We start from the raw sequence: 57,671 nt of genomic DNA, 5'->3' as shown, positions 1-57,671 counted from the left end.
GCTTTGGCTTCGTAAGCTGTGTACGCGGCTTCAAATTTCTTACCGACCAAATCATGCAAATCTGGCACTTCAGATGGGCTGAACAAAGTCCAATCACCACCGTCCATTACACGCTTCATAAACAGATCGGGAATCCAATTCGCTGAATTCATATCGTGCGTACGGCGACGGTCATCGCCGGTATTTTTACGCAATTCAAGGAATTCTTCGATATCGGCGTGCCAAGTTTCAAGGTAAGCGCAGACTGCGCCTTTGCGTTTACCACCTTGATTCACAGCAACTGCAGTGTCATTCACCACTTTCAGGAACGGTACAACGCCCTGAGATTTACCATTGGTGCCTTTGATATGGCTATTCATTGAACGCACAGGCGTCCAGTCATTACCCAAACCACCGGCAAATTTCGACAACAGCGCATTTTCTTTCAGCGCTTCAAAAATACCATCCAAATCATCCGGCACGGTCGTCAGGTAGCAGCTCGACATTTGGCTGTGGCGCGTACCCGAATTAAATAGCGTTGGCGTCGAAGACATAAAGTCAAAGCTCGACAACACATTGTAAAACTCGATTGCGCGTTCTTCGCGGTTCACTTCATTCAGAGCCAAGCCCATCGCCACGCGCATAAAGAAGACTTGCGGCAATTCGATGCGTTGCTCGTCGATGTGCAAGAAATAACGATCGTATAAAGTTTGCAGGCCCAAATAGCCAAACTGATAATCGCGGCTATGTTCTAACGCAACGGCCAATAGCTCTAAATCATACTGAGCGAGTTTCTCGTCGAGCAACTCAGCCTCAATCCCTTTTTTAATAAAGCGCGGGAAGTAAGTTGCATAGCGCTCGGCCATGTCTTCGTGGCTAGTTTCTTCGCCCAACACTTCACGGCGAATGGTGTTAAGCAGCAAACGTGCGGTCACCAAACCATAAGCGGGATCATTTTCGAGGAAAGTACGCGCAGCGAGTACGGCTGATTTGCGTAATTCATCCGCAGAAACACCGTCGTACACGTTTTTCAGCATTTCAGCCAAAATCAACGCTTGATCGGTGTATTGCTCAAGGCCAGTACACGCCGAAGCAATCAAGGCTTTGACTTTGACTAAATCGAGTGGGCGCGAGCTGCCATCTTCGAATAAGACATTAATAGCGTGCTGTTCTGACTCACCTTCATGGCGCGCTGCAGCGCGTTCACGTTGGCGCTCGCTACGGTAAAGCACATAGGCACGCGCCACATCGTGCTCACCCGAGCGCATCAAAGCCAATTCAACTTGGTCTTGGATGTCTTCAATATGGATCGCGCCACCTTCTGGCTTGCGACGCATCAAGGCCGATACCGCAGCATCTGTGAGCAAATGCACTTGATCGCGCACCGCTGCACTGGAAGCCGCATGGCTACCTTGCACAGCAATAAATGCCTTAGTGAGCGCCACCGAAATTTTCGACGGTTCAAACGGCACTACCGAGCCATTACGGCGGATAATTTTGTAGTTCGCGTGGGCAGTTGCATCATGAGAGATGCTAGATATTAGCGTGGTATCAGTCATTCGTTCACCAGTAGTGCATTCGCGGAGCATCTTTTTAATGATGCACGCCAGCTTGTGGATAATTTTGTGGGTTATTTGTGAAGAAACACTACATCTTGTGTTACTCCATCACTATTGACACAAATAGTAGTGTAAAGAGGGGATCTGGTGCAACAGGCTAGCTCTGTGTTAGCAGATGGACGGCACAAAAAAAACGCGGCATCACGGCCAGCTTGGCTTTGTCGGGCTGAACTACATTGCAATACAATGACAGGCAGTTGCAAGTTTGCAACAGCACTGCAAAACGCCCAACTTGCAGCAAAATTGAGGCGCAAAAAAAAGGCGACCCAAGTCGCCCTTTTTTACTCAACAATTCACATTCAAATCTTAGAGTGTGTTTTAAAAATAGCGAGCGCCTGTCAGAACGGATAGGCCGGAACTCAGCAACCGGAATGTACTTTTGTACACGAGGATTGCGAGTACAGCCCGAACCGTTATCACGGGATGCGCAGCAATTTTAAACCGCGCTCTTAGTGATGATGACCGTGTGCGCCGTGTACGTGACCATGCGACAATTCTTCGCTTGTTGCATCACGTACTTCAACCACTGAAGCCACGAAGCGAATCGTCATGCCCGCAAATGGGTGATTGCCATCAACAGTAACGCTGTCATCATTGATTTCAGTTACACGGAACAAAATCACATCGCCAGAAACAGGATCATCGGCTTCAAACATCATGCCGATTTCAACTTCCGGTGGGAATACATCTTTGTCTTCGTCACGCACCAATTCTGGCTCAAACTCACCAAAAGCATCTTCAGGAGACATCGTTACTTCTACGGTGTCGCCAACCGATTTGCCGTGCAATGCTTCCTCAACCAAAGGCAGAATGTTGTCATATCCGCCGTGTAGGTAAGCAATAGGCTCTTCGGTTTTGTCGATTTGTACGCCTTCAGCGTTGTACATTTCATAGTTAATCGTTACTGCGGAATTTTTTGCAATTTGCATCGTGTTTATCCTAGCTGTTTAACAAGGTCTAATATTTCAGCCGCGTGCCCTTTTGGTGTCACGTGGTAGAAAGCATGACGAATGGTGCCCGATTGATCAATCACAAACGTCGAGCGATCTATGCCGTATCTTACCACGCCCTTAGCTTCCCATTGATGCCGCGCATGATACAAAGCACTCACTTCCCCCTCAACATCAGAGAGCAAGTCGAACTCTAGACCATGCTCATCCGAAAATGATTCATGCGCCATACAGTCGTCCGCGCTCACGCCCAGAATAACAGCGCCATATTTCGCAAATACTTCAACGCGGTCCGAAAACTCAATTGCCTCTAAAATGCCGCCCGGCGTCTTGTCGCCATTGAAAAAATACAACACCACGATTTTTTGATGCAAAAAATCCGTGAGCTGAATCATATCCATCTTCGCATCCGGCAAAGTAAACGGCGGCGCGAGATCGCCAGAATTAAGCATAAAGTCTCCAGTCGGTGCGATAATTAGCTTCTTATTTTTTCGTTATAGTCATAAGCCATGCGTAAAACACTATTAGGCGCCATTTCACCCGAAGAATTTTTACGTGACTATTGGCAAAAAAAACCACTCTTAATTCGCCAAGCGTGGACCGACTTTCCTGAACTGATCGACTACGCTCGCTTGGCGCAATTAGCCAGCCGCGACGACGTTGAATCCCGCCTTATTGAATACAAAAACCAGCGTTGGAGCATGGAAAATGGCCCTTTCAGCCCTTCTCGCCTCAAGCGTTTGGGCGAAACCGACTGGACTATTTTGGTCCAGAATATGAACCACTTGGTTCCGCATATTTCTGATTTGCTCTATCGATTTAACTTTCTGCCTTACACACGACTTGATGACCTGATGATTTCCTACGCGCCACCCGGTGGCACCGTCGGCCCGCATTACGATTCGTATGATGTATTTCTATTGCAAGTTGGCGGGCAAAAACGTTGGCAAATTTCGAGTGATGATGCCAGTGGTTTTATCGAAGATGCGCCGATTCGCGTACTGAAAGATTTTAATCCCGAACAAGAATGGGTTTTAGAGCACGGCGACATGCTGTATTTGCCGCCCAAATACGCCCACTACGGCGTGGCGCTGACTCCAGGCATGACGTACTCGATTGGCTTTCGCGCGCCAAAAACCCAAGAAATCGCGACCAAATTCTTAGAGTATCTACAAGACGAGCTGTGCCTAGAAGGCATGTACGCCGATCCTGATGCGACCGTCACCGACGCCCCCGCCAAAATCGACGCGCAATTTGTTAGCCGCATCAGCCAAATGCTGCAAAAAGTCACTTGGGATGAGAAAAACGTCACTGAATTTATTGGCCGCTATTTTTCCGAACCGAAAGCACATGTATTTTTTGATCAAACCGATGAATTACTCGATTTTGATGATTTTGCAGCTGCGGTTACGAGGCATGGTGTAATTCTCGATCTAAAAAGCCAAATGCTGTACACCGATGAATGTATCTATATGAATGGTGAAGTATTGGAATGCGAGCCTGAATCACAAGCGGCACTACAAACACTCGCCAATACGCGCCAACTTGCCGCGGGCGATTATGACGAAAGCCTTTTAGAGACGCTATTTACTTATTATGAATACGGTTACCTTACCCCCAGCGCCTGAGCCGCAAATTGTTACGCCATTTGATCGCAAACAAAGCTATCAAATGGCATTTCAAGCGACATTACAGCGGGCGCAGCGCGAACTGATTTTGTGCGAAAAAGATTTTTCTGAAAGCGATCTTGGCAGCAAAAGCTGCCATGATATTTTGTGGGCATTTTTTACCGCCCCATCGCCCGGCCAGCTAAAAATATTACTGCACAGCACCGACTATCTCGCGACCTCTTGCCCGCGTCTCTTACGATTACGTGATCAATTCGCCCATCGCATCGAAATCCGCCAAATCACCGAATCCAATCAAGATTTGGATAAAGGCTTTGTCATTGCCGATCGACAATATTATTTACAACGACATCATTTCAGTAGTTATCGTGGTGAATCCGGAGAAAATCCGCGTTCAGTTGCTTTGTTGCAACATGATTTTGCCTTGCAATGGGAGCAAGCCAGTCCACCCGATAGCCTGCAACGCCTTTATTTATAAGGATGTACACGGCGTTACACGAAGTAGCGAGATTCAATCTAAATACCCCGTGTTTTCACCTACTCAGCACTAGCCAAGGGCGGTCACAGTGCTTAGAATTCGTCCTGTCGGTTGTGTGAACAACTCAGAAATTTATTTGGATCAGATTACATAGCCAGCTTCGCTGACTTAGGTTTGATTCGAACTTACACTCACTTTTTAGCTAAAAGGTCTTAAAAATGAAACAAACTCTACTCGTTGCTGCTTTGTTAGCTGTTGCTTTGTCTGCTTGCGGTAAAAAAGAAGAAGTTGCTGCTGATGCTGCTTCTGCTGTAGTTGAAGCTGCTTCTGCTGTTACTGAAGCAGCTTCTGCTGTTACTGAAGCAGCTTCTGCTGTTACTGCTGAAGTAGCTTCTGCTGCTTCTGCTGTTGAAGCTAAGTAATTAGCCTCCAGCTGTAGAAAAAACCGACCTTAGGGTCGGTTTTTTTACGTCCGCAATAAAGTAATTTCACAAACAATTTCAACTATCCCATGCCGCCATTGAGCTGCAAGCCTGCCCCAACCGTGCTACGATTACTCACCTGTTTACACCTCTTTTTTGACCGCCAAACTCGATTCAATTGATTCATTTCCGCTCTTACTGTGAATCAAACTTTAATCGCAATGGCATGTATAGCCCTCTATGCACCATAAGGAATACCGTTGTGAGCGATACCCACGTTAACGTTGACCAAACCGAAATCGAAAAATTTTCTGCTCTCGCGCATAAATGGTGGGATAAAACCAGCGAGTTCAAACCGCTACACGAAATCAATCCACTCCGCGTTGGCTTTATTGAGCAATATGCTGGCCAAGAAAAAACCAACTTGTCTGGGCAAAAAATTCTCGATGTTGGCTGCGGCGGCGGTATTTTGGCCGAAGGTTTGGCCGAACGTGGCGCAAGCGTGACAGGTATTGACTTAGCTGAAAAATCGCTCAAAGTCGCCAAACTGCATTTATTTGAATCTGGCCTCACAGTCGATTACCAAAACATTCCGGTCGAACAGTTGGCTGAACAACAACCCGAGTCGTTTGATATCGTCACCTGCATGGAAATGCTCGAGCACGTTCCCTCCCCCGCCAGCATCGTCGCGGCCTGCGCGCGCTTGGTCAAACCGGGCGGCTGGGTGTTTTTTTCGACCTTAAACCGCAATCCAAAATCGTATCTACTCGCCGTCGTTGGCGCCGAATATGTACTCAATATGCTGCCGCGTGGTACGCACGATTACAAAAAATTTATCAAACCGTCTGAATTAGCACGCATGACACGCAGCGCGGGGCTGGATACCGTCGCCCTCACTGGTATGACGTACAATCCAGTCACTGACATTTACAAACTCTGCGACGACACCGATGTCAATTACATCGTCGCCACGCGGAAATCCTTGTAATGAACTCGCATATTCGCGCCGTATTATTTGATCTTGATGGCACACTCGCCGACACCGCGCCGGATTTGGGCGCAGCGCTCAATCGCCTTCTGATCGAAGAAGGCCATGCACCGCAGCCCTATACTGCGATTCGCCCGCTCGCCAGCCACGGCGCGCGCGGACTGATTGAACTCGGCTTTGGCATTAATCCCACCCATCCAGAGTTTTGCGCACTACGCGAACGTTTTCTGAATCACTACGAACAAGGCCTGTGTGACGAAACGATTTTATTTGACGGCGTTTTCGAGCTGATTGAGCAAATTAATTCTCGTGGGCTAGCGTGGGGCATTATTACCAATAAACCCATGCGCTTTACTGATCCGCTGGTTAAATTACTCCCCCTCCCTATTGCCCCGCAGACCTGTGTATCCGGTGATACTGTGGGTATACCCAAGCCCAATCCAGCACCTATGCTACACGCTGCAGCACAATTGGGCATTGATCCGAAACATTGCCTGTATGTGGGCGACGCCGAGCGCGACATCGAAGCAGGCCGCGCCGTCGGCATGCAAACCGTGCTCGCCAACTACGGCTATATCAGCACCACGGACGACACACCCAGCTGGGGTGCCGACATTAAAATCGAGCATCCATTGGAACTACTAGCCCATTTACCCCTCAAACAGGTATAATCCTTTTTCTTCTTTCGCAGAAGACAACTGATCGGGGGTGCTTTTGGTTTCGACAGGGGTTGCAAAGCGGATGGGGGCATGCCGGGGTCTCAGATGCCCGTAAAAACAGCTGAAAACTTATAGTCGCAAACGACGAAACTTACGCCCTAGCAGCTTAACGCTCTAGGCTCTACGCCACAGGGTCCATCGGGTGGACTGGGAAACCAGTTGTAGAGTCATTAAGATGGAATCGCCTTAGCTTGGGTTACTTAAGTTAAGGTTAAATTAAGGTAACTCGCTCTCCTCAAGCCTGCCCATCGGCGTGAAAGGGAGTTAAAACCCAAATGATAAGGCTAAGCATGTAGAACTCACTGTAGAGTGCTTCTGGACGGGGGTTCGAATCCCCCCACCTCCACCAAGACACGAAAAAGCCACCTAAATTTTAGGTGGCTTTTTTATTTCCATAAAAAAAATAAACTATTAAGTATACGTTTCAAACCAAGAAGTATAAATACCCATGAGCATATACCCATTGAAATTTAATGTATTTCCCGCCAAAGACAACAAACTCTGTAGATAACAAATTTCATTTTTATTGGTAATCCAGCCAATCAATTCACGACCTACAAAAACATCCCACCCGAAGCTTCGATTCGCTGACCGTTAATCCAACGGCTTTCTTCACTCAATAAAGCTGCGATCACTCCGCCGATATCATCTGGCACACCAACTCGGCCGAGGGCGGTTTGTTGGGCGATGAATTGATTGATGTGTTCATTATCCCGCACCGCGCCGCCGCCAAAATCTGTTTCAATCGCGCCGGGAGCCAGCACATTGACTGTGATCCCACGTGGGCCAAGTTCTTTGGCAAGATATTTACTGAGCACTTCAACCGCACCTTTCATTGCGGCGTAGGCGGCAAATCCAGGTAAAGCAAAACGCGTTAAACCCGTTGAGATATTGATAATCCGCCCCTGATCAGCAATCAGCGGTAACAACGTTTGCGTGAGAAAAAATACGCCTTTCACGTGCAGATTCATTAACTGATCAAACTGAGCTTCGCTGGTTTCAGCAAACGGCGCGTTAATACCAATGCCCGCGTTATTAATCAAAAAATCAAACTGCTCGCGCTGCCAATGTGTGCGCAGTAAAGACTGAACTTGCGCGCCAAATGCAGCAAATTGCTCGCTCTGCGCCACATCAAGCTGCAAAGCAATCGCTTTACGACCGAGCGCCTGAATTTCGGCAACCAAGGCCGCCGCTTCATCGGCTTGGCTGTGATAGGTGAAAATCACATCAATGCCGCGTTGAGCGAGTTTTAGCGCGGTGTTTTTACCGAGCCCGCGGCTAGCGCCGGTAATGAGTGCAATGGTTTGTGTCATGACTATTCCTGAGTGAATGAAGCGATGACTCAGTATATTACCGATAAATTAGCAGATAAAGATAGATAAAATGGCTACACTATTCGAAAAATACGAACAATGAGTTCCGCAATGAATCAAATCGAAGCCATGCAAGTGTTTGTCCGCGTCGCCGAGCTAGCGAGTTTTACACAAGCAGCGAACAGCTTGGGTTTACCCAAGGCCAGTATTTCAACAGCGGTGCAGCAATTGGAAAGCTGGCTAGGTACACAGCTCTTGCACCGCACGACACGCAAAGTCCAAATCACGCCCGATGGCGAGGCGTTTTATCAGCGCTGCGTAGATGTATTGGCGGATATGGATGAATTGCAAAGCTTGTTTCAGCAAACGCCTGCAACGCTCACCGGACGATTGCGCGTCGATATGCCAGCCGGTATTGCGACGCGTTTGGTGCTACCGCGTCTGCCCGAATTTTTGGCCGCGCATCCGCAATTGCAGATAGAACTGAGTAGTACCGATCGCAAAGTGGATTTGGTGCGTGAAGGTTTTGATTGTGTGATTCGCATTGGCGCGCAGCCTGATTCATCGTTGATGACCAAAGCGCTGGGGCAATTGCGGCAAATTAATTGCGCCAGCCCGGCTTACTTAGCGCAATACGGCACACCGCATACTTTGGCCGATTTAGGCCAGCACCGCTTGATCCACTACCAAACCACACTCGGCGCGAAACCCACTGGCTGGGAATATTTTGACGGCCAAAACACGCAGTGCATTGCTATGGTGGGCAGCACCAGCGTTAACCACAGCGAGTCCTATCATGCGGCGTGTTTAGCGGGATTAGGCTTGATTCAATCGCCAGAAATTGGCGTACGGGATTTAATCGCGACTGGTCAATTGGTCGAAGTTTTGGCCAAATACCGCGCCGAGCCACTGCCAATGTCTTTGCTGTATGCGCAGCGCCGGCATTTATCTAAGCGTGTGCAAGTGTTCATCGCTTGGCTCAGCCAAATTAGCGCGGATTATGTGGCTTAGAAAACAGGAAGTTGAACAGAGAAGCGTGAAATGAGATCAGGCATTCGGCAGAATCAGGCTTAAATCGCCGAGTATCAAACATGTGCATAGGAGATCTATATGGGTATTGGCATGCAGGCTAAGTTTTAAAAAGCCCATGTTAATATACCCAACACTCAATAAAATTTTTGAAAAACAGCGGAAAAATAAAGTAACACGAAGCCAGCAAGAAAAAACAGAGGCGATCAAGCGCGATCGAATGGTCGGCCCAAACCGGATTGATGGCTCAGACGTCCATCGGCGCTGTAGCCCATTTCTTGGTTTTTTTGTTGTGACAGCAAACTCATCAAGTGATGATTCGCTTCTTCATGGCACCGCACCAATTGTGCATTGCTGCGATTAAGTACTTCGGCCAACTTGGCTTGCAATTGCAATTGCTGCCACTGCGCCAGCGCCGCCAAATCCGATGCGAAAAACTCACCAATATCATTGGCTGAATGTAAGTCGAGTGCTTCTGCCGCGCTAATACGTTGCCGAGTTGCCAACTCAAGCACTTGCAGCGCTTGCGATTTCAACTCGAGAATCGGTGAGATTTGATCTAAGTGGCGGGAAACTAAAACGGTTTGTTCGCGCTGAATTAAAACAACGAGCCGCTCAACTTCGAGCAGCTCATGATCAATCGCGCTGGCGAGTAATGCGGCGTGACTTGTATTCATTAACGAGCAAGCAACTCTTTAACGCTAGAGAGCAAACCATCGGCAATCGCCTCAGGTTTAACGGTGAAGCGGCCATCGGCGATCGCCTGACGGATTGCAGACACTTTATCCGCATCAAACGTCGATTCGCTTTTACCGCTACCCGCAACATTGGATAGCTGCGCCGCCAGCGGATTGATGCTCACGCTGTCTTGCTCTGTTGCCTGCTCCGCTTTTGCTGCAGCTCGGCCCTCAAGTGGGCGTGCTGTGACAGCACCAAGCGCCTTACCAGAGTTATCGATTTTCATGATTGCATCCTATGCCATCAAAAATGGCGCACATTCAATATTTTCCTATTATGCCAACTATCGGCAATAGTTTGAAATTCTTTAGCAATTCAATTGTTTATCAGTGAACACTTAAATACAAGTCAGTCATTCAAAACAACACCTTAATCGAGCAGCGCAGCGTTTTGGATGGCAATACGCTATGCTGCAAATTCCTATTTTTGCTGGAGTTCAGATGATGCAAGTTTATCAAAGCCGCTTTGGTCAAATTGAAGTCGACCCCGACACGATTATTCACTTTCCACAGGGCATTCCAGGCTTTGAAGAATGCAAAAACTACAAACTACTGCATGAAGACAGTAGTGCCCCTAAACTGTTGTGGCTGCAATCGCTCGATGATCAAGATGTTTTGTTTACTTTAATCGAAGCCGAGCGTCTTGGCCTTAACTATCAGCTCACGCTCTCAGACGAAGAGTGCGAGTATATTGAACTAAAGGCCGCCGAAGATGCGCAGCTTTTCCTCATTCTGTCTCGGCCAGAAGGCCAAGAGATCAACGCCAATACGCGCGCGCCGCTGGTGATCAATCTACAAAGTCGCAAAGGCTTGCAAAAGCTCGATGTTAAAGCCGACATCGTATTTCGCAACACTTAATAGTATCTCCAATGAATCCAGCAATCATCGCCACATATCTCAAGCGTGGCGATGCTTGCTACAAGAGCCGCCACTTGTTTTCACACCTGATCGGCAATCGCTCACTGATATCGATTAGAGCGAGGCGAGGCTTGCTGTATAGAACAGCCTCCACGTTTCCCGTAACGTCGGGCAGCAAAGGCTCACAGGTATCTTGGAGTGAGGCTAGGCTTGCTGTATGATTGCGCCATTTTCGCGCTAGCCATACTGGCTAGCATATGCGCGTGCGCTATTTTTCTGTGGCGCTTTTGGAGTATTGGAGCATGAAAACGACCTTCCTCGACTTCGAGCAAACCGTAGCGGAACTCGAAAACAAGATCGAAGAACTTCGCTATGTGCAGGACGATTCAGCAGTAGATATTTCTGTTGAAATTTCGCACTTAGAAAAAAAGAGCCAAGAGCTAACGAAAAGTATCTATGCCAAGCTATCGCCATGGCAGATTTACCAAGTGGCCTGCCATCCGCAACGCCCTTATACCTATGATTATATCTCTGCCATTTTTACTGATTTCCAAGAATTGCATGGCGACCGCGCTTTTGCTGATGATTTGGCCATTGTCGGCGGTTTAGCCCGCTTTAATGGTCAAAGCGTCATGGTCATCGGTCATCAAAAAGGCCGCGATACCAAAGAAAAAATCCGCCGTAATTTCGGCATGCCGCGTCCAGAAGGCTACCGCAAAGCGCTGCGCCTGATGAAATTGGCCGAAAAATTCAATATCCCCGTGATTACCTTTGTCGACACGCCAGGCGCTTATCCCGGCATTGGCGCTGAAGAGCGTGGGCAATCCGAGGCGATTGGCCGCAATCTGTTTGAAATGGCTAAATTACGCGTTCCAACCATTTGCACCATTATTGGTGAAGGTGGTTCAGGCGGCGCACTAGCGATTGCGGTCGGTGATATTGTACAAATGTTGCAATATTCGACGTACTCGGTGATTTCACCAGCAGGTTGCGCATCGATTTTGTGGAAATCAGCGGATCGTGCATCAGATGCCGCCGAAGCGATGGGCATTACCGCAACGCGCCTTAAAACCTTGGGTCTCGTGGATAAAGTGGTGAGCGAGCCTGTTGGCGGCGCGCATCGTGATTACCAGCAAATGATGGCGGCAATGAAAAAATCGATCGCCGACGGCCTAAAAAACCTGCAAGCCAAATCGATTGATCAACTCCTTGATGATCGCTTTGAGCGATTAATGGAATATGGCAAATTTAAAGAAGAAGCTGTCGCTTGATGCGACATTAGATCGCGAAGGATGGCAGCAAGCCCACGCCCTCCTCGCTGCACACCACGGAGGCCACGGCCTCCGTTTTCAATCGCAGCCTGCAAATCCACTCCGCTTGTGCGTGGGGTTTTCTGGCGGGCTGGATTCCACAGTGCTTTTGCACTGGCTATCACAACAGCAAGCCGAGTTTCAGTTTGAACTTAGCGCTATTCATGTACATCACGGCCTATCAATCAATGCCGATGCGTGGGCAATGCACGCCGAGCAGATTTGCCAGCAATGGCAGATTCCTTGCGCGATTGAGCGGGTTTCGCTACGCAATTTAAACGGCCAAGGCGTCGAAGGTGGCGCGCGTAAAGCGCGTTACGCCGTCTTTGCACAGCAAGCTTGCGACACCATCTTGCTCGCCCATCATCAAAACGATCAAAGCGAAACGCTACTAATTAATCTGCTGCGCGGTAGCGGACCTGCGGGTTTGGCGGGTATGCCGGTGTCGCGCTTATTGAGCCCAGACAATTCAGCCATTGAGCTACTGCGCCCGTTGCTGCATTTGCCACGCGCCGAGCTATTGCGCTATGCCCAATTGCATGATTTGCAATGGATCGAAGACGAAAGCAATAGCAATACCGATTTTAAACGCAATAAAATCCGCCATGAGCTAGTGCCTTTACTTGAAGGTATTAACCCCAAGGCTATATCCACTATAGCTCGCAGCGCAATACATCAAGCCGATGCAGCATCAATCTTAATCGAGCGCGCCCAAGAAGATTTGCTGATTTGCAGCAAAGACGATGCGCTGCAACTCGACGCACTAGCGCAACTCAGCCCAGCGCGGCAGCGCAACCTGCTGCACTACTGGCTAGATACGCACGGCGTGACTTTAGAATTACGTGCTTTTGCTGAATTATTGCGCGTGGCTTTTGCTGCCGTCGAAGATGCTTGCCCTGCGCTAGTTTGGCGCAACGCGGCGATTCGTCGCTACCGCGGCGCGCTGCACATCACTCGCGCCAGCCTGTTAGCCGGTCCAGAACTGGAGCGGCAATTGAGCGATGCACCGCAGATCGCTGATTGGTTTGGCAATCTGACTTGGGTGCAAGACGAGAATGGTATCGCCGAAGAATTTTTAAGCACAGGCTATCGAATTGCTGGCCGCTCTGGCGGTGAAAGTTTAAAACTCGCCACTAATCGCCCCACCCGCTCGCTGAAAGCCCAATGCCAAGCACAAGGCATCGCGCCGTGGTTACGCGAGACCACGCCGCTGATTTATATCCAACAACAATTGGCCGCGATGCCAGGGCTTGGCGTGCATGCGCCATTTCAAGCGACGGAAGGTCAGATCGGCTGGCTACCGATTTGGACTCCAGCACACCCCAACAAGGGTATTACCAGCTAAGCATTATTAAATAAAGCCTCGATAGATATACCTAAAGAATACGGAATTGAGCATGGCTAAAACCAGTAAAGACGCAGCGATCCCAACGCATACGCCAATGATGGCGCAGTACTTCGGCCTAAAAGCCGATCACCAAGATAAATTGGTGTTTTATCGCATGGGCGATTTTTACGAGCTGTTTTATGAGGACGCAATCAAAGCCGCGCGCCTGCTCGATATCACGCTGACCACGCGCGGCAGCAGCGCGGGCGAGCCGATTAAAATGTGCGGCATTCCGTTTCACTCGCTCGAACCCTACCTCGCCAAACTGGTCAAGCTGGGCGAATCGATTGCGATTTGCGAACAAATTGGCGATCCAGCCACCAGCAAAGGACCGGTCGAACGCAAAGTGATGCGCGTCGTCACCCCCGGCACTTTGACCGATGCGGCGCTGCTCGACGACAAGCAAGAAAATCGCCTGCTGGCGCTGCGCTTTGTCAAAGGCAAACTCGGCATGGCGTGGCTATCACTCGCGTCGGGTGATTTCGCGCTCATGGATTCCGAAGTCGAAAAGATAGCCTCAGAACTCGAACGCCTGCGCCCGGCCGAGATTTTGGTGCCTGAAGGCACAGAACTCGCGCTACTCGATCAACTCCGTATTCCAGTACGCCGGATTTCGACGTGGCAATTTGAAAACGACAGCGCTAAACGCAATCTCAGCCGACATTTCTCCGTGCATGATTTGGCAGGTTTTGGCGTCGACGATGCAATGCTGGCGCTGGGCGCAGCGGGCGCTTTGCTTGAATACGTGCGCAGCACGCAAGGCGGCGCACTACCCTCCTTGGCCGGATTACGCGTTGAAAGCACAACGCAATACATTGAGCTCGATGCTGCAACACGGCGCAATTTGGAGCTAACAGAAACGATTCGCGGTAAAGCTGCGCCGACACTGTTTTCACTACTTGATCACTGCGCTACCGGCATGGGTTCACGCTTACTGGCGCATTGGCTGCATCATCCGCTACGTAATCATCACAAAATCCTCGAACGGCAAAATGCAATCAGCACGCTGCTGGAACAAGCATTGGGCGAAACGCTTTACCAAAATCTGCGCGAAATCGCTGACATCGAGCGCATCGTGTCGCGGATTGCATTACGTAGCGCGCGGCCACGCGATTTAGCGAGCTTGCGCGCCAGCTTGCTGATTTTGCCGCAACTGGCGACGCAGTTACCCAATGAAGGCTTATTTGCTGGATTAGCCAATGCGCTGCAAGCCGATCCGGCGATTGCCGCGCTGCTACAAGTGGCAATTCAGGCCGAGCCTGGCGTATTGATCCGTGAAGGCGGCGTCATTGCCGATGGTTTCTCAGCCGATCTCGATGAGCTACGCAATATCCAAAGCAATTGCGGCGATTTTCTGACGGCGCTCGAGCAACGCGAGCGAGAACGCACTGGGATTAGTACGTTGCGGGTGGAGTATAACCGTGTAGCTGGCTTCTTTATTGAGATTACCAACTCATACCTAGGCCAAGTACCGGATGATTATCGTCGTCGGCAAACGATGAAAAATGCCGAGCGTTACATCACGCCCGAGCTAAAAACGTTTGAAGAAAAAGCGCTATCTGCTAACGAGCGTGCGCTGGCACTCGAAAAGCAACTCTACGAAACACTACTTGACACATTGCAACCGGCGTTAGCGACATTGCGCCTTGCCGGACAAGCCGTCGCCACGCTCGATGTGTTGGTGTGCTTGGCGCAACGCGCGCATATTGCCGGTTACACCGCGCCGAAGTTTTGCGCTGAGGCGGTGCTCAATATAGAAGCCGGTCGTCATCCGGTGGTTGAAGAACAAATCGACGACTTTATCGCCAATAGTGCTGAATTTAATCTGGCGCGCAAATTGCTGCTGATTACCGGCCCGAATATGGGCGGTAAATCAACCTATATGCGGCAAGTCGCATTGATTGTGCTGCTCGCCCATATCGGTAGCTATGTACCAGCTCAAAGCGCACAAATTGGCCGTATTGATCGCATTTTCACGCGAATTGGCGCTAGCGATGATTTGGCCGGTGGCCGCTCAACGTTTATGGTGGAAATGACCGAAACCGCCAATATTTTGAATAACGCCAATGAATTCAGCTTGGTGCTGATGGATGAAGTGGGCCGTGGCACGTCGACATTTGACGGCCTAGCACTTGCATGGTCGATTGCACGTTCACTAATCGAGAAAAATCGCAGCTACACGCTGTTTGCAACGCATTATTTTGAGCTGACTCGCTTGGCGCAAGATTACCCGCAAGTGGCTAACGTGCATTTAGACGCCGTCGAACACAAAGACCGGATTGTGTTTTTGCATGCGGTACAGGATGGCCCCGCTTCGCAAAGCTATGGAATTGCCGTGGCTAGCTTAGCGGGCGTGCCGCGCGATGTGGTTCGATTAGCCAAACGCAAACTTCTGGATTTAGAACAAAACAGTCTAACAAATGGCCCACAAGCGGATCTGTTTGCTGCTAATAATTATGCGAGTAAAATTGAACTTGAAACGCATCCGATCGTCGAAGCACTACAAGCCGTCAATCTCGATGAGCTAAGCCCACGCGATGCACTACAGCTGATCTACCGATTGCAAGAACTCATCTAAATCAAAAAATGTGAACTTTCACGCTGCAAATGGCTGAAAAACGTCTAAATTAAGATGATCAAAATATTCAAAGCTAAAAGGAAAACACTGTGGCTACTGATACCACCCAACCGCAAAGAGACCAACTGGGTACTGCGCTACTGGATGTCGCGCGGCTAAGCAACAATCCAAACGAAACGACTGGCATTCAGTTATCCGATCTAAAAAATAGCGCCACCAACGAAGTACGCCGCTTTGGTGAAGACCTTGCTAGCCACTTGCTAGTGCACACCAAAATCACCGTACCACCCGCTTTCCAATTGCAAAGCGCGCCAGAAGGCAAAATTCAAGTGGTTGGCGATCATCCCAATAAAGTCGCAATTGAAGCGTATTTGAATGAAAACACGCGGCTACTCAAATGGTTTAAAGAGCTCGAAGTTTTATTTGAAATCCAAAGAAAACTCGAGCTTGGCCCTGATAACGACGATATGTCTAAGCAAGTATTTAACTTTGGTTTGACCAGCTTGGGTGGGATTGCTTTCTTTACTTTGCAAAACAAGCCGTCGCATTAAACTAATACTGTAACCAAATCCAATAGCCGCTCAACGCGGCTATTGGCATTTTTAAGCATCGTCAAGCTAAACCAGTTATAATTATCGCTTATAGAACAAAGAAGAACGCCCGATGAAAACAGTTAAAGCCCGCCGTCCGCAGCCCGCCATTCGTGAAGGCCGTGCTAGCGATCAGCTACGTAGCGCCAATAAGGCGGGCAGTCGTGGCAAAACAGTGGTACATAAAGCCGCCGTACAGCCGATGCAATCACCGACCGCCAAATTGGGTGCGCCCAAAAAGAAACCTGTTTCAGCCAGTGAAGCTGCGCGTAATCGCGCGCAAAACTTGCCTGATACCGGCCGCTCGTCAACGCCTGCTACCGGCATACGCAAACGCGGTAATTCAACTGTCGGCATGAGCCGCATGATTGCGCAGGCGATTGCCAAAACCGCTGGCGCACGTGAAGTGCAAGGGATCAAAACCGTCGAGAAAGTGGAAGAAAGCACGCAAACGACGATTGTGCATCACGGCGACAAAACCAATAAAAATGTAAAACGTGCCAAGCGCATGAAGCAACGCCAAGGCTCGCAAGACGAATTGGCGTTCCAACAAATTTTGCGTGAAAAGCGTTTAGCTACCAGCGAAATTGAAGAAGATCGCCTGCAAAAAGTGCTGGCGTATTCCGGCCTCGGCTCACGCCGTGATATGGAAGAAATCATCGAAGCCGAACGCGTGACTATTGGTGGCCGCATCGCAGCCTTGGGCAGCAAAGTCAGCCCTGGCGATGAAGTTCGCATTGATGGCAAACGCGTCGCGCTCAAATGGCCAGACCGTATGGCGCGTATCATTATGTACCACAAGCAAGAAGGCGAGCTGGTGAGCCGCGATGATCCAGAAGGCCGTGTAACGGTATTTGATCGCCTGCGCCGCGTGTATTCCAGCAAATGGATCGCAATTGGCCGTTTGGACTTTAACACCACGGGCTTGCTGCTATTTACGACCTCGGGCGAGCTGGCCAACCGCATGACGCATCCAAGTTTTGAAGTAGAGCGTGAATACGCCGTACGCGTGCATGGTCAATTGACGCCTGAGCAAATGAAAGAACTGACTGCGGGTATCACGCTGGATGACGGTGAAGCTCACTTTGCCCGCATCGAAGATCGCGGCGGCGAAGGCAGTAATCACTGGTATCACGTGGTGATTAAAGAAGGCCGTAATCGTGAAGTACGCCGGATGTTTGAGCATTTCAACATCATGGTCAGCCGCCTAACGCGGATTCGCTTTGGTATGTTCAGCTTGCCTGGCCGCTTAAAACGCGGTGAGTTTTACGAGCTATCAGAAACCGAAGTTCTGGCTGCTACGAAATGGGCCGGCCTGACCATCATGGGTCAAGTAAAAGACTAGGTATTGACCGCTAGGCATTGTTACGCAATGCCTAGCATCACATACACCATACCCATGCAAAATACTCCTCACACTGATTCCCTCATTGATGAAGACGATCCGATTCCTGCGGATTTAATCATTCCCAGTGGCAGCAAAAATTACATCACGCCCCACGGCTGGCAACGCCTTAAGCATGAGCTGCACCAACTCGTCAAAAAAGAACGCCCAGAACTCACCGTACTCATTAATTGGGCCGCCAGCAACGGCGATCGCTCGGAAAATGCTGATTATCAATACGGAAAACGCCGTCTGCGTGAAATTGACCGCCGGATTCATTTTTTGACCAAACGGCTAGAAATCGCTGAGGTGGTCGACCCATGCCTGCGCGAAAACACTGAGCAAGTCTTTTTTAGTGCGACAGTGACATTCGAGCGTAGCGACGCGCACAGCGAGACAGTCAGTATTGTTGGCGTTGACGAAACCAATGCGGCGCTTAATCACATCAGTTGGACTTCACCCGTTGCCAGATCCTTACTCAAAGCCCGCGAAGGCGATGTTGTATTACTACGTACTCCTACTGGAATTCAAGAGTTAGAAGTGCTTGAAATTCGCTACTGTGAGATCATCACACCCGAGCTGTAAAAAATAAAAAAAACCAACCATTTCAACCTCCCTGCGTTGATTTTTCGCTTTGTCCTAAAAGACTATTGTAGGTGCTATGAGCTTATTTCAATCCGCATCGGGAAGTTTTTATCGTCGTGTACTGCGCAATATGGCCTTGCGCATTACCTTGGCGGCCGTCGCTGTTTCTGCCATTAGCTACTACTACAGCTACACCCGCCTGCAAGAAGAAGCGCTCGCCAGCCTCGCCAAATACATCGATGCGCGCAGTCAGATTGAAAGCGAATTATTTCTGAATGCCGAAGACAATACGCGCCTGATCCGCGATGAATTCATCCGCCGCTACACGCTAGAACAAGGCCTGAGCGCTGATAGCGAATTTAGCCATCTATTGCGCCAAGATAAAGACGGCATGTGGCGTGTAAAATATGAATACGATGATTTTGAGCACCGCGCCACCGTCGCCATTTTGCCGACCACACAGCAAACACCGGAATTCAAGCGCCAAGTCATCCTCGGTTACAACCTGCTCTCGCAATACGGCCCGGCATTTAATGATCGTTATTACGACACTTTTATCGATTTGAATATTTCCGATGCCAGCCTGATGTATTTACCGCAGCTCAATTACGCGCGTAACGGCTCGGTGGCCGATTTCGCTGAAAATATCGAGCCCGAATTGCTTGCTACGCCGGCAGCCAATCCGCAAAGAACGAGTAAATGGACGGGTATTTATTACGACAAGCAAGCACTGGAATGGATGGTTTCGGTGGTGACGCCAATTGATTATTTAGGCAAATACATCGGCAGTGTTGGTCAGGATGTGTTGCTGACGCAGCTGATTGCGCGCACCAATACGGTCAATATTCCTGGCACGTACAACTTTATTGTAGCGCGCGATGGCCGATTGATTTCTCATCCGAATTACATGCAACAAATCCAAAGTAAGCAAGGTGCCTTCAATATTGCTACCTCAGATAGCCCACTGAAAGCGCTTTATTCTGCTATCAGTAAAGCGCAACCCTTAGATCGCTTTGTCGAAAGTCACGATAGTCAAAACTGGCTGGGGATTGCCCCTATCAAAAGTACTAACTGGGTTTTTGTCACTGTTTATCCAAAAAGACTGCTACAAGTCAAAGCCGCGATGGCGGCCAGCATGGTCTTATTATTAGGCTTATTCGCCCTTGCCATTGAATTAGGCTTGTTGGCATGGGTACTTAAAACAGACGTTATTAAACCGCTCAATCGCTTAAAAAATGCAATTAAAGCACTAGCTGCTGGTAAAACAACGACCGAACTCGACACGCATCGTAATGATGAAATCGGCGAGCTAGCGCGCACCTTTGAGGAAATGGCGCACACAGTCCAAACGCATCGCCATCATTTAGAAGATTTAGTAACAGATAGAACCCAAGAATTAGCAACGCGCAATTTACAACTCGAAGCGGCCAACGAAGCGCTGAAATACCTGAATCATGAGAAAAATGAATTACTCACGATTGCCGCACATGATTTAAAAAATCCAGTTGCTAGCATTCAAGGCATGTCAATCTTGATTAAAGATCGCCTGCAAGAATGGTCAACTGAAAAAATTCAAGATCGCTTAGTTGGAATCAGTCAGCTTGCCAGTCGAATTCAAAATATTATTAGCAATTTGATCGACCACAATGCACTCGAAACAGGCTCGATTAAACTTGTTTTTGAGCCGATTGCGATTGATGATCTGATCCAAGAAGCCCTTGCCGAATGGGAAGAGCGCCTACTCAGTAAGCAGCAAAAATGCATTTTCGTGCCCAGTGGTTTAAGCCTGATCGCAGATCGACAAGCCTTATGGCAAGTACTGGATAATTTAATTTCTAATGCAGTGAAATACTCACCGCATGAGAAAAATATACTCATTACCGCCAGCAACCACGACGGTGATATTGAGATCAGCGTTAAAGATCAAGGCCCCGGTATTGCACCGCATGAAACCTCAATGCTGTTCAAAAAATTCAGCCGCCTTTCGGCGCGCCCGACAGGTGGCGAACACACCACAGGGCTAGGATTGTCGATTACCAAGCGGCTGATCGAAGCCATGCACGGGCATATCCGCTGCGAAAGCCAATTTGGCCACGGCGCGGCGTTTATTATTTCGCTCCCCGCCGCTGCCCCTACAGACGATAGCAATCGCGTCCTGTAAAATCGCCTTATCATTTTGAAATACAGCCCAAGCCCTGCGATTGCAGGGCTTCTTTTCTGGAGCCTCATCCATGCGTCAATACCTCGATTTATTGCAACACGTACTCGACCATGGTGTCGCCAAAGAAGATCGCACCGGCACGGGCACCGTTTCAGTATTCGCGCATCAAATGCGTTTTAATCTGGCCGATGGCTTTCCCCTCGTGACCACAAAAAAAACCCATCTCAAATCCATCATCAATGAATTGCTGTGGTTTTTGCGCGGCGACACCAATGTGAAGTGGCTACAAGAGCGTGGCGTGACGATTTGGAACGAATGGGCGGATGCTAACGGTGAACTCGGCCCCGTGTACGGCTCGCAATGGCGCAGCTGGCCGACTGCGGATGGTCGCCATATTGATCAAATTTCAGAAGTCATTAAAGCACTCAAAACCAATCCCGATTCGCGACGGATTATTGTTTCGGCGTGGAATGTTGGCGAAATTGAAAACATGGCCTTACCGCCCTGCCATGCCTTTTTCCAATTTTATGTTGCGCCCGCGCAGCCGGATGACGCCGATCAACGCGGCAAATTGTCTTGCCAGCTGTATCAACGCAGCGCTGATTTATTCCTTGGCGTGCCATTTAATATTGCGTCGTACGCGGCGCTGGTGTTGATGCTGGCGCAAGTTTGCGACTTGCAGCCGGGTGATTTTGTCTGGACGGGCGGCGATTGCCATATTTATCGCAACCATTTTGAGCAAGTCAAAGAGCAACTCAGCCGCGCCCCACGCGCGCTACCGACGCTGAAACTCAATCCAGCCAAGACCGATTTATTCTCGTTTGAATTTGAAGATTTCACACTAGAAAACTACGATCCGCATCCAGCGATCAAAGCGCCAGTGGCTGTATAGCATGACCAATGGGTATTGCTACGCAGCCATTAAACAGCAATGGCTGTATGGCAATACCCATCGTATTAAATACGGCTCACAAATGGATAATCGACTTCAGGTTTTCGCCCTGCGATCAAATCGGTAATCGCCTGCGCCGAGCCACAGCATTCAGTCCAGCCCAAGGTTCCGTGGCCGGTATTGAGCCACAAACTCGGAAAGCGCGTTTGCCCGATATAAGGCAGATTCCCTGGTGTTGCAGGCCTTAGACCCGTCCAAAATTCAGCCGCGGCGTAATCCATGCCTTCCGGGAAAATTTGGCTGGTTCGATCAATCAAGGCTTTGCAGCGAGTTGGATTCAAATCCAAATTGTAGCCATTAAATTCCGCCGTCCCCGCCACCCGCAGGCGATCACCCAAGCGAGAAAACACCAATTTATAGCCATCGTCGGTCAAGCTCACCGTCGGCGCGCACGATGGATCTATCACCGGAATCGTCGCTGAATAACCTTTTGCGGGATAAATATCCAGCGTAATGCCCAGCGGCTGTAAATGCTGTGGGCTGTAACTGCCCAAGCAAACCACAATCGCATCCGCCGTCAGCCGCTCAACGCCTTCCGCAATACTGGAAACACGCACTGCTTTTACATCGTCGCCTTCCCGCTCCAAGGCTTCAATCGCGCAATCGTAGCGAAACTCAACGCCCAGCGCAGCGCAGCGCTCGGCTAATTCATTGGTAAATTGCCGCGCATCGCCCGATTCATCGCTCGGCGTATAGGTGCCACCGACAATCGGAAAGCGCGATTGCGCCAAAGCAGGTTCAATCTTCAAGCATTCTGCGGCCGTTTTAACTTGCCGATCCAAGCCGACCTCGCGCATCAAAGCCGCAGCCGGAATCGCCGCAGCGTACTCAGCAGGGTCCGTGTAATAGTGCAAAATACCTTCAGTACGCTGCTGATAAACCACACCCGTTTTTTGGCGTAAATCTTGCAAAGTTGCACGACTATACAAACCCAATCTAACTAGATTTTGTAAATTCGCTTTAGCCTTGGCTTGCGTGCATTGCTGCAAAAAGCGCAATCCCCAACGCCATTGATGCCAATCGAGTTTGAGCCGGAACAATAGCGGTGCGTCCTCTTCACCTAACCATTGCAATGTTTTCCACGGCGCTTTGGGATTCGCCCAAGGCTCGGCATGGCACACCGAAATTTGCCCGCCGTTGGCGTAGCTCGTTTCTCGCGCGGGCTCTTGAGCGCGCTCAATCACGGTTACTTCATGCCCTTCTTGCGCCAAAAACCAAGCGCTCGTCACGCCAATCACGCCTGCTCCTAGAATGATAATTTTCATTCGACGGCCCTCCCAAGGCTGCTTTTTATCTTACTATTATGCCTTGCAAGAGCACTGCTCGACTTGAGATTGTGGATTTTTAATGCGGCAGATCAAAGCGAATGTGTTGGATGAAATCGCAAACATACAATGAGCGGTGTGTAATCCAGAAACTATGTTTTAAACTGTACAATCGAGAAAATTAATTCAATAGAAAAAAGCATTAATGAAACTGTCTTTACGCTCAGCAGTGATTTTGGCAATTTTAATTGGCCTGTGCCTTCCTGCCACCATCACAGGCTATATCAGCCTGCAATACGAGCTGCAGACTGTAAAAAGTCAGATCACGCGCGACCATCAACGCCTCAGCGATGTGCTGGCGCTCGGTATGCAAGAGCCGCTGTGGAATTTATCGCCCGAATCGGGCCGCCCCTTGCTGGAATCCTTGATGAGTGATGAGCGCATTGTGCGTATCACCATTAACGACAATAATCTCGGTACTTTTCTTGCAACTCAACAAGCTGAGCGCGCCTTAGGTAATGTTGCGGCACTATCTCGCCCCGTGATTAAACAAGGCAATACCATCGGGATTGTGACCGTTGAATTTGCTGACGGCATCACGATTCAGAGCATTAGCCGTAAACTACGAACTTATTTATTTGCCGTCGTGATTCAAGTTATTTTTAGCTTGGCGCTGATCTTATTCTTACTCAATTCGCGCGTTTTACGCCCACTAGAAAAACTGACCCAACAATCCCAGTTACTCGCCGATCGCCAGCTTAGCCAAGCTTTTATTTGGCAAAGGGATGATGAATTGGGACAGCTAGGTCACTCTTTAGAATCGACTCGGCAAGCACTACATCATTTAATCGGCACGCTGGAGCAGAAAAATGTTCAGCTTGAAGCTGATTTAATCAGCCGCCAGCAAATCGAATCAGCACTGCGAGTCAGCCAAGATCGTTTCCGGCGCTTAGTCGAATCAACACGCTTAATCCCATGGGATGCACGCCCTGAAGAATGGCGCTTCACCTATGTCGGCCCACAAGCTGAGCAATTGCTTGGTTTCCCGATTTCAGTTTGGTATAGCGAAGCATTTTTAAGTAATTATTTGCATCCCGACGATAGACATCTAGCCTATCCACTATTTGCCGAGCAAATGGCCATTGGCCAAGTCCATGAGTTTGAGTGCCGCTTACTCTCGGCCAATGGCAAAGAAGTCTGGGTGCATTTCTTGGCCACAGTCAGTAATGACGAAAGCGGTCGGCCGCATTTGCAGGGCTTTTTATTTGATATCAGCAACCGCAAGCAAAATGAATTACAGCTCGAACAATATCGCCATCATCTTGAAGATGTCGTCGAAAATCGCTCGCGTGCACTAGTAGCCTCGAATCACGAGCTGGAAATTCTGACCGGATCGATTGCACAAGATCTACGCTCTCCACTCAAAACCATTGAAGGATTTAGCCAAGTATTGCTAGATGATTATCGTGAAAAACTCGATGGCAATGCCCGCAATTACTTACTGCGTATTCGCAGCAGCGTTTTAGCAATGGCCAATCGGATTGAAGACCTACTGATGCTACAAGAATTATCGCGTAGCGAGTTGCGCCGAGAAAACATCAATCTCAGCGCAATGGCACGAGATATTATGGAAGAAATCACGCTACTCCAAACCGAGCGAGCCGTGCAATTAGTCATCCCAGAAACTATTTACGCCGATGCCGACGCGCATTTAATCCGCATCGCTTTATACAACTTCTTTGAAAATGCCTGGAAATTTGCCAAATCCGATGTCGAAACTTATATCGAATTGGGCAGCACTAAGGTCAATGGCCAACAAGTTTTTTTCATCGCTGACCATGGCATTGGCTTTGACCCTGAGCAAGCCAAACGGCTATTTACGCCCTTCCTGCGCCTGCATTCTCACGAGCAACACAGTGGCAGCGGCATTGGCCTCACTGTCGCGCAACGGATTATCAGTCGCCACAATGGGCATATCTGGGCCAAGTCAACGCCCGGCGAAGGCGCTACTTTCTATTTCACGCTACCAAGCAGCAACACTGCTCACTCGGTTTAAATATTCAATAGAATGCTTGCAAAAAAGAACGATTGTTCTATAATAAGCTTCATCACTCTACTCACTGGGACACCGATTCATGGACGATAATAAAAGCAAAGCGCTTGCCGCCGCATTAGCACAAATCGAACGCCAGTTTGGTAAAGGCGCCATCATGAAAATGGGCGACAACCAAATTGAAAATGATCTGCAAGTGGTCTCGACAGGCTCGCTCGGCTTAGATCTAGCCTTAGGTGTCGGTGGTCTACCCCGTGGGCGGATTGTTGAGATTTTCGGGCCAGAATCCTCAGGTAAAACCACGCTGTGTTTGCACGTCGTTGCTGAAGTGCAAAAACTCGGTGGCGTTGCTGCCTATATCGATGCAGAAAATGCACTTGATCCAATCTACGCGCAAAAACTCGGCGTAAATGTTTCAGACATGCTGATTTCTCAGCCAGATACTGGTGAACAAGGCCTAGAAATCTGCGATATGTTGGTCCGCTCTGGCGGCGTCGATATTATCGTGATCGACTCTGTGGCTGCACTAACGCCAAAAGCCGAAATCGAAGGCGAAATGGGCGATGTGCATGTCGGCTTGCAAGCCCGCTTAATGAGTCAAGCACTGCGCAAATTAACAGGCAATATTAAACGCACCAATACCTTAGTGATTTTCATTAATCAATTGCGGATGAAAATTGGCAATATGATGCCAGGGCAAAGCCCAGAAACCACTACCGGTGGTAATGCACTCAAATTTTATGCCTCAGTTCGCCTCGACATTCGCCGGATCGGCGCGGTAAAAAAAGGCGAAGATGTGATTGGCAATCAAACCAAAGTTAAAGTGGCAAAAAATAAAGTCGCACCTCCGTTCCGTGTGATCACATTTGATATTTTGTACGGCGAAGGTATTTCCCGCGAAGGTGAAATCATTGAGCAAGGCGTTACACACAAGATTGTTGAAAAAGCTGGTGCTTGGTACAGTTATAACGGTAATAAGATCGGGCAAGGCTTGGAAAATTCACGCCAATATTTGAAAGACAATCCTGAAGTGGCTCAAGATATCGCCCGCAAAGTACGCGAGAAAATGAGCGGTGCAGCACTACCGATTGAAATGGAAAAGAGCACTGATGGCGATAGCGCCGCAGAGTAACCCAAAATGGCCACTTCTCTAAGTGGCCATTTTTTTGAGCCCGACACAAATGATCTCCATCCGCAACAAAGCACTGCAATTACTCAGTCGGCGCGACCACTCCAGAAAAGAACTCCAACAGAAATTAGCGCTTTCATATCCTGATTTGCCCTTAGAAGAAATCAATGCCGTCTTAGACAACTTCATCCAATTAGGCTGGCAATCTGATGCTCGATTTGCTGAGCAATGGGTGTATTACCGCAGCCAGCGCTATGGCCAACAGCGCCTTAGGCACGAGTTGTATGAAAAAGGCATTGATAGTGAAATCATCAATCAAGTACTCACCGAAGTCATCGATGATGAAGAAACCGCAGCACGTGCAATATGGCAAAAAAAATTCCCCATTCCGCCCCGTAATATCAATGAACGCGCAAAACAGCTGCGCTATCTCGCCAGTCGTGGCTTTAGCCTTCACGTAATTTATGCGGTTGTTAGTGAAACTAATGAGGATGAGATGCTCTAAATTTCTCCGCCTAAACTGGAAAAAACAGGCATTCACTGCTATGAAGTAAGATGGCTACCGCAAGTAGAGCGCCATTTCTATCATTCAATTCGACCAAAAAATTGGGTGGCTCGACTCATAGTAAGGAGCCAAATAAGATGATTGTTGATGATGAACATATTCAGTTTGCCGATGAGAATACCAGCGAAGCAGAGCCTGAATTAGAGTGGCGCGTGCTAATCGTTGACGATGAGCCCGACGTTCATCTCACCACCGAATTTGCATTAAAAAACGCGATTATTGTCGATAGAAAAATAGAATTTCTGCACGCCTATAGCGGTAGCGAAGCAATCAAACTCCTCGCGCGAGAGCATGATATTGCAGTAGTTTTACTCGATGTCGTGATGGAAAGCGATGAGGATGGTTTAGAAGTCGCAAAACAAATTCGCAATCAGCTTAATCTACAAGATGTGCGGATTATTTTGCGAACTGGACATCCTGGTTACGCCCCTGAATTTCAAGTCATTCGCGACTATGCAATCAATGATTATAAAAACAAGGCTGAGTTAACGCAAAATCGTTTACTCACAATAATGACCACCGCCATCCGCTCCTATCAGCAGATCAGAACCATTAATAGCAGTCGGCGTGGTTTGGAAATGATTATTGAAGCATCCGCATCGCTCTTTGAGCGACGCTCAATTGATTCTTTCTCGTATGCCGTTTTAAATCAGATTGCTAGCCTACTCTCGCTCCCCTCCGAAGGTTTAATCTGCAACCGCATCCTGAAGCGAAGAGGAAAAAAACCGCAATATGAATGGCAGATTTTAGCCAGCACTGGGCATTTTTCAGGTGTCACCACCGAATTATTGACGCAAAACCATAGCCTAGAAATCGCCAACACCATTGAACATACTTTGCGCTCAAAAACATCGCTGTATGAAAATAACTTCGTGATTCTGTATCTTTCAAGGCCGGCTGATGAAGATACCGCAATTTACCTACGTACCAATCGGCAGCTCACGCTTACAGAACGCCAGCTACTTGAAGTCTTCTCTGCCAATATCGCCGTCGGCTTTGAAAATTTAACGCTGTTCAAGCAAATGCAAGATTTGGCGTTTATCGACCCGCTGTGTCACATTTCCAATCGAACCCAATTTGTGGCGCAGCTCAATCAGTTGTATTTAAAAAAACAGGCTCAAATCGTTTTACTGATTGATATTGATCATTTTTCGCAGATCAATGATGCATTGGGGCATCTGATTGGCGATCAATTGCTACAAAGTATTGTGCAAAGAATTAAGTCCTCTATCAAAGAAACACTGATTCTAGCGCGTGTTGCAATCGATGTATTTGCTTTAGCTGGGCAAATTTCCGACGATGAAATTCGCTCTATTATCGGCATTTTTACATTGCCATTTTCTGTTGCTTCGCACCAACTGCGCGTTCACGTGACGGTCGCCGCCGCCAATATTCTGGATACTGATCCATCAGGGATTGGCTGCCTAAAAGACGTAACGATTGCACTAAACCAAGCCAAAAAATTTAATCGCGGTGGTCTACTTTGGTATTCGCCATCGATGAGCCGCGCTTCCAAACAACGCCTTGACCTGCTCCATGATCTTGAAAATGCCATTAAGCATGAAGAGCTGACAGTTTTTTATCAGCCACAAATCAATCTCGCAACAGGCTATGTGATTGGTGTTGAAGCTTTAGTGCGCTGGCCACAGCCAGATGGTGGCTTTATTTCGCCAGATCAATTTATTCCCTTAGCCGAACAATCCGGACTGATTATCGAGCTAGGCTCCTTTGTCCTAGAAACTGTCTGTAAGCAGCTCAGTGTATGGCGCAAAGAGGGCTTAGATGATCTAACTATGGCACTCAATGTATCCATGATCCAATTTAACCATCCCGGCCTGATCGAGCAATTATCGTCGGCTATTTTGCGCTATGAAATTCCTGCGGGCTTATTAGAAGTAGAAATCACCGAGTCGGTCGCGATGCAAAACCCTGAAGCGGTCATTTACACCATAGAACAGCTGAAAAATTTGGGAATCAAACTGGCTATCGACGATTTTGGTACTGGCTTTTCATCACTGGCCTATTTGCAAAAACTCAAAGCCGATCGCTTAAAAATCGACCGCGCTTTTGTCCGCAATATGGCATTGAATAATAGCGATAGCAGTATTGCTGAAATGGTCATTAATTTGGGGCATAAACTCGGGATTAGTGTTATTGCTGAAGGGGTTGAATTTCCGCAGCAAGCCAGTATTTTACGAACCTTGGGTTGCGATGAAGCGCAAGGATTTATGTTTGCGAAGCCAGCACCCGCCAATTCGTTATCATTGTGGTTTAAAGAAACTGGGCGCTACGTTGCAGTGTGACCTAACGGGTATATCGTTAAAATCATTTATTTTTAAAGCCTACAGCAATATACCTAGCCATTAAATCAATACACGATAAACCATAAAAAACGCCCGCATACGCGGGCGTTGCTGGATATTGAGACCAAACTCAGACTTAACGAGAAATAGGCTTATAGCGAATCCGTTTCGGTTTCGCGCCCTCTTCACCCAAGCGTTTTTTCTTATCGGCTTCGTATTCTTGATAGTTACCGTCAAAGAAATTCCATTGCGAATTACCTTCAGCCGCCAAGATATGCGTCGCAATCCGATCCAAAAACCAGCGATCATGCGAAATCACAAATACAGTACCGGCAAATTCCAGCAATGCGTCTTCCAAGGCGCGCAGCGTTTCCACATCCAAGTCATTCGACGGCTCATCGAGCAGCAGCACATTACCGCCTTTCAACAGCGTTTTAGCTAAATGCAAACGACCGCGCTCACCACCGGATAAATTACCGACGAGCTTGGCTTGATCCGCGCCTTTAAAGTTAAAGCGACCCAAGTAAGCACGGCTGCTCATTTCAAATTTGCCGACGTTAATCACATCGTGGCCGCCAGAAACATCTTGGAATACGGTTTTTTCGTTTTCCAGACCTTCACGGCTTTGCTCAACAAACGCCATTTGCACCGTTTGGCCGATTTCAACTTCACCGCTATCTGGCGCTTCTTTACCTGCGATCATTTTAAACAGCGTTGATTTACCGGCACCATTAGGGCCGATAATACCGACAATCGCGCCAGCGGGTACGTTAAAGCTTAAATCATCGATCAATAGACGGTCACCAAAAGCTTTGGTTACGCCTTTAAATTCAATCACTTTATCGCCCAAACGCTCTGCAACCGGAATAAAAATTTCCTGAGTTTCATTGCGTTTTTGGTGCTCAAAGCTGCTCAGCTCTTCAAAGCGTGCAATACGCGCTTTCGATTTAGCTTGGCGGCCTTTTGGATTTTGACGAACCCATTCCAATTCTTTGTGCAACGCTTTTTGGCGCGCAGATTCTTGCGACTCTTCAACTTTTAGGCGCTCTTCTTTCTTTTGTAGCCAAGTTGAATAATTGCCTTCCCATGGAATACCGTGTCCGCGATCCAGCTCCAAAATCCACTCAGCGGCGTTATCGAGGAAATAGCGATCATGCGTTACGGCGACCACAGTGCCTGGGAAGCGCACCAAGAATTGCTCTAGCCATTCCACTGATTCGGCATCCAAGTGATTGGTTGGCTCATCGAGCAGCAACATATCTGGCTTAGACAATAGCAATTTGCACAGTGCAACGCGGCGTTTCTCACCACCGGATAGCTGCCCAACAATTGCATCCCACTCTGGCAGGCGCAAAGCGTCGGCGGCGATTTCGAGTTGCAATTCAATATTATCGCCAGCACCGGCAGAAATAATCGCTTCAAGACGGCCTTGCTCTTCAGCTAGCGCGTCAAAGTCTGCGCCTTCTTCAGCGTAAGCTGAATATACGGCTTCCAGTTTGGCCTGCGCTTCAAACACTTCACCCAAGCCACTTTCAACTTCTTGGCGCACGGTATTGGTCGCGGTTAATTCAGGCTCTTGTGCCAAATAACCGATTTTGATGTTTGGGAGATGTTGTACATCACCTTCAAATTCTTTATCTACACCGGCCATGATTTTCAACACAGTCGATTTACCCGAGCCATTCAAACCCAGCAAACCAATTTTTGCGCCGGGGAAGAAAGACAGAGAAATGTCTTTAATAATTTGACGTTTCGGCGGAACAATTTTGCTCACACGGAGCATAGACATCACATACTGAGCCATTCAACACACCCTAAAACTAGTGAAAATAGATAGGCAAGAGTTTAACAGGCTGGGTAGTGGGAGCGCTATCTTTAGCGCTGAGGAAGGTTTAATTCAATTTCGACACAAATTGCAGGTATTTGCTTCTAGACATTACTCAATAATAGCTAGAAGCAAATACCCACACAGTTGATCACAGCCGATTTATTTCACAATAATGCTAGCCCGCATACCTGCATCAAAATGCCCTGGCACCAAGCACGCGACATAGAATGTACCAGGCTGAGTAAATTTCCATTTGATGTAGGCCGTTTCACCCGCTTTGGCGCTGATCGATTTCGGATCGTCATGCTCCATATCAGGGTGCATTTTCATCATTTCAGCGTGTTTTTGTAACTCTGGCAGACTACCCAATACCGCTTCATGTTTTAACTGTCCATCATTTTTGAAAGCCAAAGTCACCGCTTCGCCGCGTTTAATCTGAATCACATTCGGCGTGTACTTCATCATGTCGCTCATACTAATTTGCACCGTACGAGTCGTTTTTTTAGCTGGTTCACCCATCGGGTCATGCCCATCCTGATGGTCACCACTAGCCCAAGTAGCACACGCGGTTATAAGCATTGCAATAGCCAGCTTGGTATTTATCGCTTTAAACATTAATCTTGCCTCCTCATGAGCGAAAACGCTCCATCTCTGACAGCAAGGTGAGGTCTAAAGTTCGATTGATCTTAGTACGCCCCACCTAAAGCTAAAATTTCCACATCATCCGCCGCACGTAGCGCAGCATCCTCAGCAACAACACCATATTGTGCATCTTGCTCAGCAATCGCAATTCGATGCGTCATTCTGCCGATGTGGGTGATTGTACCTTGGCCATCGCTAATCACGTACAGACCTAAAAATCGTTGGGCAATTTGACGTAGCTCAGCAGGAAAACGCAGTACATCACGCGACGATAACAACCGCGCAGCTCCGCGACCTGTTGCTGGCACTAAGCACTCCAACAAACGGATTGGCAGTTGCAAAGTATGTTGTTGCAATAGCGCTTGGTCTGATACTCGAAAACGAATCGTCATGATGGCTTCTCTTTGTAGAACGTACGTTCACAATACAAGACGACGCTTCAATTTACAAGCCAAAAAAGAACGATTGTTCTACAAAAACAACAAAGGCGATCTAGCCGCCTTTGTTTAATTTTATTGCTTCGGGGTATATGCCAGTAGTATTGATAAATCAAGGCCTACCTTCATATACCCATAGAGCCTAATTTATTGTTCTAATAGTGCTTTTTTCAATTTATCAGGAATATTCGACAGTACCAGCGTATCGGTATGTTTATCGTAAATCACCGCGCCCGAGCGCAGACTGGCGCGATCAAATTCGAGCTTCCACTCCGGCGCAGCGGCTTTAAAGCGCATTAGCGGTTTAATCGCGCGGCGATCGGGTACAAAGCCATCCATCAAGCCCAAATCCTCATGTTGCAGCACATCTTGCAGCGCTTGTGGCGCGTCGGGGAAAATTTGACTGGCGACATCAGCCAGATTGACCTCACCTTGATCGTTGCCCATTTCGTCGAGCAAGCTGTGCGCGCGTTGATAAACTTCGTCACGGTCTTGCGCGCTCAACGCTTGTTGCTCAATAAATTGCTCCAAACCTTTGACGAGTTTTTGCGTTTCTTTCAGCGGCGTAACCATATCGTTGCAACCGAGAAACAGCTTGAAATACGCCGCCACGTCGCCACGCCCGCGCAAAAAACTTACATAGCGCTCACCGCCCGCCTGCCACACACCTAAATCAATTCGGCCTGCGACGCGCAAATGATCCATATCGAGATGAATACTGTCTTCGACCTGCATTTCGCCATTCACCGCCGTGCCAATCACTTCGCTGACGAGGGCGACAAACACAAAATCCATCGCCGCATTTTGCACGCGTGCGATCAAGACATAGCCGCCATTGGCTTCAGGCTCTTGCTCGGCGCGTACTTGCAAATGCGCCAACAATTGCTGCGAAAAACTCAGGAAATTAGCGTCATCCAAATAGCGGCGCACGAGTGCTGGCATTGGATATTCATGCTCATCTTCTTCAAACTTGCCAAAACCTTTGCCATTGCGCGTGCCGTACAGCTGGCACAGATGATCGACCAAGCGTTGTGCGGCGCTGTTAATCGGCATTTCTGCCGCGCTCAGGGCGACGCGTGCTGGGCCGTTCGGCTCTTTGTGCAATTGATGAATAATGAGATTTTGAATGGTATTAGGAGTGATTGACATGCCGTGACCTTAAAAACAGATCCGGCATTATCCCATTGAATTGACTTAAGTACTCATGCAAAAGTTGTATGGCAAAGGGCGCCACTGGCAGTACTGATTCATGCGAATCAGAAAATACGATGCAAAATTGCTTGCCTATGTGTGCTGCATATCTGTTGTGACCGTTTCATCCATAGCGTCATGCTCAAAGGTGCGCGCATCCGATTGCAAGGCTTTCAAGACTTTATAACAATCCTCGATATGTGCATTGCCCAGCATACGCATCGCGCCATAGCTAATACCTGCGGCAATTGCTGAGCCCAAAAAAGGCACGAACTTCGCAGCTTGCTTGCTGGCCATGCGCACGCCAATGCGCTTAAACGCTAGCACCAGCAATTCTTTGGTCATATATTTGCCCACTAGGCTACTGCCCAGCGAGCTAGCAATAACAAAAATACGCTGTGTTAATTTCGGGTCGAGCTGCTCAATATCACGCGGGGTGAGCGCAAATTTATCGTTAATCAGCTCGATCATTTGCTTCATGATCGCAATATCCGCACCAACATCAAAGCCTGGAATCGGCACAACAGCTAATGCGCCCGATACCATCGCTCGTTTCGCGACCAGCGCACGGCATTCAGTTCGAATTTGCTCTATTTCAGCCAAAGTCATAGCACGCATGCGTCGCTCTTTTTATTGAACATCAAAATGAATAGAGGGAGAAATGAGGGTTTAGTTCAAAAAATAAAGGGTATGAACAGCTAAGCTTTGATAGGCAAGGTCTGAAACTAAATACCCTTAAGTAGCTGCCACTTACCATTGAGTAAACCTTCGATGGGGCGGTATTGGGTTTTATATTCCATTTTGCGACAATCTTTAATCCAATAACCCAAATACACATATTTCAAACCCAATTGCTTGGCCAGCCCCACTTGCCACAGCACATTGAAAACGCCGAGGCTGCGTGTGGCCATATCGGGATCAAAAAAGGTATACACCGAGGAAACGCCATCATCAAGTTGATCGATCAAGCTCACCATCCGCACGACACCATTTTCGCTAAATTCCGCCAAAAAACTCGCCACTTGGCTTTTTAGAATAAAGCCTTCGTATTGTTCACGGCCATCTTGATCCATACCACCACCGCTATGCCGCGACTGCTGGTAACGCTGATACAAAGCGAAATGCTCATCACGATATTCCAATTCCATAATGCGAATTTTGAGTGATTCATTACGCTTTAAGGTACGGCGCTGTGTACGATTCGCTTCAAACAATGCCACAGGTAAACGCACTGCGACGCAGGCTTGGCAATGATCACACCAAGGCCGATAGACAAATGCGCCACTGCGGCGAAAGCCTTGCAAGACCAATTGGCTATAGGCGCCGGATGAAATGAGTTCAGAAGGAACGGCCACTTGTGAGCGAGCTTCAAGCTCGGGCAAATAGCTACAGGGATAAGGCGCGGTGGCATAAAACTGCAATTGAACCGTATGCTTGCGAAATGTATCGTTCATGCGACACCTACCTAAACTAAGCGTTCGTATGGCAATATTGCCAAGGCCCTAGCAAATTGGGCTCATCCAGCAGAGTTTTCAGCTTAGCAATAAATTCGTCACGAGTAATCTCTCTAGCGCCAAAACGCGCTAAATGATCGGTATACATCTGGCAGTCGATCATTTGGTAGCCCTGCGCTTGCAGCCATTGCACTGCGTGGACGAAGGCAATTTTAGACGCATCCGAGCGACGGGCGAACATCGATTCGCCATAAAACATTTTACCGATCGCCATGCCGTACAAGCCGCCGACCAGCTCGTCGTCCATCCAACATTCAAAGCTGTGCGCAAATCCAGCTTCATGCAAAGCGGTATACGCCGCTAACATCTCATCACTAATCCAAGTGCCGCTTTCAGTACCGCGTGGCGCAGCACAAGCTTGCATCACGGCAGAAAACGCAGTGTCAAAAGTGATTTTGTACACGCGATTTCGTACGACTTTCTGCAATGATTTCGGTACGAGCAACTCATCTGGATAGAGCACCATCCGTGGACTCGGACTCCACCACAGGATGGGCTCACCTGGCATAAACCAAGGAAATATCCCACGTCGATACGCAGCTAAAATCCGCTGCGGCGATAAATCGCCCCCTGCCGCAAGTAGGCCATTGGGCTCATGCAAAGCCAATCCCAATGGCGGGAACTCGTAACGATGATCAAGCCAAGGAATCATAAGTAGCAGCGCAAGCCAGTGTTATTTTTTTTGTTTCAGTTGACACGCTTTACAGATGCCATAGATATACATTTCGTGATCTTGAATATCAAAACCATGCTTGGCTGCAATTGCATCTTGGCGAGCTTCAATTTCTGGATCGAAAAACTCTTCGACGCCACCGCATTTCACGCAGACCAAATGATCGTGATGCTCATCTTGTTTTAGCTCGAAAACAGCTTTGCCAGTTTCAAAGTGATGGCGCTCCAAGATCCCAGCCTGCTCAAACTGCGTTAACACGCGATAAACCGTTGCCAAACCAACATCAATTTCTTCCACCAACAGCATGCGGTACACGTCTTCGGCAGTTAGATGGCGCTCTTCACTGGTTTCAAAAAGATTCAAAATCTTCAACCGTGGACCCGTCGCCTTCAATCCCATGCCTTTTAATTCAGCAGCTTTGCTCATTGTTCTTTCCTTCTTTGTTCCCCAACCGTGCGGGAGTTACACAATACGGTTATGATATAGCGTTTCCCGGTGACGCGCACCGGCATCCACGAGCGAATCGAACCAAGATGAAGGCCAGACTACTAACTGCATTTGTGACTGGCAGCCTGTTATTAAGCGGCTGCAGCGTCGTTAATTTCCTAACGCCCTATAAACTAGACATTCCACAAGGCAATGAAGTCACTGCCAATCAAGTGGCGCTCTTGCGCGAAGGGATGACCCGTGCCCAAGTTCGTTTCGTATTGGGTACGCCACTATTAACCGACCCTTTTCATAAAGATCGTTGGGATTATATCTACCGCGATAGCCGCGCGGGTGTCGTCAGAGAATCGCATGATTTTGTAGTGTTCTTTAATGACAACAGCCTAGTTCGTTGGGAAGGGACTTACTTACCCGATCCAAAAGCGGCACCAGTAGAGAAAACACGTCCGCTCGCCCCTGAAAGCGACTTAATGTCAATGCCAGCCAATCCAAGCAACCCTGATTCGAAACAAATCGAGGTGAAACCACTACTGAACGAGGGCTTTTAATTATGACAATTAAAATCGCCATCGCAGGTAGTAGTGGCCGCATGGGTCGTATGTTGATTGAAGCTGTACTTGGCGCGCCTGATGCCCAATTAGCCGTTGCACTCGACCGTACAGGCAGTGATGCAATTGGCTTAGACGCCACAGCTTATCTCGGCCAAACCAGCGGTGTCTTGATTACAGATGAACTCTCTGCACTGAAGAATGCCGATGTATTGATTGATTTCACGCGTCCGGAAGGCACACTAGAGCATTTGCAAGTGTGCCAGCAGCTCGGCGTCAAAATGATTATCGGTACGACCGGATTTGATGAAACGGGCCGCGCACTCATTCATACCGCCAGCCAAAATATTGCCATTGTCTCTGCTTACAATATGAGCATTGGCGTAAATTTGGTGTTTAAACTGCTTGAAGTCGCTGCCAGCGTGCTGCAACAAGGCTATGACGCAGAGATTGTTGAGATGCATCACAAACATAAAGTCGATGCACCATCGGGCACGGCAATTGCAATGGGTGAAGCCATTGCCAAAGCTTGGGATAAACCGCTCAACGACATCGCAACATGGTCTCGCGAAGGGATTACTGGCCCGCGTGAAAACGGCACGATTGGTTTTGCTGCGCTTCGTGGCGGCGATGTGATTGGTGACCATACAGTGGTGTTTGCTGGCGAAGGCGAGCGTATCGAAGTGACACATAAAGCGAGTAACCGCACGATTTATGCTCAAGGCAGCCTGCGTGCAGCGCGCTTTTTGGCACAACATCAGACCGGCCATTACGATATGCAAGAAGTACTGGGTTTAAAATAACTAATCAAGTAAAAATGCAGCACAATAAAAAACGAGGCTAAATTAGCCTCGTTTTTGTTACAGCCACTCAAATAGTAATACGGTAAAGCTCTAGAACTGCAAATTAAACAGCAAAAATAAAACAACCCACTGCAACTGCACTAGCTACTGCCTTACTACTGAACGTAAACAACTGCAACATCTACTCTCTAACTACTACTACTCAGCTAGCTACTACTTCAGCATCAAGTACTTAAACAAATACTTCAAAAATAAACTACGACTACTCAGCAAATAAATACAAAGCTAAATCAACTTATAAATAAAATTGTTAATTACGGGGCGCCCGATCGACACCCCGCATGGCTGAATTGGCGAAATAAATTGCCAGTCAATCACTACGCAATACGCTAATCCAGAACTATGATCATTAAATGATCAGGAGTGGCATGTACTGCCGGTTACGGATAAACACAAGACATTGGAATCAATCAATATGACCTCCTTTGCTGCAGTTTAACGACAAAAAACCCAGTACTGCCAATCTAAAGAGCATGGAAATAAACCGTTAATTTCGTTTATTTCTATTTTTTATCTACATCAATGGTGACCGCTAGGATCGCCATACTCCGAACACTTTCGGGTAGAGATCAAATGATTGATCTTAAATAGCAAGAATGCCAGATACTAAATACATCACATCGGAATCAATCAAATCTTGCTCCTTATGTTTTGCTTCAGTGAAGGTAAAGCCCACATTGCATATTTGAAACCCCGCTTTGTGTTGCGATAGAGTTACTCTAGTCCTAAATATTCAATCCTGCAACATATCCCGACGACCAGGCCCATTGAAAATTGTAACCACCCAGCCAACCGGTCACATCAACCACCTCACCAATAAAATACAAACCCGGTACATTTCGCACCATCATGGTTTTAGAGAGGAGCTGATCGGTATCCACACCGCCTCGCGTGACCTCGGCTTTTTTGTAGCCCACCGTACCCGATGGCTTGACTTGCCAAGTATGTAAATCAGCTTCAATCGCTAATAGCTCTTTTGTAGAGTATTGCTTGAGCGGCCTTATTTCACCGTACTTAGCGAGCCATACTAGCAAAAATCGCTTTGGTAACACATCAGCAAGTACGTTTGAAATCAGTGAATCACGATTGGCTAGGCGGAAAAAATCACTCAGATCAAGATCAGGAATTAAATCAATTGCTAGCGTTTTCCCCGCATCCCAAAAGCTAGAAATTTGCAAAATTGCGGGGCCAGAAACACCTTTATGCGTCAGCAAAATATCTTCGCGGAACGACATTTCGCCACAACTCACCACTACATTTTCTAATGCAACACCGGCCAGCTCGGCCCATAAATCTTCCGCCTGAAAGGTCAGCGGCACTAAAGCAGCCGCCAATGGCACGATAGATAAACCAAATTGCTTGGCGATTTCATAGCCCAAAGGCGTTGCGCCGATTTGCGGAATCGATAAACCGCCACAAGCAATCACTAAAGATTCACACTGCCAAACTTCAGTCGGCGTCGTCACCACAAAACCGCCGTCGATCTGTTCAACTTGGCCAATCGACGTCCCCATGCGCCAAATCACACCGCCTAAATCCACTTCAGCTTTCAGTAAATCAATAATGCCTTGCGAATTTTGGTCGCAAAATAATTGCCCCAAGGTTTTTTCGTGATACGTCAGGCCATATTTTTCAACTAAAGCGATAAAATCATGCTGGGTATATTGCTTAAGCGCTGACTTCACAAAATGCGGATTATTCGAGATATAACATTCGGGACGAACATTTATATTGGTGAAATTACAGCGCCCGCCGCCCGAAATTCGGATTTTCTCTGCCAATTTTTGGCTGTGATCAATCAACACGACTTCGCGTCCACGCTGCCCCGCCGTTGCCGCACACATCAAGCCTGCAGCACCGGCACCAATAATCACTACATCGGTTTTAATCATCAAAAATCCTTGTTCAATAGCGAATTGTACCGTCTTTGAGCCTTATTTTCTGACTAAAGCACAACCCCAATGGCATTATTACTGACGATTTAATTCGCTTTACAGCGTAAAATCAGCTTCGTAACCTCACACATTCCGAAGGATTTCACCCATGCAAAAAATGATTGTTTCTGATTTAGATGGCACTTTGCTCGATACCGAGCACAAAGTGGATGCCTTCACTGCGGCAACATTTCAAGCATTGGCAGCGCAAGGCGTGCAAATCACGATCGCGACAGGACGGCATTTTTTAGATGTGAAAGGAATCCGTGAAAGCTTAGGTGTGTCGGCGCACTTGATTACGTCGAACGGCGCTCGCGTGCATGATCCAGATGATAATGAAATTTTTGCTGAAAACATCGAAGCCGAACTGGCTCAAGCACTGATGCAGCCCGATGTTTCTGCCGGCACTTTACTCAACGCTTATACCGATGACGGTTGGCTCGTCGAGCGCGATTGCCCTGAGCTAGTTGGCGTGTATTACAAAGATTCAGGCTTTAATTATCAAGTCGTTGATCTTAAAGCACACGCTGGCGACGGTATTGCCAAGATTTTATACATCGCTGATCACGCGACACTAACCGCAGTTGAAGAAAAAATTATCGAACGTTTTGGTGATGAGGTTTACATCACTTTTTCTGCCGATGATTGCCTTGAAGTGATGGCACCAACGGTATCCAAAGGCCACGCACTGACTGAAGTGCTTGGCCGCCTACGAATTGATGCGGCGCATTGCTACGCTTTTGGTGATGGGCAAAATGACATTCAACTACTCGCCGTCGCGGGCAACCCATTTATCATGAGCAATGCCAGCCCGAAACTCAAAGCCGCGCACCCGAATGCCACCATGATTGGCAGCAATGATGAACACGGCGTGGCGCAGCAATTACGGAAGATTTTTGCACTCTAAAATCGCCCCATAGAACGGTAGGCCAGTAGCTAGCAATCCAGCTTCAAAACGCGCATGATAAAGCCCTAATCCATTGTGAATAGGCGCTGATCATGCGTATTTTTTTATTTGCCGCACTACTAACTATCAATTCGGCGCTCTATGCACAAAGCTGCCCGCCCTTATTGCAGCACCAATTTAAAACCTTAAAAGGCGAAATTTTAGATTTATGCCAGTACGCTGGCAAGCCGATTTTAGTCGTCAATACCGCCAGCAAATGCGGCTTCACGCCACAATTCACCCAGCTTGAACAGCTCTACACCAAATACAAAGATCGCGGTTTATTGGTGATCGGCTTTCCATCGAATGATTTTCGCCAAGAGCTAGAAGATGACAAAGCGATTGGTGATTTTTGCAAGCTAACTTATTTTGTCGAGTTTCCAATGATGAGCAAAAGCAGCGTCATCGGTAAAAATGCCAGTCCCTTCTATCAGCAGCTTAGAGCCGCTTCCGACACGATGCCCAAATGGAATTTTTATAAATATTTAATCGCGCCCGACGGCAAAACCGTAACCGCCTACGCGTCAACGACCGAGCCTAATAGCCCAGAAATTGTTGGAAAAATAGAGGCGTGGCTACCGAAAAAGTAGTTGCTCAGTGAATGATTAAACAAAAACGGCGATCAATCTTAATGATTGATCGCCGCTTTTATTTACTCAGTGAATCCTCACTCTTTTAATGACGTCACCAAAGCTTGGAAAGCATTTTTGTCTTGGTCAAAATCGTATAAAGCGCCACGCAAGATATCAAAGTACCAACCGATCAAACTTAAAGAGCCATTTTGCACACGCTCGGCGATAAATGGAAAACTCATTAAATTATCCAGCGATACAATAATCGCCGCCATCTCACAAGCACGGATCTGTCTATCATGCGATTTATGCGCTAGCTCACGCTTCACTTGCTCACGAGCCGCGTCAGCGATACGCACCCAACGACCAATAAAATTAGCCTCAGTCTTTGGCGTACTCTCATCCATTAGCGCCTTAATCCCGCCGCAGCCGGAATGCCCCAGAACAATGATTTTACTCACTTCCAGATGCACCACCGCATACTCAATCGCCGATGAAACCCCGTGAAATGCCCCGCCCGTTTCATACGGTGGCACTAAATTGGCCACATTACGCACGACAAACAAATCACCCGGATTACAGTCGGTTAATAACGCAGGATCAACGCGCGAATCCGAACAGCCGATCAGCAAGGTCTTGGGATTTTGCCCCGATTGCAATTCGGCAAATAAATCTCGGTGCTCACCAAAATATTTATGCTGGAAGCGGCGAAATCCACCAATAAACTTTTCAATCTCTTCCACTTAAAGTGCCCCTGTTGCCATTATGATTTTTGGGCAATTCTACTGCTTTTCTGCCATCTCTGCCGCACTCCTCGCAAACGAAACCACGGCCGCCGATTGAGCACATAAAATACGAGAACAGGTACGGCTCTGATTTGTCATATTTTCCGGCATGGTTCAAATTTTTTGAATAATATACACAAGTATTTACGCTATCCGTAAACATCCACTGCGCTTATGATGCGCTATCAATTCAGAAATACTGAATAAGGAACTCACCCAATGAAAAAAACAGCGCCATCTCATTATGATGCCTTGCAAATCGGCCTGCATTGGCTGGTTGCGATTTTGATTGCCTGTGCTTTTGCATTTGCTTGGATTTTCGACGACATGCCTTTGTCGCCCGATAAATTTAAAATGATTAATTGGCACAAATGGACGGGTATTACCGTACTGAGCTTATTTGTCATACGCTTCGGCTATAAACTCATTAGGGGTATACCCGATGTTGATGCCAGTATACCGCCAGTACAGCGCAAGATCGCAGTGAGCGTGCATCACTTACTCTATCTTTTGATGTTTTTACTGCCTTTAGTAGGTTGGCTAATGAGTTCAGCGAAAGGCTTTCCAGTTGTATTTTGGGGCGTATTGCCGCTGCCTGATCTCGTCAGCAAAAACGAAGGCTTGGCAGACATTCTCAAACAAGCGCACGAATTACTCGCCTATGGTTTGCTCGCCATTATTGGCCTACATATCGCCGGCGCTTTAAAACATCACATTATTGATAAAGACAGCACCTTGGCGCGGATGCTGCCATTTTTAGCTAAAAAATAACATTTATATTTATTGGAGCCATCATGTTTCGCACTTTAATCGCCACTAGCATTTTACTCATCGGTGGTAATGCCATTGCAGCACAAACCATCGTGCCACAAAAAAGCCAAATCAATTTTGCGTTCAAGCAAATGAATACGCCAGTGGATGGCAGCTTTAAAAACTTCACCGCCAAAGTCAATTTTGATCCTGCCAAGCCTGAAACAGCCAAAGCAGAAATCATTGTTGATTTGGCCAGCATCGATGTCGGTGGACCTGATGGTAATAACGAAGCCAAGAAAAAAGCTTGGTTTGATATTGCCAATACGCCTAAAGCCACTTTCACCGCCAGCAGTGTCAAAGCATTGGGCGGTGGCAAGTTTGAAACCAAAGGCAAGTTGACGATGAAAGGCCTGACCCGCGACGTCGTTGGCACGATGAGTGCAAAAGCCGTTGGTAATGATCTCTTGCTCGAAGGCTCAGTGCCGTTACTGCGTTTGCAATACAAAATTGGTGATGGTGTTTGGTCTGACACTGGCACTGTGGCCGATGAAGTGACTGTGAAATACAAACTGCTGCTCACCGGCAAAGCAGACTAATTTAGAACCGTAAACCCACAATACGGTCATACAGCAAGTCCATTTTAACTAAGAAACATCGTTTTTTACAAAAACCACACTGGAGCACCACCATGAAAAAAACCATCACCTCAGCTATTTTTGCAGCCCTTGCCAGCAGCGCTTTCGCAGCACCTGCCGTCTACACGATTGATCCATCACACACTTTGCCATCGTTTGAAGTGAACCATTTGGGCTACTCAACCCAGCGCGGTTCATTTGATAAAACCAGCGGTACAATTACGCTGGATCTAGAAAAGAAATCCGGCGCAGCCGATATCAAAATTGATACGACCAGCTTGCGGACTGGTTGGGAAAAACGCGATGCTCATTTGAAAGGTGAAGACTTTTTTAATACTGAAAAATTCCCAGCGATGACATTTAAAGGCTCAGACTTTAAATTTAATGGCGATAAATTAGCCAGCGTAGGCGGCCAATTAACGATGTTGGGCGTAACGAAACCGGTTACTTTGCAAATCACGAATTTCAAATGTGCACCACACCCAATGAGCAAAAAACCAGCTTGCGGCGCAGATGCAGTGACCACCATCAAACGTAGCGACTTTGGCATGAGCGCTTATGTACCTGCAGTGAGCGACGAAGTTACATTGCGCCTGCAAGTTGAAGCTAGCCAATAATTTCGTACTCTGCCCCAGTAAAGCCAAGCGAATTTGCTTGGCTTTTTTTGCGCAGTTTTACTGCCCTACACGCGTCCTTCATGCCTTGCACGGCAGGCAATGTAGTGTAAATCAGTTACACTACAAGGCTGATCAACTAGCTTGATCCCGATTTTGCGGCAAATTGCTGATGGCTAATATGGCTGAAAATGTTTTATCAATCGATCTGCAACTGTTTGAATTAAAGCGTCAGGACAGCCTTTCGCCCGCAGAGATGCGTCAGCAAGCCGAACACATTCAGGCCGCAGCAGAACGCATTCAATATCCACACGGCATCACCGAAGCGATGCTCTTTCTCGCCCATTTACTCTGGGCCGACATGGATTTCCCTCGCGCTAGCCGCATCATCAAACAAGCTATTCAATTGGCTAAAAATGATGGTGCACTCAATCTATTAGCCGATGCGTATCATCTCTCAGCTCTTATCCATGTTGCCAAAGGGCGCTATACCCCTGCTCTATCTCAATGGCTTCATTGCTTAAAGTTGATGCGCTGCGTACAAGAAGAACGCTTATACATTGATGTATTAATTGGCTTTGGTAATTTATGGACGATTGATCAACAAAATGAAAAAGCCCAATTTGAACTCAAGCATGCGCTTGAGCATGCACTGCGTATCCAGAGCAAACCACTAGCCGCCAAAGCAGCCATCTGTTTAAGCCGAGAACAACTAAAACTAGGCCATTTTGAAGAAGCTTTAGCCAGTTTGGATCAAGCAGAAACCAGCCTAAGCACACTCAATAATCCAACTTGGCTCGCCGAAATCTATAATTACCGCGCCCGAGCTTGGCTTGCCTTAGGTAAACCAGATCAAGCCCACGCGCATTGCCTACACGCATGGCAGTCGGTCGCCAATCAAAGCCATCTGGTTTGGGCACAATGCCTTACCTTGGTTTCGCTGGCACAAATAGCTTTAGCGAAACAGACTAATCCACTGGAAGATTTAAACCAAGCAAGTCACTTGGCTGAGCAATATCATTTGCAGTTTTTCCTCAGCCAAATCGCACTGATCCGCTCGCAATATGCCGAAAAACAAGGACTTTGGAATGATGCCCTTGCAAGCTTTAAGCAGTATCGCCAATATGATTTAGGCGAACTCGCTCAGCACCAGCAACAAGGTCGCCGCGATTTTAGCTCAATTCAATTTATGCGCTTAGCACAGCAAATCGAAGTGCAACGCGAAAAAAACGCGAACAGCCCCCAAGCCACAGCGCCGCTCAGTACGCAGCCGCACAATGCTTTACCACGCTATGTATGGCTGCAGCGGCTCACAAGCTATACCACCCAAAATACAGAATATGGCGTCGTTTTTATTCGCTTGCCGAGCCATAGTGAGCATTTTCCTGCACAACGCAAAATGTATTTACTCGCCGCCATGTGTACCGAGCACAGCGTGTTTTGCCAGTACGCAGCCAATCTCTATGCAATTGCCATTCCCACGACGACTGAAAAACGATTTGCGCAATACCAAGACAATCTGCGCCGCGTGCTCACCATCCTTCCTTTAGATACTAAGGATGTGGGCATTGCCGCGACTTTAGGTCGACCAGGGCAAACGCTGCATGAACTGATTACGCAGATTGAAACACCTTTATTTGCGGAGCGGGTATGAACAGCTCGCTAAGTATTTTTACTGAACAATTGCAGGACATCACAGCGTATTTGGCTGGAAATTCCCCACTGCAAGCCCTGGCTTTAATTCATGAAATTAGTAGTAGCACCTATCAATTTGCGACGCCCAAACAGCGCATTGCATTATTACTACTCAAAGCACAGGCAGAAACTCAATTAGGCCAAGGGCATGCCTTAGTGACGACGCTGAATGAAGCGCTGAACCTATCGCAAGACAGTGAGTTTGCGCTAGAACGTTTGCATATTTTGCATCAGTTGGCGGATCAAATTTATACCCTTGGCGACTATCGGCAATCGATTCAATTGTGGATGCACTGCATAGAGTTGGGCCTTGAATTAGGTGAAATCAGCAGTGCTATTTTGGCCTTTATTTCAATCGGCGGGATTTTTAATGCCGCCAATGAACATGGCCGTGCATTCAAATTACATCAGCAAGCTTTTAGTTATTGCAGCAATATCGCTACACCTAAAATTTACTGCATTATTCGCCTGTATCTAGCTGCAGACGCCATGTGGCTTAAGCGGCCAAGCGATACCCTAAGCCTACTTGATGATGCCGATCCCATAATCGCGCAAAATCAGTTTTATCATGAACAAGCCGAATCCCATTTGTGGCGTGCACAAGCCTTGCTGCAACTTCAGCAAATCAGCGCGGCGATTAGCCACCTTGAGCAAGGCGTGCAATGCGCCCAAGCGCATCACCACTACTGGGCACAAATCAAATGTGGGCATCAGCTAGGCCTTGCCTATCTACAGCAAGCCCGCTACTTTGATGCCGAGCAAGCGTTACTCGAAGCGCAAGCAATTGCGATGGACAATGAATTTACGCAATTATTGCGCGATTGCTGGCTCGCCCTCTCGCAAGTGTATGAACACATGGGTCAAGCCCAGCAAGCACTATTTGCCCTGCAATCGGCGCATGGCCTAGAACATCATCTCGCTAAAAGCGCCCCGATCTTAGAACTAGAACCACGAATTTTAAAACGTCTGGCGCAACTAGAAACACGCTTTAGCCTAGAAATTAGCCGCCAAGAAAATCGTCAATTACTCGCAGCACAAGCGCAGCAAATCCAGAAACTCAAGCAGTTACGTACCGAAGTGGAACAAGACCCTCTGACCAAACTCGCTAATCGCCGCTGGATCGATGCGCATTTGCCGCAGCAATTGCTCAAAATAAACGACGCCGAGCCTTTATCGATTTTATTGCTTGATTTGGATCACTTTAAACAAATTAACGATGATTTTTCGCACTTGGCGGGGGACGAAGTATTGCGCGATTTAGGGCTCATTTTGCAGCACGCCTGCCGTGAGATGGACACGCCAGTGCGCTATGGCGGCGAAGAGTTTCTGATTGCGCTGACGGGCTTAAATTTGTTTTCTGCCGCCAAAGTGGCGGAACGAATTCGCACCCAAGTGCTAGCGCATAAATGGCCGACGAGTATTGGCGGACGTATCTTGACCATCAGTATTGGCGTCGCACAAGCCCAAGCGGCCGATAGCTTAAATAGTTTGATTCAGCGCGCCGACCAAGCGCTGTATCGCGCCAAAAGCCTAGGGCGTAATCGGGTCGAATTATAATCATTCATCCTGAACTCAGACCCGACTTCATCTTGCCTTACCACTCATGCCATTTTTGATTCAAAACTAAAATCAGGCCGAGCCCGCAGCAAGCCATTTCGAAATACTGTGCTCCTGCGTCAAATGCTCCAACCACCACTTCAAACCATGACCCACGCCCATATTGCGCCACGCAAAACACATCCGAATCGGCGCATTCACTTCTGCGACCGCTTTAGCGACTAAGCGGCCATCCGCCAAAGCTTCATTCGCCAAAGCCTGCGGTAAATAACCACAGCCTAAACCCGCAATTTGCGCCGCCACTTTATGCTGCATATCCGGTACGCGTAGTGTTTCTTGGCCGGACAACAGCCCAATCGTGTACGGCAATAAATTACGCGATGAATCGGGAACGACAATCGCCCGATATTGCTGGATTAATTGCGATGACAAAGGCTCGGTCGCTTGTGCCAAAGGATGCGTCGGCGCGACGGCAAACACACTACGCAACTCGCCCAAACTTTGCGTCGATTGCGTTGATGCATTGCCACCGAGGTGACTAATTGCGCCAATAATCAAATCAGCGCGCCGCTCTTGCAACGCCTCCCAAGACCCACCCAAAGATTCTTGCGTGAAACGGATTCGCGTTCCCGATTGCAGCGCATCAAATTGCGCCATCATTGGAAACATCAATTCCATTGGCAATACCGTATCCACCGCAATCACCAACTCAGTTTCCCAACCTGTTGCCACGCGTTTAATGCGGCATTCCAATTCATTAGCGGCAAGCAATAAATGCCGCCCTTCATTGAGCAGCTCAACTCCCGCGGCAGTGAGTTGCGCGCGATGACCACTGCGATCAAAAATTTCAACACCCAAATCGTCTTCCAATTTGCGCACCATATACGTCACCGCAGACGGCACACGATGGACTTCGGTCGCCGCCGCGGCAAAACTACCGCGCCGCGCAATCGCATCCAGGATCTCAAGCGCTTCTAAAGAAAGACGGAGCATAATCATTCCAATTTTTTGAATAAGACATTGGGTTTTCTTCGCTATCACGGCGAGAAACCTAGGTTTATTATGGCATACATCATTCAAAAACATTGAAGGAAGCCATCATGATTACTGTTCGCAAATCCAATGAGCGTGGCCACGCCAATCATGGCTGGCTTGATTCGAATTTTAGCTTTTCATTTGCCGAATATTACGATCCAGCGCATATGAGCTTTGGCGCACTGCGCGTCATTAACGACGATCGCATCGCCGCAGGCATGGGCTTTGGCACGCATCCGCACCAAGATATGGAAATCATTACTTATGTATTAGCGGGTGCGATTGAGCACAAAGACAGCATGGGCAATGGCTCAGTCATTCGTCCTGGTAATGTACAGCGTATGAGCGCGGGTACGGGTGTACGGCACAGTGAGTTTAATCCAAGCCCTACTGAGCAAACGCATTTGCTGCAAATCTGGATTTTGCCAGCGCGCAAAGGTGATGCGCCATCGTACGAAGAAAAAGCTTTTTCAGATGCCGACAAGCGCGGCCAATTGCGTTTGGTTGCCAGTAGCGATGGTGAGGCTGACTCTGTGACAATTCATCAAGACGTGAAGCTATATGCGGGTTTATTTGACGGCGCAGAAAGTGCCACAATGCCAATCACCATCGGCCGCAAACTGTATGTCCATCTTGCACGCGGCACTGCCGAAATCAATGGCTTGCTACTACAAGCGGGCGATGCGGTGATGCTAACGCAGGAAACACAACTCACTATCCAGCATGGCGAACAAGCTGAAGTCTTGGTATTTGATCTGTTTTAATCGGGCAAGCCAAACAAATCCCGCAGCCGCGACAACATTTCGCGTGGCTGCGGGGCTGGCAAAGCTGTTTTTGCATGCTCGGAAATTAATTGGTGATACTGCGCTTGTCGCCGCGCCAGTACCAAAGAAAATGCCTCGGCTAGTTCTTGTCGTACCAGCAATAAGCCTTGGAAAGTCGCACGATCTAATCGATAGCATTCGGCATTACCCATCGCGGTAATTTGAATCGGAAAGCGATCACCCGTCATCAAAGCAATCTCACCAAAAAAACTCCCCGCCGTGAGTGTGCCCAAAGGATGCAATACACCATCGGGCGTTGCTAGCGCTTGCTCCATTTCGCCTTTAATCAAAATATACAACCATTCCACTTCAGCACCCTGCGCCAGCACTGTTTCTCCGCGTACAAACGGCGTGAATTTGAGTCGATCCGATAAAGCCAGCAACTCAACTTCATTCAAGGGTGCTAGTAATTCCAAGCCGCGCAATACCGCCAAGCGCTCTTCGGTATGGCGTTTATGGCGAACTTCGGAATATTTTTTATTATCGAACGACAGCAATAGATTGTACTGCGGCGGAGAAAATCGGCGGCCATTGCGGCGTAAGGCCGCATCAATCGCAGTACGCACCAAAGAATCGGTGGCATCATCGTGCATTAAATCAGTCAACCAATAGCGTAGCGCAAATCGGCCAACACCTTTATCGGCCTCCATCAGTATGCATTGCGGCGCAGGCGACTCCGCCACATTGGCGAGCATACCCTGCAATAATGCAATTTCCACCATGCTAATAATTTGCGTTGGCAGCGTTTCCAGCGACACATCAAAATACACCCAGCGCCGCCACATTAACGGTTTACCTTGCCGCTTACCCAAAATCAAAAAGCGATTGCGCGTCAGCATGCTATTGGGCAAGACCACCGTTTCACCATTGCGCGTTTCCATATAAGTCGCACGCCACGTCACATCAACCACTTTGCCGACCACATCATCGACCTTGATCCAATCACCCGCCTCGATACTGGCATCCCATTGCAAAGTCAGCCCTGCTAACACATTGCCGATGGTATCTTGCATTGCAAACGCCAGCATCGCCGTCAACACTGTGGAAGTCACAACAATTTGCGACAAATCCAGTCCCGCTTGACGCAACTGATACATGCCCCAAATCACAAACACTAGGGTCACCAGAATATCTTGCAAAATTCGCGGGGGGCGCAGATTAAATAGCGGTAAGAACAGCCGAAAGAACACTAAACCAAGTAAGCGGATCACCACCAGTCCAGCAATAAAAGGCAAAACATACTGGCGAATCTCAGCCAACGCCGAGTTGGGTACAAAAGGTAAACAAGCAATGATCGCCGCCAGAACTAGCCAAAATAGCCAGACTAAAACCGTGCGCCGCAAAGAAGGATGACGCACATACAGCACCATCGTTAGCAGCCACGCCACCAACAAAAACCAAGCGCTGTTCTGCCAAGGGCTCGCAAACAAGGTCAACCAGATCTCAGCCATAGTATGGCCCTCGCGCTACTGATCTTGTTGTTATAGCTCGAGCTAGCGTACAGGCTGTAATTAAATCCAGAAACTCACAGCAGCACAAGCAGGTATATAAAGGTATATCGATGTAGGCTATTTAAATAAAAGGCCACCTTCATATACCCATTATTTAGATCGCGGATCCAGCGCCGTGCGTAAGCCTTCGCCGATGAACACCAGCATCAGCATCAAGCCCAGCAATACAGCGAAGGTAGACAGCGAAATCCACCATGCATCCAAATTGGCTTTGCCTTGCGCCAACAATTCGCCCAGCGACGCCGTTTGCTGGCCGACGCCTAGCCCCAGAAAATCCAAGCTCGTTAGCGCCAAAATCGCTGCGCCCATTCTAAACGGCAAAAACGCCAGCACCGGCGTTAAGCTATTGGGCAGCACATGGCGGCGAATAATTTGCCAATCGCTCAAGCCCATGCTGCGCGCGGCCAATACGTATTCTTGATTGCGATTACGCAAAAACTCAGCGCGCGTGTAATCGGCCAAGCCCATCCAGCCAAACAAGGTCATTAAAATCAGCAATAAAGCGAAGCTAGGCTCAAAAATCGCCATGAAAATAATGAGCAAATACAGCTCAGGCAAAGACGCCCAGATTTCCGAAATTCGCTGGCCGAATAAATCCACACGACCACCAAAATAGCCTTGCACACCGCCAATCAACATCCCCAGCACCGATCCCGTTAAGGTCAGCGCCAAGGCAAACAAGGCGCTAGTGCGAAAGCCGTAAATCAGCCGTGCTAATAAATCTCGGCCTTTGTCATCCGTCCCCAGCCAATTGGCTTTTGAGGGCGGCGCTGGATTGGGTTCAGTTGCAAAATAATTCAGCGTTTTTACGCCATAACGATTGGGCGGGAAAATCGCCCAATTGCCGGCTTGCTGTAATTGCTGCTCAATAAACGGATCGAGGTAATCCGTTGGCGTTGGGAAATCGCCACCAAACGTGATTTCGGGATAATCTTTTATGAGCGGGAAATACAGCGTACCGTGATAGCTGACCAAATACGGCTTGTCGTTCGAAATCAGCTCCGCGCCAAGGCTTAAAATAAAGCAAAACAGAAACAGCCAGAGGCTAATCAGTGCACGGCGTTGCGCCTTAAATCGCATCCAAGCGCGTGACCAATAATTGGGTGACGTCGCGGTCATCATGCGCCCTCCCCAGCTTTACCAAACTGCACCCGAGGATCCAGCAGCACATAGCCCATATCCGATAACAAACGCCCAAACAAGCCAAGCAAAGTGAAGAAGTACAGCGTGCCCAGCACCACCGGATAATCGCGGCGCATGACCGATTCATACGCCAGCAAACCCAAGCCATCCAGCGAGAACAACGTTTCGATCAATAAGCTGCCAGTAAAAAATGCCGCAATAATCGCCTCAGGCAAGCCAACCACCAAAGGCAGCGCCGCGTTGCGGAAAATATGTTTCCAAAAAATCCGCCGCTCCGACGCGCCCTTGGCGCGCGCGGTGGTCACATATTGTTTGTGGATTTCTTCGAGAAAACTGTTCTTGGTTAGCATCGTCAAACTAGCAAAGCCACCGACCACCATCGCCGTAACAGGCAGCGCCAAATGCCATAAATAATCCATTACTTTGCCCATCATCGTCAGCGATTCCCAGTCGTCACTGGTCAATCCGCGCAGCGGAAACAGTTGCCAAAACGAGCCGCCACCAAATAGCACCAACAGCACCACGCCCAACACAAACGACGGAATCGCATACGCCACCATTAGCAGCACCGTCGTTGCCGCATCAAACCGCGTGCCTTGTCGCACTGCTTTGGCGACACCGAGCGGCACCGCAATCAAATACGTCAACAGCAGGCTGCTAATCCCCAAGCTCATCGACACTGGCAGCTTTTCCCAAATCAATTGCGTCACGCTGGCATGGCGAAACCAACTGTCGCCCAGATTCAATGTCGCGTAGTTTTTCAGCATTTGCCAGAAGCGCTCCGGCGCTGGTTTGTCAAAACCATACTGCACCTTAATTTGGCTCAGCTGCTCCTCAGACAAACCGCGCGCTGCCTGATACGCTCCAGCGCTACCCGAGGTATTGCCCGCTGATTCACCTGCTCCGCGGCCTTTAAGCTGATACACCATCTGCTCCACCGGCCCACCGGGAACAAATTGAATCACAACAAAACTGACCAACAAAACGCCGAACAGCGTTGGGATCATCAGCAGTAAACGTTTGAGGATGTATTGCAGCATGAAAAAACCTTCAAATCGTAGGATGGGTGGAGCGAAGCGATACCCATCAATCTAAGCAACAATAGGTATCGCCAAAATTCGGCTCAATCCATCTACGAGCAGCAAAATTAGCGAAGTGCACGTAGTGCAAAATATGTATTGGCTGATAAACCAGCTGTATCTATCTTATTGATTTCTTCGATTGACACAGAAAAATCCAATAATCTAGTTCTATCGCCAGAATTTTGTTTAAGTGTGTTTTGCAGACACATCACCAAATGATCCCGCTCTTTAGATTCTTTCAATAAACCATGAGCAATACTTTTTGCATAAAACAACTCAGCCTCAACCGTTTTCAATTTTTCAGCATTGGAAACAAAATCAGGATGATCGACATGGTACTCAAAAGAAGCATAAACGCCCTTTTGATTTCTGACATTTCTAGCCCAGCAAAGTGCGTTTGCGGTTTCAAATTCCCATCTTGCAACAGCTTTTGTTGTCACATCTCTAACGTAATGCAGTGTTTGAGCATCATGCTGGGCCCTCCAGCTGCTCAATGCTTTATATGCAATTACTACAGTTACTATGGTTGCAACAGTAGAGACGGACGAAATCATTATTTCAACAATATCTTTTGCTCCAAGCTCAGAAATTTTCCGAAGAATCGAGCTGATCAACACTAATATTTCAACAATTAAACTCTCAATAGTCATTTCACCCACCACGTCTCCAGCATCCAATCCCCCGCCTGATAATACAGCGGCGTGGTTTCTGGCATTGCAAAGCGGTCTCGCCATGCGATGCGGTGCGTGGCGCTGTACCAATGCGGGATGATGTAATGCCCAGCCAATAAAGCACGATCCAAAGCGCGCACTGCTGTGATTTGCTCTTGGCGATTTTTTGCTTGCAATACATGGCCAATCAGCGCGTCAATTGCCGGATTCTTTATGCCAAGCACATTGCTACTGCCTTTGATATCGGCCGCTTTACTGCCGTAATAATCCAGTAGCTCTTGCCCTGGACTTTGCACGCTAGGGAAAACCAACACGATGACATCAAAATCAAACTCATCTACGCGACGTTGATATAAAGCATGATCAATTTCGCGCACATTCATTGTGATGCCCAGCTTGGCTAAATTGCGCGATTTGGAGGGGAAAACACGCCCCATTGAGCCGCCATCATCCAGCACTTCAAATATAAACGGCTCGCCTTGTTGATTACGCAAGGCGCCATCACGGTATTCCCAACCGGCCTGTTTGAACAGCTCTCGTGCTTGACGTAGATTGTCCCGTAAAGAATGCGGTGGATTGGTGCTGGGCTGCGATGACAATTCGCCAAACACGCTAGCGGGTAGATACTTTTTCAGCGGAGTCAGCAACGCCAGCTCGGCCTCTGATGGTTTAGCACGGGCAGCCAATTCGCTATTGGCGTAAAAGCTATTGAGTCGTTGATATTGCCCATAAAACAATTGCCGATTCAGCCATTCAAAATCCAGCGCCAAGCCCAAAGCTTGCCGCACGCGAATATCGGCAAACAGTGGACGCCGTGTGTTCATCACAAAGCCTTGCATACGGCTGCTATTGTGATGGCGCAGCTCGCGTTTGATGATTTCGCCGCTGCGAAATTTTGGCCCCTGATACTGCCGCGCCCAGTTACGCGCGCTGTATTCAGTAATGAAATCAAATTCACCGGCTTTAAACGCTTCCAGCCGCGCCACATCGTCTTGGTAATAGCGGTAAGTGATGCGGTCAAAATTATATTGTCCGCTGCGTGTTGGATGATTTTTCGCCCAATAGTCATCGCGCCGCTGGTAGCTGATTTGTTTGCCAAACTTGTAATCGGCAATTTGATACGGTCCCGACGCAATCGGTTTTTCCAGTGTGATTTTATCCAAGCTCAAGCCGCCGCCCCATTTCTTGGAAAACACGGGCAGCGAGCCAACGATGATGGGTAATTCACGGTTTGGCACTTTAAAGCGATAGCGGATTGTTTTTGCATCCAGTACGTCTATGCCCGCCACATCCGCCAGTTGCGAAACATATTGCGGCGCAGCGAGCTTGCTCTTCAGTGTATTAAAACTGTGTTTTACATCCGCCGCCGTAACGGGATCGCCATTATTAAAGCGCGCTTGCGGGTTCAGCGTAAACGTCACCGATAGGCCATCAGCCGAGATATCGATCTCTTTCGCTAATAAGCCGTACATCGTCGCTGTTTCATCCAAGCTCATCGTCCCAAGCGATTCAAACATCAACGCGCCCAAGCCTACGGCCGAGGTACCTTTAATAATAAAAGGATTAAACGAATCGAAACTGGTGCGTCGATCAGGATTGGGCAGGATAATTTCACCGCCTTTTTTTGCCTGCGGATTGGCATAGCTAAAGGCGCTGAAGTCGGCGGGATATTTAGGCGCGCTACCGAGGGCAATCGCATGCGCGGCAAAGGCTGGCGACACGAAGACCCAGCTCAACAGGAAAAGGAATGATTTCATGCTACCTATGATAAGCCAGTCGCCCACAAACGGCAGCAATCCTCATGGGTTTGGCGTGTTAGAATCACACTTCATCCTTATAAGTTCTTATAAGTACACCGTTCCCGCCTGCGGGACGATAACACCCAGAGCCTTGTCATGCCTTTTTTAGCGATTGAAACTTCTTCTGAGTACCTGTCTTTTGCCGTCGATATGCCCAGCGGCATCGTGTCGCGCGAATGGCTGGCGGGGCAAAAACAAAGCGAAATCACGCTACCGTATTTGCAAGTGTTTCTCGATGAATTGGGTCTGAGCATGCAAGACATTAGCGGCATCGCCTACCCGAGCGGCCCAGGCTCATTTACCGGTTTACGCATCGGCTGTGGCATCACACAAGGCCTGGCGTTTGCGCGCAATATACCCGTAGTGGGCATCTCCACGCTGGCGGCGATTGCTGAAGCTTCTGGAGTAATACGGGTCGTTAGCTGTATCGACGCCCGTATGAATCAAGTGTATTTCGCCAGCTTTGAGCGTGTTAACGGTGACTGGCAAGAAGTCATTCCAGCCTTGGTGTGCAATCCAGAAGATGTGCCACTGCCAGTCGGTAATGATTGGCTCGGTGTTGGCAATGGTTTTGCCGCATATACGGAGACTTTAAATGCGCGCTTAGGCGAATGTGTGACTGAGATCAAAGCCGATCTTTACCCACATGCGGCACAATTATTAGCCTTAGCTTTGCCCGTATTTGCCGCAGGCCAAGGCCAGCCCGCCCATGAAGCGGAGCTGGTTTATTTGCGTGATAAAGTCGCGCTCAAAACGCACGAACGAGTTAAAAAATAATGCTCAGCCTGCTAAGCACCCAACATTTAAGCGACGTCATCGAGCTGGATGAAGCGACCAATCCACACCCGTGGACTGGCAAGCAATGGGTAGATTCTTTAGAAAACCACACGTGCTATGGTCTGTGGCAAGGCGAGCAATTACTGGGTTTTGCGGTGTGCATGATTACGCTAGATGAAGCCGAATTATTGCTAATTGCGATTGCGCCTGAGTTTCAAAGAAAACAACGCGGAAGCCAACTGATTCAAGGCGTATTAACTGAATTGGCTGCTCAAGGCGTGCTGAAATTATTTTTAGAAGTGCGAGAATCCAACGATGCCGCTTGTGGTTTTTATCTTCGCCATCAGTTCGAACAAGCCGGACGACGTAAAGGGTATTACTCTACAAGCATTGGTAGAGAAGACGCTCTGCTCTATACCCATAAGGTAGCTGCATGAATCGCCGCGCTTTAATTCTAAATGAACTGGGTTTAAATCCGCAATGGGTACGCCATGAAGTGCTCGCGGCGATGGAGGCTGAATCGCTCACAGACGAATCTAAAAGAGCTGAATCTCAAAGCATCACAGCAGAGCCAATTAAGGTCTCAGCAGTAACGCCAGTCAACGATCCGCATTTCAGCCCAATTGCGAATGTCGCTCATCAGCGTATTGAAGCACAAATACAGCAGTCCGAGCACAAAGCCCCCTCGAACAAAGCGGCTGCGGCGCATTTGTTATTACAACAAAATCGCCCTACTTCCAGCACGGAAAAAGTGCTTAGCGCTGAAGATGTGAGCCGCAGCGACGAACGAACTGAGCGCATCAAAACACTGAGCTGGGAAGAACTCCGCGTCGAAATTGCCAGCTGTACCGCCTGCCCACGCAGCGAACAGCGTGAGCAAGCGGTGTTTGGCACCGGGCAAAGTAATGCGCAGCTGGTGATTGTGAGCGATGCGCCAAGCAAAGCCGAAGAGCAAGCGAATCTAGCCATCGTCGGCCCGGCGCAGCGCATGCTAGCTCAAATGCTAATGAGCTTAGGCTCACAGCCATCGACCTTTACCACCAACGCAGTAAAATGTTGCAGCTCACGCAATCCGACCAGCCAAGAGATCAAAGCCTGCGCGCCATTGCTGCAGCGCCAAATTGCATTGGTTCAGCCGAAAGCTATCTTTGCAATTGGCCAATTCGCCGCAGAATCAACGCTCAACAGCAACGCACCGATCCGCGAATTACGCAGCAAAGTGCAGCAATGCCAGTCTATCCCGACCATCGTCAGCTACCATCCAAGCTATTTACAGCGCAATGTCCACGATAAAGCAAAAGCTTGGCAGGATTTATTACTACTTAAAACTGTCTTGAACCCATAAAAATAGCCACCCGAAGGTGGCTATTTTTATGCTCAACGTAAATAATTAAGAACTAGGTATATCGCTGTAAAACTTAGCTCTAATGACTTAGCGAGCAATACCCACCTTGCTCCATTTCTCGCGGACAGCAAAAAGCCCGACTCTTTCGAATCGGGCTTCTTACTTAATGGGGAGTCTGGCAATGACCTACTTTCACACGGGCAATCCGCACTATCATCGGCGCTGAGGTGTTTCACTGTCCTGTTCGGGATGGGAAGGAGTGGGACCACCTCGCTATGGTCGCCAGACAAAAACTTGTCTGATGCAGTGAGTCTCCTCACCACACGAGAGTTATCGCATTCTGCTTTTCGCTCGATTTAAACATTTTCATGTCTCATCTCCGCAATCAGCCTACAGCGCTAACTCGAATTCAATAGAAGAAGTAATTATACTACACACCAATCAACACTATTTCAGTATTTATCTTTCGTATCATGCACTTACGTACACTCCACGTTTTTTTGGGTTGACTATATCTTCGTCGCTTCACGCGTCTCAGGTTATAGGATCAAGCCTCACGAGCAATTAGTATTGGTTAGCTTAACGCATTACTGCGCTTCCACACCCAACCTATCAACGTCCTGGTCTCGAACGACTCTTTAGAGGATTTAAAACCCTAGGGAAATCTTATCTTGAGGCAAGTTTCGCGCTTAGATGCTTTCAGCGCTTATCTCTTCCCGACTTAGCTACCCGGCAATGCCACTGGCGTGACAACCGGTACACCAGAGGTCAGTCCACTCCGGTCCTCTCGTACTAGGAGCAGCCCCCCTCAAATTTCCAACGCCCACTGCAGATAGGGACCAAACTGTCTCACGACGTTTTGAACCCA

At 48.3% G+C, this 57,671-nt stretch carries 55 protein-coding genes, 2 rRNA genes and 1 other RNA gene (1 of these 58 running past the window's edge); 33 read left to right on the top strand and 25 right to left on the bottom strand.

The window, feature by feature from the left end; all coding sequences use genetic code 11:
- The 3 genes from Q320_RS0108800 to Q320_RS0108785 form a co-directional block, all read right to left on the bottom strand.
- Positions 1–1,538: the 5' portion of a ribonucleoside-diphosphate reductase subunit alpha gene (locus Q320_RS0108800; RefSeq protein ID WP_051534610.1), read on the bottom strand. 1,315 nt of this gene lie to the left of the window's left edge; the window shows 1,538 of its 2,853 coding nt (coding positions 1–1,538); it begins with the start codon at positions 1,536–1,538; its stop codon lies beyond the left edge, outside the window.
- 509 nt (positions 1,539–2,047) lie between these two features.
- Positions 2,048–2,527: an FKBP-type peptidyl-prolyl cis-trans isomerase gene (locus Q320_RS0108790; RefSeq protein WP_027468698.1), complete on the bottom strand. Its 480-nt coding sequence runs from the start codon at positions 2,525–2,527 to the stop codon at positions 2,048–2,050.
- Between the two features lie 5 nt (positions 2,528–2,532).
- The gene (locus tag Q320_RS0108785; protein WP_027468697.1) at positions 2,533–3,000 is read right to left on the bottom strand and encodes a peroxiredoxin; all 468 of its coding nucleotides are present in this window, start codon (positions 2,998–3,000) and stop codon (positions 2,533–2,535) included.
- Positions 3,001–3,057: 57 nt separating this feature from the next.
- Here Q320_RS0108785 and Q320_RS0108780 point away from each other — a divergent pair, with 57 nt between their 5' ends.
- The 6 genes from Q320_RS0108780 to ssrA all read left to right on the top strand — a co-directional run bounded on the left by Q320_RS0108780 (position 3,058) and on the right by ssrA (position 7,132).
- Positions 3,058–4,176: a cupin domain-containing protein gene (locus Q320_RS0108780; RefSeq protein WP_027468696.1), complete on the top strand. Its 1,119-nt coding sequence runs from the start codon at positions 3,058–3,060 to the stop codon at positions 4,174–4,176.
- Complete coding sequence (locus Q320_RS0108775) at positions 4,145–4,654, top strand: DUF7931 domain-containing protein (RefSeq protein ID WP_027468695.1); 510 nt, start codon at positions 4,145–4,147, stop codon at positions 4,652–4,654. The genes Q320_RS0108780 and Q320_RS0108775 overlap by 32 nt, the downstream gene beginning before the upstream one ends.
- A 218-nt stretch (positions 4,655–4,872) precedes the next feature.
- The gene (locus tag Q320_RS0108770; RefSeq protein ID WP_027468694.1) at positions 4,873–5,076 is read left to right on the top strand and encodes a hypothetical protein; all 204 of its coding nucleotides are present in this window, start codon (positions 4,873–4,875) and stop codon (positions 5,074–5,076) included.
- Positions 5,077–5,338: 262 nt separating this feature from the next.
- The gene (gene ubiG / locus Q320_RS0108765; RefSeq protein WP_373277213.1) at positions 5,339–6,064 is read left to right on the top strand and encodes a bifunctional 2-polyprenyl-6-hydroxyphenol methylase/3-demethylubiquinol 3-O-methyltransferase UbiG; all 726 of its coding nucleotides are present in this window, start codon (positions 5,339–5,341) and stop codon (positions 6,062–6,064) included.
- Positions 6,064–6,735, top strand: a complete 672-nt coding sequence (locus Q320_RS0108760; RefSeq protein WP_035853244.1) for an HAD family hydrolase — start codon at positions 6,064–6,066, stop codon at positions 6,733–6,735. Before ubiG ends, Q320_RS0108760 begins: the two co-directional genes overlap by 1 nt.
- Positions 6,736–6,768: 33 nt before the next feature.
- Positions 6,769–7,132: a transfer-messenger RNA gene (gene ssrA / locus Q320_RS21280) on the top strand.
- Between the two features lie 205 nt (positions 7,133–7,337).
- Here ssrA and Q320_RS0108755 read toward each other — a convergent pair.
- On the bottom strand, positions 7,338–8,096 hold the full coding sequence (locus Q320_RS0108755; RefSeq protein WP_027468691.1) for an SDR family NAD(P)-dependent oxidoreductase: 759 nt from the start codon (positions 8,094–8,096) through the stop codon (positions 7,338–7,340).
- Between the two features lie 111 nt (positions 8,097–8,207).
- Here Q320_RS0108755 and Q320_RS0108750 point away from each other — a divergent pair, with 111 nt between their 5' ends.
- Positions 8,208–9,107: a LysR family transcriptional regulator gene (locus Q320_RS0108750; RefSeq protein WP_027468690.1), complete on the top strand. Its 900-nt coding sequence runs from the start codon at positions 8,208–8,210 to the stop codon at positions 9,105–9,107.
- Positions 9,108–9,331: 224 nt separating this feature from the next.
- Here Q320_RS0108750 and flgN read toward each other — a convergent pair whose 3' ends face one another.
- Both flgN and flgM read right to left on the bottom strand, forming a co-directional pair.
- Positions 9,332–9,802, bottom strand: coding sequence for a flagellar export chaperone FlgN (gene flgN / locus Q320_RS0108745; protein WP_027468689.1), 471 nt, complete (start codon positions 9,800–9,802; stop codon positions 9,332–9,334).
- Positions 9,802–10,089 carry a flagellar biosynthesis anti-sigma factor FlgM gene (gene flgM / locus Q320_RS0108740; protein WP_027468688.1) on the bottom strand — a complete coding sequence of 96 codons (288 nt, stop codon included), beginning with the start codon at positions 10,087–10,089 and terminating at the stop codon, positions 9,802–9,804. Before flgM ends, flgN begins: the two co-directional genes overlap by 1 nt.
- Before the next feature lie 214 nt (positions 10,090–10,303).
- On the opposite strand from flgM, the gene fliW reads away from it, so the two are divergent.
- From fliW to Q320_RS0108695, 9 genes are all read left to right on the top strand, one after another.
- The gene (gene fliW / locus Q320_RS0108735; protein WP_169734443.1) at positions 10,304–10,720 is read left to right on the top strand and encodes a flagellar assembly protein FliW; all 417 of its coding nucleotides are present in this window, start codon (positions 10,304–10,306) and stop codon (positions 10,718–10,720) included.
- A gap of 302 nt (positions 10,721–11,022) precedes the next feature.
- Positions 11,023–11,991 (top strand): acetyl-CoA carboxylase carboxyltransferase subunit alpha, encoded by a 969-nt coding sequence (locus Q320_RS0108730; protein ID WP_027468686.1) that lies wholly within the window; start codon positions 11,023–11,025, stop codon positions 11,989–11,991.
- Positions 11,960–13,375, top strand: coding sequence for a tRNA lysidine(34) synthetase TilS (tilS, locus tag Q320_RS19150; protein WP_051534606.1), 1,416 nt, complete (start codon positions 11,960–11,962; stop codon positions 13,373–13,375). The genes Q320_RS0108730 and tilS overlap by 32 nt, the downstream gene beginning before the upstream one ends.
- A gap of 52 nt (positions 13,376–13,427) precedes the next feature.
- Positions 13,428–15,995 (top strand): DNA mismatch repair protein MutS, encoded by a 2,568-nt coding sequence (gene mutS, locus Q320_RS0108720; protein WP_245590988.1) that lies wholly within the window; start codon positions 13,428–13,430, stop codon positions 15,993–15,995.
- A gap of 89 nt (positions 15,996–16,084) precedes the next feature.
- Positions 16,085–16,546, top strand: a complete 462-nt coding sequence (locus Q320_RS0108715) for a hypothetical protein (RefSeq protein WP_027468684.1) — start codon at positions 16,085–16,087, stop codon at positions 16,544–16,546.
- A gap of 112 nt (positions 16,547–16,658) precedes the next feature.
- A complete protein-coding gene (locus Q320_RS19145) occupies positions 16,659–17,930 on the top strand; it encodes a pseudouridine synthase (protein WP_035853242.1) in 1,272 nt (423 codons plus the stop codon).
- A gap of 54 nt (positions 17,931–17,984) precedes the next feature.
- The gene (gene greB / locus Q320_RS0108705; protein WP_035853239.1) at positions 17,985–18,554 is read left to right on the top strand and encodes a transcription elongation factor GreB; all 570 of its coding nucleotides are present in this window, start codon (positions 17,985–17,987) and stop codon (positions 18,552–18,554) included.
- Between the two features lie 76 nt (positions 18,555–18,630).
- Entirely contained in the window at positions 18,631–20,715 is a 2,085-nt protein-coding gene (locus Q320_RS0108700; protein ID WP_027468682.1) for an ATP-binding response regulator, read from the top strand.
- 70 nt (positions 20,716–20,785) lie between these two features.
- Complete coding sequence (locus Q320_RS0108695) at positions 20,786–21,607, top strand: thymidylate synthase (RefSeq protein ID WP_027468681.1); 822 nt, start codon at positions 20,786–20,788, stop codon at positions 21,605–21,607.
- Between the two features lie 65 nt (positions 21,608–21,672).
- Here the strand turns inward: Q320_RS0108695 and Q320_RS0108690 are convergent, their stop codons facing one another.
- Positions 21,673–22,932 (bottom strand): D-amino acid dehydrogenase, encoded by a 1,260-nt coding sequence (locus Q320_RS0108690; RefSeq protein ID WP_027468680.1) that lies wholly within the window; start codon positions 22,930–22,932, stop codon positions 21,673–21,675.
- Positions 22,933–23,137: 205 nt separating this feature from the next.
- Between Q320_RS0108690 and Q320_RS20755 the strand changes: the two genes are divergently transcribed.
- The 4 genes from Q320_RS20755 to Q320_RS0108670 all read left to right on the top strand — a co-directional run bounded on the left by Q320_RS20755 (position 23,138) and on the right by Q320_RS0108670 (position 28,982).
- Positions 23,138–24,988, top strand: coding sequence for a sensor histidine kinase (locus tag Q320_RS20755; RefSeq protein ID WP_027468679.1), 1,851 nt, complete (start codon positions 23,138–23,140; stop codon positions 24,986–24,988).
- A gap of 79 nt (positions 24,989–25,067) precedes the next feature.
- Entirely contained in the window at positions 25,068–26,117 is a 1,050-nt protein-coding gene (gene recA / locus Q320_RS0108680; protein WP_027468678.1) for a recombinase RecA, read from the top strand.
- Positions 26,118–26,166: 49 nt separating this feature from the next.
- Positions 26,167–26,619, top strand: coding sequence for a recombination regulator RecX (recX, locus tag Q320_RS0108675; protein ID WP_035853255.1), 453 nt, complete (start codon positions 26,167–26,169; stop codon positions 26,617–26,619).
- 137 nt (positions 26,620–26,756) lie between these two features.
- Positions 26,757–28,982: a two-component system response regulator gene (locus tag Q320_RS0108670; protein WP_027468676.1), complete on the top strand. Its 2,226-nt coding sequence runs from the start codon at positions 26,757–26,759 to the stop codon at positions 28,980–28,982.
- Positions 28,983–29,118: 136 nt separating this feature from the next.
- Here Q320_RS0108670 and ettA read toward each other — a convergent pair whose 3' ends face one another.
- The 8 genes from ettA to fur form a co-directional block, all read right to left on the bottom strand.
- A complete protein-coding gene (gene ettA, locus Q320_RS0108665; protein WP_027468675.1) occupies positions 29,119–30,786 on the bottom strand; it encodes an energy-dependent translational throttle protein EttA in 1,668 nt (555 codons plus the stop codon).
- Between the two features lie 183 nt (positions 30,787–30,969).
- Positions 30,970–31,425 carry a cupredoxin domain-containing protein gene (locus tag Q320_RS0108660; RefSeq protein ID WP_027468674.1) on the bottom strand — a complete coding sequence of 152 codons (456 nt, stop codon included), beginning with the start codon at positions 31,423–31,425 and terminating at the stop codon, positions 30,970–30,972.
- Between the two features lie 71 nt (positions 31,426–31,496).
- A complete protein-coding gene (locus tag Q320_RS0108655; RefSeq protein WP_027468673.1) occupies positions 31,497–31,844 on the bottom strand; it encodes a hypothetical protein in 348 nt (115 codons plus the stop codon).
- 192 nt (positions 31,845–32,036) lie between these two features.
- Positions 32,037–33,038: a nucleoid-associated protein gene (locus tag Q320_RS0108650; protein WP_027468672.1), complete on the bottom strand. Its 1,002-nt coding sequence runs from the start codon at positions 33,036–33,038 to the stop codon at positions 32,037–32,039.
- A gap of 135 nt (positions 33,039–33,173) precedes the next feature.
- Positions 33,174–33,698, bottom strand: coding sequence for a DUF697 domain-containing protein (locus tag Q320_RS19135; RefSeq protein ID WP_051534604.1), 525 nt, complete (start codon positions 33,696–33,698; stop codon positions 33,174–33,176).
- A gap of 107 nt (positions 33,699–33,805) precedes the next feature.
- Positions 33,806–34,534, bottom strand: a complete 729-nt coding sequence (locus tag Q320_RS0108640; RefSeq protein ID WP_027468671.1) for an arginyltransferase — start codon at positions 34,532–34,534, stop codon at positions 33,806–33,808.
- A 16-nt stretch (positions 34,535–34,550) separates the two neighbouring features.
- Positions 34,551–35,246, bottom strand: a complete 696-nt coding sequence (gene aat, locus Q320_RS0108635) for a leucyl/phenylalanyl-tRNA--protein transferase (RefSeq protein WP_027468670.1) — start codon at positions 35,244–35,246, stop codon at positions 34,551–34,553.
- 21 nt (positions 35,247–35,267) lie between these two features.
- Entirely contained in the window at positions 35,268–35,693 is a 426-nt protein-coding gene (gene fur, locus Q320_RS0108630) for a ferric iron uptake transcriptional regulator (RefSeq protein ID WP_027468669.1), read from the bottom strand.
- 107 nt (positions 35,694–35,800) lie between these two features.
- Between fur and Q320_RS19130 the strand changes: the two genes are divergently transcribed.
- Together Q320_RS19130 and dapB are read left to right on the top strand one after the other, a co-directional pair.
- A complete protein-coding gene (locus tag Q320_RS19130; RefSeq protein WP_084282503.1) occupies positions 35,801–36,262 on the top strand; it encodes an outer membrane protein assembly factor BamE in 462 nt (153 codons plus the stop codon).
- Positions 36,262–37,065 (top strand): 4-hydroxy-tetrahydrodipicolinate reductase, encoded by an 804-nt coding sequence (dapB, locus tag Q320_RS0108620; RefSeq protein WP_211251205.1) that lies wholly within the window; start codon positions 36,262–36,264, stop codon positions 37,063–37,065. Before Q320_RS19130 ends, dapB begins: the two co-directional genes overlap by 1 nt.
- Before the next feature lie 785 nt (positions 37,066–37,850).
- On the opposite strand, the gene Q320_RS0108615 is transcribed toward dapB, so the two are convergent.
- A complete protein-coding gene (locus tag Q320_RS0108615) occupies positions 37,851–39,017 on the bottom strand; it encodes a BaiN/RdsA family NAD(P)/FAD-dependent oxidoreductase (RefSeq protein ID WP_027468667.1) in 1,167 nt (388 codons plus the stop codon).
- Between the two features lie 151 nt (positions 39,018–39,168).
- Here Q320_RS0108615 and Q320_RS0108610 point away from each other — a divergent pair, with 151 nt between their 5' ends.
- The gene (locus Q320_RS0108610) at positions 39,169–39,966 is read left to right on the top strand and encodes a Cof-type HAD-IIB family hydrolase (RefSeq protein WP_027468666.1); all 798 of its coding nucleotides are present in this window, start codon (positions 39,169–39,171) and stop codon (positions 39,964–39,966) included.
- Positions 39,967–40,058: 92 nt separating this feature from the next.
- Entirely contained in the window at positions 40,059–40,595 is a 537-nt protein-coding gene (locus Q320_RS0108605; RefSeq protein ID WP_027468665.1) for a glutathione peroxidase, read from the top strand.
- Between the two features lie 77 nt (positions 40,596–40,672).
- Here the strand turns inward: Q320_RS0108605 and Q320_RS0108600 are convergent, their stop codons facing one another.
- Complete coding sequence (locus tag Q320_RS0108600) at positions 40,673–41,320, bottom strand: carbonic anhydrase (protein WP_027468664.1); 648 nt, start codon at positions 41,318–41,320, stop codon at positions 40,673–40,675.
- A gap of 261 nt (positions 41,321–41,581) precedes the next feature.
- Here Q320_RS0108600 and Q320_RS0108595 point away from each other — a divergent pair, with 261 nt between their 5' ends.
- The 5 genes from Q320_RS0108595 to Q320_RS0108575 all read left to right on the top strand — a co-directional run bounded on the left by Q320_RS0108595 (position 41,582) and on the right by Q320_RS0108575 (position 46,616).
- Positions 41,582–42,133 carry a cytochrome b gene (locus Q320_RS0108595; protein ID WP_035853235.1) on the top strand — a complete coding sequence of 184 codons (552 nt, stop codon included), beginning with the start codon at positions 41,582–41,584 and terminating at the stop codon, positions 42,131–42,133.
- A gap of 23 nt (positions 42,134–42,156) precedes the next feature.
- Positions 42,157–42,711 carry a YceI family protein gene (locus Q320_RS0108590; protein WP_051534603.1) on the top strand — a complete coding sequence of 185 codons (555 nt, stop codon included), beginning with the start codon at positions 42,157–42,159 and terminating at the stop codon, positions 42,709–42,711.
- Positions 42,712–42,803: 92 nt separating this feature from the next.
- Positions 42,804–43,367 carry a YceI family protein gene (locus Q320_RS0108585; RefSeq protein ID WP_027468661.1) on the top strand — a complete coding sequence of 188 codons (564 nt, stop codon included), beginning with the start codon at positions 42,804–42,806 and terminating at the stop codon, positions 43,365–43,367.
- A 169-nt stretch (positions 43,368–43,536) separates the two neighbouring features.
- On the top strand, positions 43,537–45,018 hold the full coding sequence (locus tag Q320_RS0108580; protein WP_027468660.1) for a tetratricopeptide repeat protein: 1,482 nt from the start codon (positions 43,537–43,539) through the stop codon (positions 45,016–45,018).
- A complete protein-coding gene (locus Q320_RS0108575; protein ID WP_027468659.1) occupies positions 45,015–46,616 on the top strand; it encodes a GGDEF domain-containing protein in 1,602 nt (533 codons plus the stop codon). Before Q320_RS0108580 ends, Q320_RS0108575 begins: the two co-directional genes overlap by 4 nt.
- 72 nt (positions 46,617–46,688) lie before the next feature.
- On the opposite strand, the gene Q320_RS0108570 is transcribed toward Q320_RS0108575, so the two are convergent.
- Complete coding sequence (locus tag Q320_RS0108570; protein ID WP_027468658.1) at positions 46,689–47,609, bottom strand: LysR family transcriptional regulator; 921 nt, start codon at positions 47,607–47,609, stop codon at positions 46,689–46,691.
- Between the two features lie 107 nt (positions 47,610–47,716).
- Between Q320_RS0108570 and Q320_RS0108565 the strand changes: the two genes are divergently transcribed.
- Entirely contained in the window at positions 47,717–48,415 is a 699-nt protein-coding gene (locus Q320_RS0108565; RefSeq protein ID WP_027468657.1) for a pirin family protein, read from the top strand.
- Here the strand turns inward: Q320_RS0108565 and Q320_RS0108560 are convergent.
- The 5 genes from Q320_RS0108560 to Q320_RS0108540 all read right to left on the bottom strand — a co-directional run bounded on the left by Q320_RS0108560 (position 48,412) and on the right by Q320_RS0108540 (position 54,639).
- Positions 48,412–49,926, bottom strand: a complete 1,515-nt coding sequence (locus Q320_RS0108560; RefSeq protein WP_035853233.1) for a mechanosensitive ion channel family protein — start codon at positions 49,924–49,926, stop codon at positions 48,412–48,414. The two genes, Q320_RS0108565 and Q320_RS0108560, sit on opposite strands and share 4 nt — an antisense overlap.
- Before the next feature lie 150 nt (positions 49,927–50,076).
- Entirely contained in the window at positions 50,077–51,108 is a 1,032-nt protein-coding gene (locus Q320_RS0108555; RefSeq protein ID WP_027468655.1) for an ABC transporter permease, read from the bottom strand.
- The gene (locus tag Q320_RS0108550; RefSeq protein WP_027468654.1) at positions 51,105–52,169 is read right to left on the bottom strand and encodes a microcin C ABC transporter permease YejB; all 1,065 of its coding nucleotides are present in this window, start codon (positions 52,167–52,169) and stop codon (positions 51,105–51,107) included. The genes Q320_RS0108555 and Q320_RS0108550 overlap by 4 nt, the downstream gene beginning before the upstream one ends.
- Positions 52,170–52,276: 107 nt before the next feature.
- Positions 52,277–52,861, bottom strand: a complete 585-nt coding sequence (locus tag Q320_RS0108545; RefSeq protein ID WP_027468653.1) for a hypothetical protein — start codon at positions 52,859–52,861, stop codon at positions 52,277–52,279.
- Positions 52,858–54,639: an extracellular solute-binding protein gene (locus Q320_RS0108540; RefSeq protein ID WP_027468652.1), complete on the bottom strand. Its 1,782-nt coding sequence runs from the start codon at positions 54,637–54,639 to the stop codon at positions 52,858–52,860. Before Q320_RS0108540 ends, Q320_RS0108545 begins: the two co-directional genes overlap by 4 nt.
- A 138-nt stretch (positions 54,640–54,777) precedes the next feature.
- Between Q320_RS0108540 and tsaB the strand changes: the two genes are divergently transcribed.
- From tsaB to Q320_RS20750, 3 genes are read left to right on the top strand one after another with little or no spacing between them, the layout of a single operon-like run.
- Positions 54,778–55,458: a tRNA (adenosine(37)-N6)-threonylcarbamoyltransferase complex dimerization subunit type 1 TsaB gene (tsaB, locus tag Q320_RS0108535; RefSeq protein WP_027468651.1), complete on the top strand. Its 681-nt coding sequence runs from the start codon at positions 54,778–54,780 to the stop codon at positions 55,456–55,458.
- Positions 55,458–55,895 (top strand): ribosomal protein S18-alanine N-acetyltransferase, encoded by a 438-nt coding sequence (rimI, locus tag Q320_RS0108530; protein WP_051534602.1) that lies wholly within the window; start codon positions 55,458–55,460, stop codon positions 55,893–55,895. Before tsaB ends, rimI begins: the two co-directional genes overlap by 1 nt.
- On the top strand, positions 55,892–56,803 hold the full coding sequence (locus Q320_RS20750) for a uracil-DNA glycosylase (RefSeq protein ID WP_051534601.1): 912 nt from the start codon (positions 55,892–55,894) through the stop codon (positions 56,801–56,803). Before rimI ends, Q320_RS20750 begins: the two co-directional genes overlap by 4 nt.
- A 173-nt stretch (positions 56,804–56,976) precedes the next feature.
- On the opposite strand, the gene rrf is transcribed toward Q320_RS20750, so the two are convergent.
- Together rrf and Q320_RS0108515 are read right to left on the bottom strand one after the other, a co-directional pair.
- A 5S ribosomal RNA gene (gene rrf / locus Q320_RS0108520) occupies positions 56,977–57,090 on the bottom strand.
- 256 nt (positions 57,091–57,346) lie between these two features.
- A 23S ribosomal RNA gene (locus Q320_RS0108515) occupies positions 57,347–57,671 on the bottom strand; the annotation flags it as partial.

The organism is Deefgea rivuli DSM 18356, from assembly GCF_000620145.1.
GTDB classification, from domain to species: Bacteria; Pseudomonadota; Gammaproteobacteria; order Burkholderiales; family Chitinibacteraceae; genus Deefgea; species Deefgea rivuli.
The sequence above is the reverse complement of the archived record's forward strand: the minus strand, read 5'-3'. Positions and strand labels throughout refer to the sequence as shown.

Bases quoted from the DNA above. Each gene is read 5' to 3' on its own strand.
- Q320_RS0108790 (WP_027468698.1), bottom strand. From the start codon at position 2,527: ATGCAAATTGCAAAAAATTCCGCAGTAACGATTAACTATGAAATGTAC.
- Q320_RS0108785 (WP_027468697.1), bottom strand. From the start codon at position 3,000: ATGCTTAATTCTGGCGATCTCGCGCCGCCGTTTACTTTGCCGGATGCG.
- Q320_RS0108780 (WP_027468696.1), top strand. From the start codon at position 3,058: ATGCGTAAAACACTATTAGGCGCCATTTCACCCGAAGAATTTTTACGT.
- Q320_RS0108775 (WP_027468695.1), top strand. From the start codon at position 4,145: ATGAATACGGTTACCTTACCCCCAGCGCCTGAGCCGCAAATTGTTACG.
- Q320_RS0108770 (WP_027468694.1), top strand. From the start codon at position 4,873: ATGAAACAAACTCTACTCGTTGCTGCTTTGTTAGCTGTTGCTTTGTCT.
- Q320_RS0108760 (WP_035853244.1), top strand. From the start codon at position 6,064: ATGAACTCGCATATTCGCGCCGTATTATTTGATCTTGATGGCACACTC.
- Q320_RS0108755 (WP_027468691.1), bottom strand. From the start codon at position 8,096: ATGACACAAACCATTGCACTCATTACCGGCGCTAGCCGCGGGCTCGGT.
- Q320_RS0108750 (WP_027468690.1), top strand. From the start codon at position 8,208: ATGAATCAAATCGAAGCCATGCAAGTGTTTGTCCGCGTCGCCGAGCTA.
- flgN (WP_027468689.1), bottom strand. From the start codon at position 9,802: ATGAATACAAGTCACGCCGCATTACTCGCCAGCGCGATTGATCATGAG.
- flgM (WP_027468688.1), bottom strand. From the start codon at position 10,089: ATGAAAATCGATAACTCTGGTAAGGCGCTTGGTGCTGTCACAGCACGC.
- fliW (WP_169734443.1), top strand. From the start codon at position 10,304: ATGATGCAAGTTTATCAAAGCCGCTTTGGTCAAATTGAAGTCGACCCC.
- Q320_RS0108730 (WP_027468686.1), top strand. From the start codon at position 11,023: ATGAAAACGACCTTCCTCGACTTCGAGCAAACCGTAGCGGAACTCGAA.
- tilS (WP_051534606.1), top strand. From the start codon at position 11,960: ATGGCAAATTTAAAGAAGAAGCTGTCGCTTGATGCGACATTAGATCGC.
- mutS (WP_245590988.1), top strand. From the start codon at position 13,428: ATGGCTAAAACCAGTAAAGACGCAGCGATCCCAACGCATACGCCAATG.
- Q320_RS19145 (WP_035853242.1), top strand. From the start codon at position 16,659: ATGAAAACAGTTAAAGCCCGCCGTCCGCAGCCCGCCATTCGTGAAGGC.
- greB (WP_035853239.1), top strand. From the start codon at position 17,985: ATGCAAAATACTCCTCACACTGATTCCCTCATTGATGAAGACGATCCG.
- Q320_RS0108700 (WP_027468682.1), top strand. From the start codon at position 18,631: ATGAGCTTATTTCAATCCGCATCGGGAAGTTTTTATCGTCGTGTACTG.
- Q320_RS0108695 (WP_027468681.1), top strand. From the start codon at position 20,786: ATGCGTCAATACCTCGATTTATTGCAACACGTACTCGACCATGGTGTC.
- Q320_RS0108690 (WP_027468680.1), bottom strand. From the start codon at position 22,932: ATGAAAATTATCATTCTAGGAGCAGGCGTGATTGGCGTGACGAGCGCT.
- Q320_RS20755 (WP_027468679.1), top strand. From the start codon at position 23,138: ATGAAACTGTCTTTACGCTCAGCAGTGATTTTGGCAATTTTAATTGGC.
- recA (WP_027468678.1), top strand. From the start codon at position 25,068: ATGGACGATAATAAAAGCAAAGCGCTTGCCGCCGCATTAGCACAAATC.
- recX (WP_035853255.1), top strand. From the start codon at position 26,167: ATGATCTCCATCCGCAACAAAGCACTGCAATTACTCAGTCGGCGCGAC.
- Q320_RS0108670 (WP_027468676.1), top strand. From the start codon at position 26,757: ATGATTGTTGATGATGAACATATTCAGTTTGCCGATGAGAATACCAGC.
- ettA (WP_027468675.1), bottom strand. From the start codon at position 30,786: ATGGCTCAGTATGTGATGTCTATGCTCCGTGTGAGCAAAATTGTTCCG.
- Q320_RS0108660 (WP_027468674.1), bottom strand. From the start codon at position 31,425: ATGTTTAAAGCGATAAATACCAAGCTGGCTATTGCAATGCTTATAACC.
- Q320_RS0108655 (WP_027468673.1), bottom strand. From the start codon at position 31,844: ATGACGATTCGTTTTCGAGTATCAGACCAAGCGCTATTGCAACAACAT.
- Q320_RS0108650 (WP_027468672.1), bottom strand. From the start codon at position 33,038: ATGTCAATCACTCCTAATACCATTCAAAATCTCATTATTCATCAATTG.
- Q320_RS19135 (WP_051534604.1), bottom strand. From the start codon at position 33,698: ATGCGTGCTATGACTTTGGCTGAAATAGAGCAAATTCGAACTGAATGC.
- Q320_RS0108640 (WP_027468671.1), bottom strand. From the start codon at position 34,534: ATGAACGATACATTTCGCAAGCATACGGTTCAATTGCAGTTTTATGCC.
- aat (WP_027468670.1), bottom strand. From the start codon at position 35,246: ATGATTCCTTGGCTTGATCATCGTTACGAGTTCCCGCCATTGGGATTG.
- fur (WP_027468669.1), bottom strand. From the start codon at position 35,693: ATGAGCAAAGCTGCTGAATTAAAAGGCATGGGATTGAAGGCGACGGGT.
- Q320_RS19130 (WP_084282503.1), top strand. From the start codon at position 35,801: ATGAAGGCCAGACTACTAACTGCATTTGTGACTGGCAGCCTGTTATTA.
- Q320_RS0108615 (WP_027468667.1), bottom strand. From the start codon at position 39,017: ATGATTAAAACCGATGTAGTGATTATTGGTGCCGGTGCTGCAGGCTTG.
- Q320_RS0108610 (WP_027468666.1), top strand. From the start codon at position 39,169: ATGCAAAAAATGATTGTTTCTGATTTAGATGGCACTTTGCTCGATACC.
- Q320_RS0108605 (WP_027468665.1), top strand. From the start codon at position 40,059: ATGCGTATTTTTTTATTTGCCGCACTACTAACTATCAATTCGGCGCTC.
- Q320_RS0108595 (WP_035853235.1), top strand. From the start codon at position 41,582: ATGAAAAAAACAGCGCCATCTCATTATGATGCCTTGCAAATCGGCCTG.
- Q320_RS0108590 (WP_051534603.1), top strand. From the start codon at position 42,157: ATGTTTCGCACTTTAATCGCCACTAGCATTTTACTCATCGGTGGTAAT.
- Q320_RS0108585 (WP_027468661.1), top strand. From the start codon at position 42,804: ATGAAAAAAACCATCACCTCAGCTATTTTTGCAGCCCTTGCCAGCAGC.
- Q320_RS0108580 (WP_027468660.1), top strand. From the start codon at position 43,537: ATGGCTAATATGGCTGAAAATGTTTTATCAATCGATCTGCAACTGTTT.
- Q320_RS0108575 (WP_027468659.1), top strand. From the start codon at position 45,015: ATGAACAGCTCGCTAAGTATTTTTACTGAACAATTGCAGGACATCACA.
- Q320_RS0108570 (WP_027468658.1), bottom strand. From the start codon at position 47,609: ATGCTCCGTCTTTCTTTAGAAGCGCTTGAGATCCTGGATGCGATTGCG.
- Q320_RS0108565 (WP_027468657.1), top strand. From the start codon at position 47,717: ATGATTACTGTTCGCAAATCCAATGAGCGTGGCCACGCCAATCATGGC.
- Q320_RS0108560 (WP_035853233.1), bottom strand. From the start codon at position 49,926: ATGGCTGAGATCTGGTTGACCTTGTTTGCGAGCCCTTGGCAGAACAGC.
- Q320_RS0108555 (WP_027468655.1), bottom strand. From the start codon at position 51,108: ATGATGACCGCGACGTCACCCAATTATTGGTCACGCGCTTGGATGCGA.
- Q320_RS0108550 (WP_027468654.1), bottom strand. From the start codon at position 52,169: ATGCTGCAATACATCCTCAAACGTTTACTGCTGATGATCCCAACGCTG.
- Q320_RS0108545 (WP_027468653.1), bottom strand. From the start codon at position 52,861: ATGACTATTGAGAGTTTAATTGTTGAAATATTAGTGTTGATCAGCTCG.
- Q320_RS0108540 (WP_027468652.1), bottom strand. From the start codon at position 54,639: ATGAAATCATTCCTTTTCCTGTTGAGCTGGGTCTTCGTGTCGCCAGCC.
- tsaB (WP_027468651.1), top strand. From the start codon at position 54,778: ATGCCTTTTTTAGCGATTGAAACTTCTTCTGAGTACCTGTCTTTTGCC.
- rimI (WP_051534602.1), top strand. From the start codon at position 55,458: ATGCTCAGCCTGCTAAGCACCCAACATTTAAGCGACGTCATCGAGCTG.
- Q320_RS20750 (WP_051534601.1), top strand. From the start codon at position 55,892: ATGAATCGCCGCGCTTTAATTCTAAATGAACTGGGTTTAAATCCGCAA.